At 72.8% G+C, this 44,458-nt stretch carries 39 protein-coding genes and 2 pseudogenes; 19 read left to right on the plus strand and 22 right to left on the minus strand.

From position 1 onward, the window contains the following. Positions 1-373: 373 nt before the first annotated feature. From D0Y53_RS12015 to D0Y53_RS12060, 10 genes are all read right to left on the minus strand, one after another. Complete coding sequence (locus D0Y53_RS12015) at positions 374-3,844, minus strand: hybrid sensor histidine kinase/response regulator (protein ID WP_117203597.1); 3,471 nt, start codon at positions 3,842-3,844, stop codon at positions 374-376. Positions 3,845-4,184: 340 nt separating this feature from the next. After that, the gene (gene rpmG, locus D0Y53_RS12020; protein ID WP_117203566.1) at positions 4,185-4,349 is read right to left on the minus strand and encodes a 50S ribosomal protein L33; all 165 of its coding nucleotides are present in this window, start codon (positions 4,347-4,349) and stop codon (positions 4,185-4,187) included. Positions 4,350-4,359: 10 nt separating this feature from the next. Beyond that, complete coding sequence (gene rpmB, locus D0Y53_RS12025) at positions 4,360-4,596, minus strand: 50S ribosomal protein L28 (protein WP_117203567.1); 237 nt, start codon at positions 4,594-4,596, stop codon at positions 4,360-4,362. A 189-nt stretch (positions 4,597-4,785) separates the two neighbouring features. Then, positions 4,786-5,112 carry a lipid-A-disaccharide synthase N-terminal domain-containing protein gene (locus tag D0Y53_RS12030; protein WP_117203598.1) on the minus strand — a complete coding sequence of 109 codons (327 nt, stop codon included), beginning with the start codon at positions 5,110-5,112 and terminating at the stop codon, positions 4,786-4,788. A 44-nt stretch (positions 5,113-5,156) separates the two neighbouring features. Next, positions 5,157-5,900: a glycosyltransferase family 2 protein gene (locus D0Y53_RS12035; RefSeq protein ID WP_117203568.1), complete on the minus strand. Its 744-nt coding sequence runs from the start codon at positions 5,898-5,900 to the stop codon at positions 5,157-5,159. Continuing rightward, the gene (locus D0Y53_RS12040; RefSeq protein WP_117203569.1) at positions 5,897-6,886 is read right to left on the minus strand and encodes an NAD-dependent epimerase/dehydratase family protein; all 990 of its coding nucleotides are present in this window, start codon (positions 6,884-6,886) and stop codon (positions 5,897-5,899) included. The genes D0Y53_RS12035 and D0Y53_RS12040 overlap by 4 nt, the downstream gene beginning before the upstream one ends. 4 nt (positions 6,887-6,890) lie before the next feature. Next, positions 6,891-7,808 (minus strand): ParB/RepB/Spo0J family partition protein, encoded by a 918-nt coding sequence (locus D0Y53_RS12045; protein ID WP_117203570.1) that lies wholly within the window; start codon positions 7,806-7,808, stop codon positions 6,891-6,893. Then, on the minus strand, positions 7,805-8,623 hold the full coding sequence (locus tag D0Y53_RS12050; RefSeq protein ID WP_117203571.1) for a ParA family protein: 819 nt from the start codon (positions 8,621-8,623) through the stop codon (positions 7,805-7,807). The genes D0Y53_RS12045 and D0Y53_RS12050 overlap by 4 nt, the downstream gene beginning before the upstream one ends. 120 nt (positions 8,624-8,743) lie before the next feature. Further along, on the minus strand, positions 8,744-9,433 hold the full coding sequence (rsmG, locus tag D0Y53_RS12055; RefSeq protein WP_117203572.1) for a 16S rRNA (guanine(527)-N(7))-methyltransferase RsmG: 690 nt from the start codon (positions 9,431-9,433) through the stop codon (positions 8,744-8,746). 1,066 nt (positions 9,434-10,499) lie between these two features. After that, on the minus strand, positions 10,500-11,084 hold the full coding sequence (locus tag D0Y53_RS12060) for a 4'-phosphopantetheinyl transferase family protein (protein WP_117203599.1): 585 nt from the start codon (positions 11,082-11,084) through the stop codon (positions 10,500-10,502). Positions 11,085-11,165: 81 nt separating this feature from the next. Here D0Y53_RS12060 and D0Y53_RS12065 point away from each other — a divergent pair, with 81 nt between their 5' ends. Further along, on the plus strand, positions 11,166-12,554 hold the full coding sequence (locus tag D0Y53_RS12065) for an AMP-binding protein (RefSeq protein WP_117203573.1): 1,389 nt from the start codon (positions 11,166-11,168) through the stop codon (positions 12,552-12,554). A 131-nt stretch (positions 12,555-12,685) separates the two neighbouring features. Beyond that, positions 12,686-12,955, plus strand: coding sequence for a GlsB/YeaQ/YmgE family stress response membrane protein (locus D0Y53_RS12070; RefSeq protein WP_117203600.1), 270 nt, complete (start codon positions 12,686-12,688; stop codon positions 12,953-12,955). Between the two features lie 57 nt (positions 12,956-13,012). Here D0Y53_RS12070 and xth read toward each other — a convergent pair whose 3' ends face one another. After that, positions 13,013-13,789 carry an exodeoxyribonuclease III gene (gene xth, locus D0Y53_RS12075; protein WP_117203574.1) on the minus strand — a complete coding sequence of 259 codons (777 nt, stop codon included), beginning with the start codon at positions 13,787-13,789 and terminating at the stop codon, positions 13,013-13,015. 64 nt (positions 13,790-13,853) lie between these two features. Between xth and ltaE the strand changes: the two genes are divergently transcribed. Then, entirely contained in the window at positions 13,854-14,870 is a 1,017-nt protein-coding gene (gene ltaE, locus D0Y53_RS12080; RefSeq protein WP_117203575.1) for a low-specificity L-threonine aldolase, read from the plus strand. A 9-nt stretch (positions 14,871-14,879) separates the two neighbouring features. Here the strand turns inward: ltaE and D0Y53_RS12085 are convergent, their stop codons facing one another. After that, the gene (locus D0Y53_RS12085) at positions 14,880-16,295 is read right to left on the minus strand and encodes a coniferyl aldehyde dehydrogenase (protein WP_117203576.1); all 1,416 of its coding nucleotides are present in this window, start codon (positions 16,293-16,295) and stop codon (positions 14,880-14,882) included. A gap of 50 nt (positions 16,296-16,345) precedes the next feature. On the opposite strand from D0Y53_RS12085, the gene D0Y53_RS12090 reads away from it, so the two are divergent. Beyond that, on the plus strand, positions 16,346-16,888 hold the full coding sequence (locus tag D0Y53_RS12090) for a gamma carbonic anhydrase family protein (protein ID WP_117203577.1): 543 nt from the start codon (positions 16,346-16,348) through the stop codon (positions 16,886-16,888). 126 nt (positions 16,889-17,014) lie between these two features. Here D0Y53_RS12090 and aroE read toward each other — a convergent pair whose 3' ends face one another. From aroE to D0Y53_RS12110, 4 genes are all read right to left on the minus strand, one after another. Next, the gene (aroE, locus tag D0Y53_RS12095; protein ID WP_117203601.1) at positions 17,015-17,842 is read right to left on the minus strand and encodes a shikimate dehydrogenase; all 828 of its coding nucleotides are present in this window, start codon (positions 17,840-17,842) and stop codon (positions 17,015-17,017) included. A gap of 37 nt (positions 17,843-17,879) precedes the next feature. Continuing rightward, the gene (hemB, locus tag D0Y53_RS12100) at positions 17,880-18,872 is read right to left on the minus strand and encodes a porphobilinogen synthase (protein WP_117203578.1); all 993 of its coding nucleotides are present in this window, start codon (positions 18,870-18,872) and stop codon (positions 17,880-17,882) included. A 53-nt stretch (positions 18,873-18,925) separates the two neighbouring features. After that, positions 18,926-19,174 (minus strand): hypothetical protein, encoded by a 249-nt coding sequence (locus D0Y53_RS12105; RefSeq protein ID WP_117203579.1) that lies wholly within the window; start codon positions 19,172-19,174, stop codon positions 18,926-18,928. Positions 19,175-19,245: 71 nt separating this feature from the next. Next, positions 19,246-20,328: a chorismate transformation FkbO/Hyg5 family protein gene (locus tag D0Y53_RS12110; protein ID WP_325048073.1), complete on the minus strand. Its 1,083-nt coding sequence runs from the start codon at positions 20,326-20,328 to the stop codon at positions 19,246-19,248. A gap of 138 nt (positions 20,329-20,466) precedes the next feature. On the opposite strand from D0Y53_RS12110, the gene D0Y53_RS12115 reads away from it, so the two are divergent. The 10 genes and pseudogenes from D0Y53_RS12115 (at position 20,467) to D0Y53_RS12160 (ending at position 28,100) form a co-directional block, all read left to right on the plus strand. Continuing rightward, positions 20,467-20,736 carry a phosphopantetheine-binding protein gene (locus D0Y53_RS12115; protein ID WP_117203580.1) on the plus strand — a complete coding sequence of 90 codons (270 nt, stop codon included), beginning with the start codon at positions 20,467-20,469 and terminating at the stop codon, positions 20,734-20,736. Further along, the gene (locus tag D0Y53_RS12120) at positions 20,711-21,451 is read left to right on the plus strand and encodes a ketosynthase (protein WP_233511776.1); all 741 of its coding nucleotides are present in this window, start codon (positions 20,711-20,713) and stop codon (positions 21,449-21,451) included. Before D0Y53_RS12115 ends, D0Y53_RS12120 begins: the two co-directional genes overlap by 26 nt. 68 nt (positions 21,452-21,519) lie before the next feature. Continuing rightward, positions 21,520-21,807, plus strand: a complete 288-nt coding sequence (locus tag D0Y53_RS12125) for an ApeI family dehydratase (RefSeq protein ID WP_117203581.1) — start codon at positions 21,520-21,522, stop codon at positions 21,805-21,807. 133 nt (positions 21,808-21,940) lie between these two features. Then, positions 21,941-22,948 carry a lysophospholipid acyltransferase family protein gene (locus D0Y53_RS12130; RefSeq protein ID WP_117203582.1) on the plus strand — a complete coding sequence of 336 codons (1,008 nt, stop codon included), beginning with the start codon at positions 21,941-21,943 and terminating at the stop codon, positions 22,946-22,948. Continuing rightward, positions 22,896-23,555: a LolA-related protein gene (locus tag D0Y53_RS12135; RefSeq protein ID WP_386724934.1), complete on the plus strand. Its 660-nt coding sequence runs from the start codon at positions 22,896-22,898 to the stop codon at positions 23,553-23,555. Before D0Y53_RS12130 ends, D0Y53_RS12135 begins: the two co-directional genes overlap by 53 nt. Before the next feature lie 55 nt (positions 23,556-23,610). Further along, a pseudogene (locus D0Y53_RS12140) lies at positions 23,611-25,590 on the plus strand (MMPL family transporter); the annotation flags it as partial. 165 nt (positions 25,591-25,755) lie between these two features. Then, positions 25,756-26,148 (plus strand): annotated as a pseudogene (locus D0Y53_RS13310) (MMPL family transporter); the annotation flags it as partial. Then, the gene (locus tag D0Y53_RS12150; protein WP_117203583.1) at positions 26,145-26,582 is read left to right on the plus strand and encodes a hotdog family protein; all 438 of its coding nucleotides are present in this window, start codon (positions 26,145-26,147) and stop codon (positions 26,580-26,582) included. The pseudogene D0Y53_RS13310 and the gene D0Y53_RS12150, both read left to right, overlap by 4 nt. Positions 26,583-26,699: 117 nt before the next feature. After that, positions 26,700-27,434: a 3-oxoacyl-ACP reductase FabG gene (gene fabG / locus D0Y53_RS12155; protein ID WP_117203584.1), complete on the plus strand. Its 735-nt coding sequence runs from the start codon at positions 26,700-26,702 to the stop codon at positions 27,432-27,434. A gap of 234 nt (positions 27,435-27,668) precedes the next feature. Then, positions 27,669-28,100 (plus strand): hypothetical protein, encoded by a 432-nt coding sequence (locus D0Y53_RS12160; RefSeq protein WP_117203585.1) that lies wholly within the window; start codon positions 27,669-27,671, stop codon positions 28,098-28,100. Between the two features lie 940 nt (positions 28,101-29,040). On the opposite strand, the gene D0Y53_RS12165 is transcribed toward D0Y53_RS12160, so the two are convergent. The 3 genes from D0Y53_RS12165 to D0Y53_RS12175 are packed head-to-tail and all read right to left on the minus strand — an operon-like array spanning position 29,041 to position 31,839. Further along, positions 29,041-29,868, minus strand: coding sequence for a glycosyltransferase family 2 protein (locus tag D0Y53_RS12165; RefSeq protein WP_117203586.1), 828 nt, complete (start codon positions 29,866-29,868; stop codon positions 29,041-29,043). Then, the gene (locus tag D0Y53_RS12170) at positions 29,861-30,646 is read right to left on the minus strand and encodes a beta-ketoacyl synthase chain length factor (RefSeq protein WP_117203587.1); all 786 of its coding nucleotides are present in this window, start codon (positions 30,644-30,646) and stop codon (positions 29,861-29,863) included. Before D0Y53_RS12170 ends, D0Y53_RS12165 begins: the two co-directional genes overlap by 8 nt. Further along, positions 30,643-31,839 carry a beta-ketoacyl-[acyl-carrier-protein] synthase family protein gene (locus D0Y53_RS12175; protein ID WP_117203588.1) on the minus strand — a complete coding sequence of 399 codons (1,197 nt, stop codon included), beginning with the start codon at positions 31,837-31,839 and terminating at the stop codon, positions 30,643-30,645. The genes D0Y53_RS12170 and D0Y53_RS12175 overlap by 4 nt, the downstream gene beginning before the upstream one ends. Before the next feature lie 320 nt (positions 31,840-32,159). Between D0Y53_RS12175 and D0Y53_RS12180 the strand changes: the two genes are divergently transcribed. Further along, on the plus strand, positions 32,160-34,454 hold the full coding sequence (locus tag D0Y53_RS12180) for a S9 family peptidase (RefSeq protein WP_233511779.1): 2,295 nt from the start codon (positions 32,160-32,162) through the stop codon (positions 34,452-34,454). A 743-nt stretch (positions 34,455-35,197) separates the two neighbouring features. Here D0Y53_RS12180 and D0Y53_RS12185 read toward each other — a convergent pair. After that, positions 35,198-35,941: a glutathione binding-like protein gene (locus tag D0Y53_RS12185; RefSeq protein WP_117203590.1), complete on the minus strand. Its 744-nt coding sequence runs from the start codon at positions 35,939-35,941 to the stop codon at positions 35,198-35,200. Between the two features lie 153 nt (positions 35,942-36,094). Between D0Y53_RS12185 and D0Y53_RS12190 the strand changes: the two genes are divergently transcribed. The 3 genes from D0Y53_RS12190 (at position 36,095) to D0Y53_RS12200 (ending at position 40,262) form a co-directional block, all read left to right on the plus strand. After that, complete coding sequence (locus tag D0Y53_RS12190) at positions 36,095-36,700, plus strand: TIGR00645 family protein (protein ID WP_117203591.1); 606 nt, start codon at positions 36,095-36,097, stop codon at positions 36,698-36,700. Positions 36,701-36,779: 79 nt separating this feature from the next. Further along, positions 36,780-39,020, plus strand: coding sequence for a DNA helicase II (gene uvrD, locus D0Y53_RS12195; protein WP_117203592.1), 2,241 nt, complete (start codon positions 36,780-36,782; stop codon positions 39,018-39,020). Positions 39,021-39,224: 204 nt separating this feature from the next. Continuing rightward, positions 39,225-40,262: an SDR family oxidoreductase gene (locus tag D0Y53_RS12200; protein ID WP_117203593.1), complete on the plus strand. Its 1,038-nt coding sequence runs from the start codon at positions 39,225-39,227 to the stop codon at positions 40,260-40,262. A gap of 13 nt (positions 40,263-40,275) precedes the next feature. On the opposite strand, the gene D0Y53_RS12205 is transcribed toward D0Y53_RS12200, so the two are convergent. Continuing rightward, the gene (locus D0Y53_RS12205) at positions 40,276-40,749 is read right to left on the minus strand and encodes a hypothetical protein (RefSeq protein WP_147319070.1); all 474 of its coding nucleotides are present in this window, start codon (positions 40,747-40,749) and stop codon (positions 40,276-40,278) included. Positions 40,750-40,797: 48 nt separating this feature from the next. Then, positions 40,798-41,112, minus strand: a complete 315-nt coding sequence (locus tag D0Y53_RS12210; protein ID WP_117203595.1) for a DUF2782 domain-containing protein — start codon at positions 41,110-41,112, stop codon at positions 40,798-40,800. Positions 41,113-41,267: 155 nt separating this feature from the next. Here D0Y53_RS12210 and polA point away from each other — a divergent pair, with 155 nt between their 5' ends. Further along, the gene (gene polA / locus D0Y53_RS12215) at positions 41,268-44,078 is read left to right on the plus strand and encodes a DNA polymerase I (protein WP_117203596.1); all 2,811 of its coding nucleotides are present in this window, start codon (positions 41,268-41,270) and stop codon (positions 44,076-44,078) included. Positions 44,079-44,458 lie beyond the last annotated feature (380 nt).

Consider the following 44,458-nt stretch of genomic DNA (forward strand, 5'->3'; position numbering starts at 1 on the left):
GCCTGTGCGGGACCGTCGGCGGCATGGATGCCGCCGAGGAGCCTACAGGGACGTATTCACGGCGTGTCCCGCACAGGCCGGGCCGCCGGCTTCCCCCGCCGAGGTTCCCGCACTTGAGGGTTGCATTCACCGCGTATCCCGCACAGGGCCGGGCCACCGGCTTCCCCCCGCCGAGGTTCCCGCGCTTGGGGGTTGCATTCGCCGCGTGTCAGGCCGGGCCACCTCCCCGCAGGGATTCCTGCACTCGGAGAGGAGCAGGTTCATGCAGGCTCATCCGGGGCTCCCCGAACGGGGCTGATTCGCACCTTGGCCGGGATCGTCCCGGATGAACAACCCGCCGAGAGAGCGCAACCGGGATCTCCGGGTCGCGCACTCAGCCGGCCGCCTCGTCCGCTGGCCGCGGATCGCCCGCGCCCGCCGTCCGCGTGGACGCCAGCAGTGCGCGCAGCGACGCCGGCTTGATCGGCTTGGTCAGCACCACGCAGCCGCGTTCGCGCGCGGCGTGCTTGAGCGCGTCGCTGCCGTCGCCGGTCAGCAGCGCCGCCGGCAGCGGGCGCCCGGCGCGGGCGCGCAGTTCGGCGATCAGGGCGAGCCCGTCGAGGCGGTCGTGCAGGTGGTAGTCCACCAGCAGCACCTCGGGGCGCGCCGCGACCAGCGCCAGCGCCTCCTCCACGTCGGTCGCGGGCAGCACCTCGACCCGCCAGCGACCGAGCAGCGCGCCCATGCCGTCGAGGATCTCGCGGTCGTTGTCGACGCACAGCACGCGCAGGCCGGTAAGGGCGTCGGCCATCGATTCGCCGCGCGTTTCCGCGGCCGGCGCCGGCGCCTGCGTCCGCCCCAGCGGCACGGTGATGGCGAACATGCTGCCGTGGCCGACACGCGAGCGCACGGTCAGCGGGTGGTCCAGGGTGCGCGCGATGCGCTGGCAGATCGACAGTCCGAGTCCCAGGCCGCGCTCGTCGCTGCCGTCGGGCTGCTCGAAGCGGCGGAACTCGTCGAAGATCTGGTCGAGATGGTGCGCGGCGATGCCCGGCCCGGTGTCCCAGACCTGCAACGCGACCGTGTCCCCGCGCGCGCGCGCCGCCAGCAGCACGCCGCCGCTGCGGGTGTAGCGCAGGGCGTTGGCGAGGAAGTTCTGCAGCGCGCGCCGCAGCAGGCGGCGGTCGCTGTGCAGCGGCAGCGGCTCGCGCGATAGGCGCACGCGCAGGCGCAGGCCGCGGTCGGCGGCGGTGGGCGCGTACTGCGTGACCAGTTCGCGCAGCAGCTCCCCGGCGTCGAAATCGCCGACCTGCGGCTGCAGCGCGCCGGCGTCCAGCCGGGAGATGTCGAGCAGGCCGTCGAGCAGCTCCTCGGCCGCGCGCAGCGAGGTGTCCACGCGCTCGGCCAGGTGCGACTGCTCGCTGTCGACCCGGCTCTCGCGCAGGGCCGAGGCGAACAGGCGCGCGGCGTTGAGCGGCTGCAGCACGTCGTGGCTGACCGCGGCCAGGAAGCGGGCCTTGGACTGCTGCGCGGCCTCGGCCTCGCGCGTGCGCTGCTCCACGCGCTGCTCCAGGGTCTCGTTGACCTCGCGCAGCTCGCGCTCGGCGCGCTTGTAGTCGGTGACGTCGCTGTAGGTGGTGACGTAGCCGCCGCCCGGCAGCGCCTGCCCGCGCATCTCGATCACCTGACCGCTGGCGCGCACGCGCTCGAACAGGTGCGGCGCGCCCGCGCGCAGGTGGGCGATGCGGCGACGCACCTGCTCCTGGATGTCGCCGCCGCCCATTTCGCCGCGTTGCGCGTTCCAGCGGATCAGGTCGCTGACCGGGCGGCCGACGTAGAGCATGCCGTCGGGGTAGCCGAACAGCTCCTGGTAGCGGCGGTTCCAGGCGACCAGCCGCAGGTCGGCGTCGACCACGCTCACGCCCTGGCTGATGTTCTCCATCGTGGTCGACAGCACTTCGCGGTTGAAGCGCAGCTCCTGGCTGGCCTCGTCCAGCAGCGACACCACCTCGCCCAGTTCCATGCCCGAGCCGCGCAGCGCGGTGGTCAGGGTCAGGCGCGCGGACGCCGCGCCGATCGCCGAGGCCAGCAGGCGTTCGGTGAACTGCACCAGCCCGCGGTCGGCGGGCTGTTCGGGTTGCCAGGGCCGGCCGCGCGACTGCGCGTACTCGTCGAACGCGCGCCGCGCCGGACGCTCGCCGACGATGCGTTCGGCCAGCGCCAGCAGCTCCCCGCCGCGGACGCTGCCGGCCCAGCTGCCGGGCCCCAGCGGCGAGCGCTGCGCGTAGGGATCCAGGTACGAGGTGGCGAGCAGCTGGTCCTGCAGCCGCGGCCGCTTCCACGAGGACATCAGCAAGAACGCGCCGACGTTGCACAGCAGCGACCAGAACACGCCGTGGGTCAGCGGATCCCAGCCGCGCAGGCCGAACAGCTGTTCCGGGCGCAGCCAGTGCAGGCCCAGCAGGCCGCTGTCGATCCAGCCGGTGGCGAACCAGCCGCCGCGCGCCAGCGCCGGCAACAGCAGCGTGTAGGCCCACAGCGACGCCCCCGCGAGCAGGCCGCTGAACGCCCCCGCGCGGCTGGCGCCGCGCCAGTACAGGCCGCCGATCAGCGCCGGCGCGAACTGCGCGACCGCGGCGAAGGCGAGCAGCCCGTACTGCGCCAGGGTCTCGCCGGCGGTGCCGTGGTGGTAGGCGTAGGCCATCAGCGCCAGCGCGACGATGGTGACCCGGCGTACCCACAGCACCTGGCGGTCGATGCTGGCGCCCTCGTGCAGGGCGCCGCTGCGCAGCAGCAGCGGCATCACCAGATCGTTGCTGACCATCGTCGCCAGCGCCACGCTGGCCACGATCACCATGCCGGTCGCGGCGGAAAAGCCGCCGACGTAGGTCGCCAGCGCCAGCACGTCGTGGCCCAGCGCCATCGGCAGCGCCAGCACGAAGGTGTCCGGCGAGGCGCCGCTGCCGGCGAGCAGCGCCTGCCCGGCCAGCGAGATCGGCACGACCATCAGGCTGAACAGCACCAGGTAGGCGCCGAACAGCCAGCGCGCCGGGCGCAGGTCGGCCGGATCCTGGCATTCGACCACGGCGACATGGAACTGCCGCGGCAGGCACACGATCGCGGCGAAGGCGAGCAGGCTCTGGGCAAGGAAGCCGTCGGGCATGCCGCGCGCGACCACCACCCCGGCCGCCTGCACCGCCCGCTCGCCCGCGCCGCCGCTGCCGGGCAGGTGCAGCAGCGCCAGCACGCCGATGCTGACGAAGGCCACCAGCTTCACCAGCGATTCCAGCGCCACCGCCAGCATCATGCCGCGGTGGTGTTCGGTCGCATCGATCTGGCGGGTGCCGAACAGGATCGCGAAGGCCGCCAGCAGCAGGGCGACGTACAGCGCCGGATCGCCCGGCAGCGCGTCCTCGCTGCCCGGCGCCAGCACCGACACGCTCATCGCCACGGCCTTGAACTGCAGCGCGACGTAGGGCACCGCCGCCGTCAGCGCCACCGCCGCCACCAGCGCGGCCAGCCCCGGCGCACGGCCGTAGCGCGAGGACAGGAAATCGGCGATCGAGACGATCCGGTGCTCGCCGGAAATCAGCACCAGCCGCTCCAGGATGCGCCAGCCGAACAGCAACAGCAGCAGCGGCCCCAGGTAGATCGGGACGAAACCCAACCCGGTGCGCGCGGCGGTGCCGACCGCGCCGTAATAGGTCCACGAGGAGCAGTACACCGCCAGCGTCAGCGAATACACCAGCGGCCGCAGCCAGCGCAGGCGCGCGGTGGGATCGCGCTGGTCGCCGGCGTAGGCGACCGCGAACAGCAGCCCGACGTAGCCCAGCGACACCAGCAGCAGCAGCCAGCCCGGGATCAAGCGCCGTCTCCGCAGGGGGAGCAGCGAGTGTACGGCGCGGGCCGCGGCATGGCCGCGGGCTTCGACCAAAGTCGCAGGGACGGTCGCGTGGTCCGGACGGCATCCGCCCGCCCGGCGCGGGCAGGCTGCGTGGAGCGCGTGCCGGGCGGCGGCGACCGGCGGCGCGGGAACCCGGGCGCCTGCCGGCGACGCGGCGCCGGCGGAGGCGGCAGCAGGTGCGGCAGCAGACCCTGGGAGCGTCGCGCGCGCAAATGCGAAGCCCGCCGTGCGGCGGGCTTCGGAAACAGCCTCCCTGGATCCCCGCTTTCGCGGCAGCCGCGCTAAGGCGCGGCCCGAGGCGTCACTTGATCTTGCCTTCCTTGTAGATCACATGCTTGCGCACGACGGGGTCGTACTTCTTGACCTCCATCTTGTTCGGCGTGTTCTTCTTGTTCTTGTCGGTGGTGTAGAAATGGCCGGTGTTGGCCGAGGAGATCAGGCGGATCTTGTCGCGCTTGGTTGCCATGTCGTTCTCCTCAGACCTTTTCGCCGCGGGCGCGCAGGTCGGCCAGAACGCCGTCGATGCCGTTCTTGTCGATGGTGCGCAGGGCCTGCGCGGAAACCTTCAGCTTGACCCAGCGGTTCTCGCTGGCGACCCAGAAGCGGCGCTCGTGCAGGTTGGGCAGGAAGCGGCGGCGGGTCTTGTTGTTGGCGTGCGAGACGTTGTTGCCGGTCTGCACGCCCTTGCCGGTGACTTGGCATACGCGGGACATAACGCACCTCGGTGGTCTGTGGTCGGCCCCCATAGCCCGGGGACCCTCGGCCTCGCCGCAGCGGTCCGGGCCGGGGCCGGGACGCAGCGAGCCGGCAATTATGCCGTGCCGGCGCGGTCCGTGCCAGCCGGCCGCCCGCCGATGCGCGACGCGAACCTGAACGTGCCTGCGCGCCGCGGGCCTGAAGCGCTAATGCCCGGCCTTGTCGCGGTGCCAGCCGCGGTGGCGGATGTCCAGGTACAGGCTGTAGGCGGCGGTGAAGGCCGGGAACAGGTTCTGCACCACGCCGACCGCGTCCTGCTTCTGCGAGAACACGAAGTAGCTCAGGGTCATCACCGAGCCGAGCAGGCTCATGTACCAGAACAGTCGCGGAATCACCGGCTTGCCGTGCTTGCGCGAGGCCAGGAACTGGATCACCCAGCGGCCGCCGAACATCAGTGCCCCGGTCAGGCCGATCAGCTTCCACGGCGACATGTACAGCCCGGTCCATTCCAGCCACGGCAGCGGGTCGTTCATGAAATCGCCGGCGGCGGGCGCGGCCGCCTGCAGCAGCGCCAGGCTCACGGCAGCTCCTCCACCGCGGTGCGCTTGCTGCGGCGGATCAGCCAGGCGACCCCGCGCAGGTCGCCGATCCCGACCAGGGCGCGGCCGAGGTTGTTGTACTTGGACACGCCGCTGCCGCGATGGCGATGGTTGACCGGCACGCTGACCGTCTGCCAGCCGGCGCGCTGCATCAGCGCCGGCAGGTAGCGGTGCATATGGTCGAAGTACGGCAGCTCCAGGAACGCGGCGCGCTCGAACAGCTTGATCCCGCAGCCGGTGTCGGGGGTGGCGTCGCGCAGCAGCCGCGCGCGGATCGCGTTGGCCCACTTGCTGGCCCAGCGCTTGCTGCCCGAATCCATGCGCTGGACCCGCCAGCCGGCGAACAGCTTCACCTCCGGCGCCGCCTGCGCGCGCTGCGCGAGCAGCTTGGGGATGTCGGCCGGGTCGTTCTGGCCGTCGCCGTCCAGGGTCGCGACCCAGGCGCCGCGCGCGGCCTTGACGCCGTTGCGGATCGCGGTGCTCTGGCCGCTCTGGACGGCGTGGTGCAGCACCCGCAGCTCCGGGGTGGCGGCCCGCAGCCGCTGCAGCGTGGCCAGGGTCGCGTCGCGCGAATGGTCGTCGACGTAGACGACTTCGAAGCCGCCGTCGCCGAGCAGCGCGTTGCCGCGCAGCGCGGCCAGGATCTCGTCCAGCAGCGGCGCGACGTTGTCCTGCTCGTTGAACACCGGGACGACGACGGACAGGGCGGGCGCGATGGTCATGCACGGTCTCCGAAATACGCACGGCACCATTGCACCACTTCCGGCAGCGCCGCCTCGATCGTGATCGCCGGGTCGAAACCGAATGCGGCATGCGCGCGCGCGGTGTCGGCCATGGTCTCGACCATGTCGCCGGGCTGCAGCGGCTCGTAGCGTTTCTGCGCGGGCCTGCCGGCGGCGCGCTCGATCACGGCGATGAACCGCTCCAGTTCCACTGCGGTGTGGTTGCCGAGGTTGAACAGCCGGTGCGGAACCGGCGCGACGGCGGCGTCGGCCGCGGGTGCGTCGAACGCGCAGTCCAGGGCGCCGAGCACGCCGGCGACGATGTCGTCGATGTGGGTGAAGTCGCGGCGCATCCTGCCGTGGTTGAACACCCGGATCGGACGCCCGGCCAGCACCGCGCGCGAGAACAGCACCGGCGCCATGTCCGGCCGCCCCCACGGCCCGTACACGGTGAAGAACCGCAGCCCGGTCGCGGGCAGCCGGTACAGGTGGGCGTAGGTGTAGGCCATCAGCTCGTTGGCGGCCTTGGTCGCCGCGTACAGCGAGCGCGGGCGGTCGACGCGCTGGTCTTCGGAAAACGGCGGCGTCGCCGAATCGCCGTACACCGACGAAGAGCTGGCGTAGACCAGGTGCGCCACGCCGCGATGCCGGCACAGCTCCAGCACGTTGACGAAGCCGGCGAGGTTGCTGTCGACGTAGGCGTGGGGGTTGTCCAGCGAATAGCGCACCCCGGCCTGCGCGGCCAGGTGCACCACGCGCTCGGGCCGGTGCTCGTCGAACAGCGCGGCGAGGCCGGCGCGGTCGGTCAGCTCGAGCGCGCGGATGTCGACGTCCGGGCACAGCGCCGCCACCCGGTCGCGCTTGAGCTGCGGGGCGTAGTAGTCGTTGAAGTTGTCGAGGCCGACGACCGCCTCGCCGCGCGCCGCCAGGGCGCGGCAGGTGTAGGCGCCGATGAAACCGGCCGCGCCGGTGACCAGGACCGTCATCGGCTCAGGCGGACGGGCCGCGCAGCTTCTCGAGCACGCCCTCGAGCGTGTCCAGGCCCGAGTAGTGGATCACCAGCCGGCCCTTGCCGGCGCGGCCGTGCAGCACGCTGACGCGGGTGCCGAGCGATTCCGACAACTCCCGTTCCAGGGTGGCGATGTCGGCCTGCGGTTTCGCCTTCGCCGCCCGGGCTTTGCCGTTGCCGGCCGCGGGCAGCTTGCCGGCGGCCAGTTGCTGCACGCGGTGCTCGACCTCGCGCACCGACCAGCCGTGCTCGGCCGCCTGCCGCGCGATCGCGATCGCCGCGGCCGGGGCCAGGGTCAGCAGCGCGCGCGCATGGCCCATCTCCAGCGCGCCGGTCTCCACCAGGGTGCGGATCTCCGGCGGCAGTTCCAGCAGCCGCAGCAGGTTGGACACCGCCGCGCGCGAACGGCCGACGGCTTCGGCCGCCTGCGCGTGGGTCAGGTCGAACTCGTCGATCAGCCGTTGCAGCGCATTGGCTTCCTCCAGCGGGTTGAGGTCCTCGCGCTGGATGTTCTCGATCAGCGCCATCGCCACCACGGTGCGGTCGTCGACCTCGCGCACCACCGCCGGGATCTCGCTCAGCCCGGCCAGGCGCGAGGCGCGCCAGCGGCGCTCGCCGGCGATGATCTCGTAGCTGCGCCCGCCGAGGTCGCGGACCACGATCGGCTGGATCACGCCCTGCGCCTTGATCGACTCGGCCAGCTCGGCGAGCTTGGCGTCGTCCATGGTCTTGCGCGGCTGGTACTTGCCCGGCGCCAGCGCGTCCACCGGCAGCGTGCGCAGCACGTCGCCCGGGGCGGCTTCCAGCGCCGGCGCCTGGCTCGCGGCCTTGGGGCCGAGCAGGGCTTCCAGGCCGCGGCCGAGCCCGCGCTTTTTCGGCGCGCTTCGGGCGGCGGTCATGCCCCGGTCTCCACGGGCTTGTTCATGGGCTTGCGCTCCTTGTCCTGATCGCGCTCGCGCTGGCGCCGCAGCACCTCGCCGGCCAGGCCGAGGTAGGCGATCGCGCCGCGGCTGCCGCGGTCGTAGCCGACGATGCTCTGGCCGTGGCTCGGCGCCTCGGCCAGGCGCACGTTGCGCGGCACGATGGTGCGGAACACCTTGTCGCCGAAATGGTGGGTGAGTTCGGCCGAGACCGCGTTGGCGAGGTTGTTGCGCACGTCGAACATGGTCCGCAGCACGCCCTCGATCTCCAGCGCCGGATTCAGGCGCTGCTTGAGCGCGTCGATGGTCTGCAGCAGCGAGCTCAGGCCTTCCAGCGCGTAATACTCGCACTGCATCGGCACCAGCACGCTGTCGGCGGCGGTCAGCGCGTTCAGGGTGAGCAGCGACAGCGCCGGCGGGCAGTCGATGAGGATGAAGTCGTAGCGTCCGCGCAGCGGGTCCAGCGCGCGCTTGAGCCGCTGTTCGCGGCCGTCCTCGTCCATCAGCTCGATCTCGGCCGCGGTCAGGTCGGTGTTGCCGGGCAGCAGGTCGAAGCCTTCCGGCGTGGCCACGATCGCGGCGTCGGCGTGCTGTTCTTCCAGCAGCACGTCGCAGCTGGAGGCGGCCAGCTCGCGCTTGTCCACGCCGCTGCCCATGGTGGCGTTGCCCTGGGCGTCGAGGTCCACCAGCAGCACCCGCATCGGCGTGCGCGCCAGTGCCGCGGCCAGGTTGACCGCGGTGGTGGTCTTGCCGACCCCGCCTTTCTGGTTGGCGACAGCGATGATGCGGGCCATGCGGCTCGGCGTGCCTCTTGGGAAAACGGATCGGTCAACGCAATGCCGGCCGCCCGCAAGCGGGACCCGGGGCCGGACCGGGGATTATGCCGCGCCGGGCAAGGGCGCGCTTGCGGCGGGTCACGATGCGCCGCCGGGGACCCCGCTTGAGGTGTCCGGCGCCCTGCCGACCACGACCAGGTGCCGTTCCGCCGCCAGCCCCGGAACCGTGAGCGGGCGCACAGCCTGCAGCCGCCACCCTGGCGGCAAGGCGGCGATCTCCGCATCGGGGACCGCGCCCTTCAGCGCCAGCAGCACGCCGCCGGGCTTGAGCAGGTGGCCGCCCAGCGCCAGGAGCTGCGGCAGGCTCGCCAACGCGCGTGCGGTGATGGCGTCGAAGCTTGCCGTCGCGTCGATCGCCTCGATCCGCGCTTCGACCACGCGCGCGTTGGGCAGCGGCAGGGTGCGCACCGCTTCGCGCAGGAACCGCGCCTTCTTGCCGTTGGCTTCGACCAGGGTCACCTGCAGTCCCGGCTTGACGATCGCCAGCGGGATGCCGGGCAGGCCGGCGCCCGCCCCCAGGTCGGCGAGGCTGCCGCCGGCCGCGGCGATCGCGTCGACGCTGGCATGCATCGCCAGCGAATCGAGCAGGTGCTTGCCGACCATTTCGTGCGGATCGCGGATCGCGGTCAGGTTGTAGGCGCGGTTCCAGCGCAGCAGCAGCGCCAGGTAGGCGAGCAGCGGCGCGGCATGCGAGTGCGCCAGCCCGAGCGCAGCCAGCCCCTGCTCCAGCTCGAGCCGCGCCGCGGCCGGGATCGTCGTCTCGCTCATCCCCGCATTGTAGGAGGGCGACCGCCGCACCATCGCCGCGAGGCAAGGACTTGCGGGCGGGGGGTGCCCACAGCAGTGTCGCGAGACCCGCCGTACCGAGCTCCCGAACGGTGTTCGCGGCAGTCAAGAATTCTGCTCAAGCGCGGAAACCCCCGCGGGGGAAGCGGGTGCCCCGACCTGTGCGGACACGTCGTGGAGACATCCTTCAAGTGCGGGAATCTCCGCGGGGGGAAGCCGGTGGCCCGGCCTGTACGGGACACGCCGTGAATACGTCCCTGTAGGCTCCTCGGCGGCATCCATGCCGCCGACGGTCCCGCACAGGCCGGGCCACCGGCTTCTGGCAAGTGAGTCGGCGCTTGCAAAAAAACCGGCCGAAGCGATGACCTCCAATCTCGCCAAGTCGCCGGCCGGTGGGCTGGGGGTGCGGAGAGTGGACCATGGATGGTCCACGACCCGACTTAAAGACAGGAAGTCGTCAGGAGGGCGCAGCACCCCCAGCCCGCCGGGCGGCGACTCCGTCCGAAGCCGATCTCTCGAGAGCAGGTCATCACTCGTCAGACATGGTCCGCGCCTCGACTTGAAGACAGGACGTCATCAGGAGGGCGCAGTACCCCAGCCCGCTGGACGGCGACTCCCTCCGAAGCCGAGCCTCGAGTCGGGAACCAGAATTTTTCTCGAACAGATGACGCATCCTCATCCCCTGCCCGTGTGTGTGCGACGTGACAGATCGTTCGCTGCGACGGTCACACGCCTGTCGTCGTCGCCCTGCTTTGTCAGCCGAAGACCGGAAACACGGATGCCTGGCGGCGTGCGTCGGGGCGCCCTGGCCCGAGTGGGCCAGGGATGGCCCGCGCCCGCGATTTGAGTCGTGGACGACTCGCATGAGCGGCGGGCCAGGGCGCCTCGGCGTGCGTCGCCCCACCCGAAGCGATCAGCCCGCCCCCATCCGATGCGATCTGCGCGTCGCCTCGTCCGAAGCTCGTGCACAAAACTGCCCCGTGCGAAGCCGCCCGGGGCGCTCTTGCGGAGAGGGATTTGCGCGGGCGATGGACGGTTTGCGCCGCTGTCAGCCGGGCAACGGTTTCCACGCCAGGGCGGCACGGTAGCCGGGGTGCGGGACGAACTCGCGCAATTGCCAGTGCGCCGCGTCGCCCAGTGCCGGATCGGCCTGCGCCAGGACCAGCGCGCCGTCGCGTTCGGCGAAGGCCAAGCGATGCAGGCCGAAGGCGAGACCGCGGCCGTGCGCCTTCAGCACCGCCTCCTTGGCGCACCACAGGCGCACGAAGGCGGCGGTGCGCGCGGCCTCGTCGGCCTGCGCCTGCAGCCACTGCGCCTCGCTGACGTCGAAGAAGCGCCGCGCCAGCGCCAGCGCACGCGGCCGCGGCCGCTCGCGTTCCAGGTCGATGCCGAGCGCGACCCCGCGACCGTAGGCCAGCAGCAGGCCCGCACCGCTGTGGCTCCAGCCCACGTCGGCGTCCGCCGGCACCTGCAGGCGCGGCCGGCCGTGGCGGTCGCGAATCAGCGCGATCGCCTGCGGCGGGGTCTGCAGCTGCGGCGCCAGCCAGCGCCGCGCCGTGTCCTCGGCGGGCGTGCCGGGTTGCCAGGGCAGCCACTGCCAGTGCGGCGCGGCGGGCGCGGAGGGTTCGGACATGGGGCGGGATTTGGTTTGCAGCGGGAGTGCCAGCGTAAAGTAATCGCGGTAGAGGGCCGTGACCATCGCAGGCAGGAAACCATGTCCGCCGTCGTCGACGACATCGCCGGCATCGCCGGCCGCAGTGCGGCGCCCGTGGCGCTGGCCGTGGGCGCAGCGACGCGCACGCTGGCGTTCGGACCGTCGGGTACGGTGACGCTGGGCCGTTTTCTGGGCCAGGTGCAGGCGCTGGCGGCGCGGCTGCCCGAGGCGCCGCACGCGATCAACCTGTGCGAGGACCGCTACCGCTTTCTGGTCGCGTTCTGCGCAGCGGCGGTGCGCGGCCAGGTCACGCTGCTGCCGCCCTCGCGCGCACCGGCGGCGGTGGCCGAGGTCGCCCAGCGCCACCCCGGCAGCTACCGCCTGGACGACGCCGCGGTCGCCTCCGCGGAGCCGGACCCTGGTCCGACGCCGCCCTTGCCGCAGGCCGAAGCCGCGCCGCTGCGGATCGACCGTGCCGCGCTGGCGGCGATCGGCTTCACCTCCGGCAGCACCGGCGTGCCCGCGCCCAACCCGAAGACCTGGGACAGCCTGCGCACCAGCACCGCACAGAATCTCGCCGCGCTGCGCGACCTGTGGCCGGCGGGCACGCCCGTGCACCTGGTCGCCACGGTGCCGCCGCAACACATGTACGGGATGGAGCTGTCGGTGCTGCTGCCGCTGCTGGCGGAGGTCGCGGTGCACGCCGGGCGGCCGTTCTTCCCGCACGACATCGCCCATGCCCTGCGGCAGGCGCCGGCGCCGCGGCTGCTGGTGACCACGCCGGTGCACCTGCGTGCCCTGGTCCAGGCGTGCGCCGCCGATCCCGGCCTTCGCGTGCCGCCGCTGGCCGGGATCGTCTCGGCGACCGCACCGCTGCCGGCCGCGCTGGCCGCGGCGGCCGAGGCGCGCCTGGGCTGCGAGGTGCGCGAACTGTTCGGCTCCACCGAGACCTGCGTGATCGCGCGCCGGCGCAGCGCGCGGGACGAAGCCTGGACCCCGTTCCCCGGGGTGCGGCTGCAGCCGCAGCCCGACGGCAGCCTGGTGCATGCGCCGCAGCTGCCGGCGCCGGCGCTGCTGGCGGATCTGGTCGAGATCGTCGATGCCGCCGGCCGCTTCCGCCTGCGCGGCCGCCAGGCCGATCTGCTGGAAATCGCCGGCAAGCGCGCCTCGCTGGACGACCTCACCCGCCGGCTGCAGGCGGTGCCGGGCGTGGTCGATGGGGTCGTGTTCCAGCTCGATGCCGCGGCGGCCGGCGGCGTGCGCCGGATCGCCGCGCTGGCGGTGGCGCCGACGCTGACGCCGGCGGCGATCCTGCAGGCGCTGCGTCAGGGCATCGACCCGGTGTTCCTGCCGCGACCGCTGCGCTGCGTCGCGGCCCTGCCACGCAATCCCACCGGCAAGCTACCGCGGGCCGCGTTGCTCGCCTTGCTGCAGACCGCAAGCGACTGATTCGCCGAAAAAAGTTCGTTCCCCACGTGCCGGGTTCCGCGTGACGTCGCCATCACGTCCGAGTGGACAGACTGACTGCGCCCCTGACGGGGAAACGGGTCCGTTTCCATGCACAAGGAGAGATGAACATGATGGGTCTCATCATTTGGCTGATCGTGGGCGGCATCATCGGCTGGCTGGCCAGCATGATCATGAAGACCGACGCCCAGCAGGGCATGATCCTCAACGTCGTCGTCGGCATCGTCGGCGCATTGATCGGCGGCTGGCTGATCGCGCCGCTGATCGGCGGCTCCACCAGCGCCGCCGGCGGATTCGACCTGATGGGTTTCGTCGCCGCCCTGATCGGTGCGGTCATCCTGTTGGCGATCGTCAACCTGTTCCGCCGCGGGCGCGTGCGCTGATAGCCGGCGTGAGGACGCGGGGCGACGAGCCGGACGCTCGACGCCCTGCGTCGCGGTTCAACCCGGCTGCAATTCCACCCACGCCGGCGCGTGGTCGCTGGGCCGCTCCCAGGTGCGCGGGGTCCGGTCGATGCCGGCCGCCACCGTCTTGGTGCGCAATGCGTCCGACACCAGGGTCAGGTCAATGCGCAGGCCGAGGTCGCGGCGGAACGCCGCCTGCCGGTAATCCCACCAGCTGAACACGCCGCCCTCGGCATGCTGCAGACGGAATCCGTCGTGCAGGCCGAGCGCGAACAGGCCCCGCAGCGCGGCGCGTTCGGCGCTGGAGGTCAGGATGTGGGTGTCGTTCCACAGGCCGGGATCGTGCACGTCGCGCGCGTCGGGGGCGATGTTGAAATCGCCCAGCACCAGCAGCCGCGGATGCGTCTGCAGTTCCTGCGCCAGCCAGCCGCGCACCGCCTCCAGCCAGCGCAGCTTGTAGGCGTACTTCTCGGTGCCCAGGTCCTGGCCGTTGACCACGTACAGGTTGACGATGCGCAGCCCGCCCACGGTGGCGGCGATGACGCGCTTTTGCGGGTCGTCGAAACCGGGGATGCCGGCCTGCACGTCCTCCAGCGCGTGGTCGCGGGCGAGCAGGGCGACGCCGTTGTAGGTCTTCTGCCCGGAAAACACGCTGCGGTAGCCCAGGCCGGCGAGCACCGCGTCGGGGAAGCGCTCGTCCTCGAGCTTGGTCTCCTGCAGCCCGACCACGTCCGGCGCGAAGTCGCGCAGCCATCGCTCCAGGTGCGGCAGGCGGGCGTTGAGCGAGTTGACGTTCCAGCTGGCGATTTTCATGGCCGCGAGTGTAAGCCGAGCCGCCGGGTCGGCACGCCGCCGGCCGCGGCCTTACCATGCGCGGATGGACGACTGGATCGATCTGCGCAGCGACACCGTGACCCGACCGACCGCGGCGATGCGCGCGGCGATGCTGGCCGCGGCGGTCGGCGACGACGTCTACGGCGACGACCCGACGGTCAACGCGCTGCAGGCGCGGCTGGCGGATGAGCTGGGGTTCGAGGCCGGCCTGTTCCTGCCCAGCGGCACCCAGTCCAACCTGGTCGCGCTGATGGCGCACTGCGCGCGCGGCGACGAATACCTGGTCGGCATGGACGCGCACACCTACAAGTACGAGGGCGGTGGCGCCGCGGTGCTGGGCTCGATCCAGCCGCAGCCGATCCCGCAGGCGGACGACGGCACCCTGCCGCTGGACGCGGTGGAGCGCGCGATCAAGCCCGACGACCCGCACTTCGCCCGCACCCGGCTGCTGTGCCTGGAGAACACCTGGCACGGGCGGCCGCTGCCGCCGGACTACCTGGCGCAGGCGCGCGCACTGTGCGACCGGCGCGGCCTGGCGCTGCACCTGGACGGTGCGCGCCTGTACAACGCCGCAGTCGCCGGCGGCGTCGACGCACGCGCGATCACGCGGCATTTCGACAGCGTCTCGGTGTGCCTGTCCAAGGGCCTGGGCGCGCCGGTGGGGTCGGTGCTGGTCGGCAGCCGGGCGCTGGTCGGCGTCGCGCGGCGCTGGCGCAAGGTGCTGGGCGGCGGCATGCGCCAGGCCGGGATCCTCGCCGCCGCCGGCCTGCATGCACTCGACCACCACGTCGCGCGACTGGCCGACGACCACGCGCGCGCGGCACGGCTGGCCGCGGCCTTGCGCGGGCTTCCGCGCATCGCGGCGGTGGCGCAACACACCAACATGGTGTTCGTGGAGGTGCCGCGCGAGCGTCTGCCGCACTTGCGCGCGGCCATGGAGGCGCGGCGGGTGCGGCTGGCGCTGGGCGAGTCGCCGCAGTTGCGGCTGGTACTGCACCTGGACGTCGACGACGCCGGCGTGCAGCGCGTGGCCGAAGGTTTCGCTGCGCTGGCGGCCTGAGCGCGCCCGCTACCGCGCCAGCGCCCGGATCAGCTTGTCGACGCGGCCGCGGTAGGGCGGCTTGATCCAGTCGCTGGCGGCGAAGCGCGATTGCCGGAACACCGGCAGCTGCTTGCTGAAGGTGTCGAAGCCGGCCTTGCCGTGGATCGCGCCCATGCCGCTGGGGCCGATGCCGCCGAACGGCAGTTCGTGCACGCCGAAATGCAGCAGGGTGTCGTTGACGGTGACGCCGCCGGAGGAGGTTTGCTCGAGGATGCGCTCGACCGTCGCCCGGTCGCGCGAGAACGCGTACAGCGCCAGTGGCCGGGCGCCGGCCTTGACCAGTGCCAACGCCTCCTCCAGCGTGCGGTAGCTGCGCACCGGCAGGATCGGGCCGAAGATCTCCTCGCGCATCACCAGCGCGTCGTCGGGCGGGTCCAGCACCAGGGTCGGCGCGAACAGCCGTTCGCGCTGCGCGCGCGCCGGCTCCAGCGCGATCAGTTCGACCACCTCGCAACCGCGCGCGCGGGCGTCGTCCAGGTAGCCGCGCAGGCGCGCGTACTGGCCGTCGTTGACGATGCGGGTGTAGTCGTCGGCGTTGGCGAGGTCGCCGTAGCGCGCCGCGACCTCGTCCCGCAGCTCGGCGACGAACGCGTCGCGCCGGGCCGCGTCCACCAGCGCGTAATCCACGCCGATGCAGGTCTGGCCGGCGTTGAACCACTTGCCGCCGGCGATGCGCGCGGCGGCTGCAGGCAGCGGGAAATCCGGAGCCAGGATCGCCGGCGCCTTGCCGCCGAGTTCCAGCGTCACCGGCGTCAGGTTGGGCGCGGCCGCGGCCAGCACCTTGCGCCCGACCGCGGTGGAACCGGTGAACAGCAGGTGGTCGAAGGGCAGCGCCGCGAACGCGGCGCCGAGTTCCGGCCCGCCCAGCGCGACCGCGACCCGCTCCGGCGGGAACACCTGCGCCAGCAGTTCGCGCAGCCACAGCGCAGTGCGCGGCGTGTGCTCGGACGGCTTGAGGTAGACGTGGTTGCCGGCGGCGATCGCCGAGACCAGCGGCACCAGCGCCAGGTTCACGGGATAGTTCCACGGCGCGATGATCCCGACCACGCCCAGCGGCTGCGGCCGCACCTGCGCGCGCGCCGGCCAGAAGCGCCAGCCCACCGCGATCCGCCGCGGCCGCGTCCAGCGGCGCAGGTGGCGCAGCGCATGGCCGAGTTCGGCCTTGACGATCATCGCCTCGGAAATCAGGTTCTCGTGGGTGGAGCGATGGCCGAAATCGGCGCGGATCGCCGCGTCCATGGCCTCGGTGCCGGCGGCGAAGGCGGCGCGCAGCCGCTGCAGGTCGGCGCGGCGCTGCGCCAGGTCCGGGCGCCGCGCCTGCCAGGCCGCGTGCAGGCGTTGCAGGGTGGGTTGCAGCTCGTCCGCAGGCGTGGTGGCGTCCATGCGGCCAGTGTAGCTCCCGATGCGGCGGGGGCGGGCGCTACAATCGCCGGATGCTTCCGCGCCCCTACCGCGGCGTGCTGCCGACCCTCGGCGCGCGCGTCTACCTCGATCCGGCCGCGACCCTGATCGGCGACGTGGTGCTCGGCGACGACGTGTCGCTGTGGCCCGGCGTGGTGGTCCGCGGCGACGTCAATTACATCCGCATCGGCGCGCGCAGCAACATCCAGGACGGCACCGTCGTCCACGTCAGCCACGACGGCCCGCACGCCAAGCTCGGCGGTTTCGCCACCGTGATCGGCGCGGACGTGACCATCGGCCACAAGGCGATCGTGCATGCCTGCCGGATCGAGGACGCCTGCCTGATCGGCATGGGCGCGGTGGTGCTCGACGGCGCGGTGGTGGAAAAGCACGGCTTCGTCGGCGCCGGCGCGCTGGTGACCCCGGGCAAGGTGGTCGGCAGCGGCGAGCTGTGGCTCGGCAATCCCGCGCGCAAGGCGCGGGTGCTCAGCGACGCGGAAATCGAGGCGCTGTACTACAGCGCCGCGCACTACGTGCGGCTGAAGGACGAATATCTGGCTGCGGTCGCGGTATAGGCGCGGCCGCGGCGATCGCGTTTTCGTGCGGCGGGTGTCGCAATCTCCGGATTGCGGGCCGGAGCGCAGCCGCATCGCGGCCGGCAACGCGGCGCGTGCCGGCGCGGGTCCGGCGGCGCGCGCCGCTCAGTCGGCCGACACCAGCGAGGCCTGGCGCGCGCGCAGTTCGGCGTAGACCGGGTCGGTGTCCGGCTGCACGCCGTGCCACAGGCGGAAGCTTTCGGCGGCCTGCTCGACCAGGGTGCCGAGGCCGTCGATCGCCTCGCGGCCGCCGGCCGCGCGCGCCCAGGCCAGGAATTCCACCGCCGCCTCGCCGTAGTTCAGGTCGACCGCGGTGGTGCGCGGGCCGACCAGGGCCATCGGCAGCTCCGGCAACGCGCCGCCGCGGGTGGCCGAGGTGGCGTTGACGATCAGGTCGAACTCGCCCAGCGTCGCCAGGTCGCCGAAGTAGCGCGTGCGCACCCGCGTGGGCTCGCCCAGCGCGTCGGCCAGCGCGTCGGCGCGCTCGGGCGTGCGGTTGACGATGAACAGGTCGCCGATGCCCGCGTCCAGCAGCGCCGGCGCGACTCCGCGGGCGGCGCCGCCGGCGCCCAGCAACAGGGTGCGGCGCTTGCGCAGGTCCAGCCGCAGGCGTCCGGTGAGGTCGCGGATCAGGCCGACGCCGTCGGTGTTGTCGCCGTGCCAGCCGCCGGCGCGGCGGCTGAGGGTGTTGACCACGCCGGCGCGGCGCGCGCGCTCGCCGAGACTGGCGCAGGCGGCCACCGCGCGCTGCTTGTGCGGCAGGGTGACGTTGGCGCCGTCGCCGTCGAAAGCGGCCAGCGCGGCGGCGAAGTCGGGCGCGTCGATGGCGACGTAGTCGGCGTCGATCCCGGTCTGCCGCGCGAACGCGGCATGGATCCACGGCGACAGCGAATGCGCGACCGGATGTCCGAACAGGGCGTAGCGTTTGCGCATCGTCATCCTCCCGGAAGGGTGCGCGCGGGCCGCGCGCCTAGCTTGCCTCGCGCAGCCAGCGCGCCGCGTCCAGCGCGAAATAGGTCAGCACGCCGTCGGCGCCGGCGCGCTTGATGCCGGTCAGCGCCTCCAGCGCGCAGCCGCGCTCGTCGAGCCAGCCGTTGCCGGCGGCGGCCTTGAGCATCGCGTATTCGCCGCTGACCTGGTAGACGAAGGTCGGCACCCCGAACTCGTCCTTGACCCGGCGCACGATGTCCAGGTACGGCAGGCCCGGCTTGACCATCACCATGTCGGCGCCTTCCTCCAGGTCGAGCGCGATCTCGCGCAGCGCCTCGTCGGAATTGGCCGGGTCCATCTGGTAGGTGTACTTGTTGCCCTTGCCCAGCGCCCCGGCCGAGCCGACCGCGTCGCGGAACGGGCCGTAGAAGCTGGAGGCGTACTTGGCGCTGTAGGCCAGGATCCGGGTGTGGATGTGGCCGTCCAGTTCCAGCGCCGCGCGGATCGCGCCGACGCGGCCGTCCATCATGTCGCTGGGGGCGACCACATCGCTTCCGGCGCGCGCGTGCGACAGCGCCTGCCGGACCAGCGCCTCGACGGTCTCGTCGTTGACCACGTAGCCGCTCGCATCGACCAGCCCGTCCTGGCCGTGGCTGGTGTAGGGGTCCAGGGCCACGTCGGTGATCACGCCCAGCTCCGGGAAGCGCGCCTTCAGCGCGCGCACCGCGCGCTGGCACAGGCCGTCGTCGTCCCAGGCCGCGGCGGCGTCGAGCGACTTGGCTTCCGGCGCGGTCACCGGAAACAGCGCCAGCGCCGGCACCCGCAACTCGCTCGCCTGCTCGGCGACGTGCAGCAGCTCGTCGATCGACAGCCGCTCCACGCCGGGCATCGACGGCACCGCGGCGCGGCCGGGCAGCTCGTGCACGAACACCGGATAGATCAGGTCGTCGGCGGTCAGCACGGTCTCGCGCATCAGCCGCCGCGAGAACTCGTCGCGGCGCATCCGCCGCGGTCGGAAATAGGGATGGTCCATGCGCGGATGATACGCCGCGGGCCGTGGCGACCGCGGCGGCCCCGCGCCCGCGCTCAGAGCAGGCCGCCGCCCAGGTTCAGGCGCACCACCGCGACCACGATCACGAGGCCGTTGAGGACCAACCCGGCCTTGGCGCGGCCGCGCCGTTCCGGGCGGGTGACGGCAATGCCGAGCGCGGCGATCGCCGCGCCGAGCGCCGCGAACGGGATCAGGAACCAGTTGCCCCAGCCCAGCAGCGGAATCAACGCCACCACCATCCACAGCATCGCGACGATGCCCCACAGCAGGCTGATCAGTCCCATGGCGCGCTCCGCAGGTCGGTGGCCGATGCGGCGATGGTGGCCGCCGGCCGCGGCGGCGGCAAGTGCCGCGCTCAGGCGCCGTGGACGCCGTCGATCTCCACGCACAGGTCGCGGCGGCAGATCGCCGCGTGCAGCAGCAGGTACGGCACGCGCCCGCCGAAACGCGCCTGCAGCGCCGCAGCCACCGGCGCCACGGCGTCGCGGTCGCGCACGTACACCTTGAGCCGGCTGCCGGCGCCGAAGCGCGGCGGCAGCGCCGGCTGCCGCTGGCGCGCGGCGCCGAGCAGGGCGTCGAAGTTGGCGAAGGTTTCCGCCAGTTGCGCCAGCGGCGCGTCGGGATGCCGGGTGGCGTGGCCGACCACGCTGGCGGTGCCCGACAGCAGCAGCGGCAGCGCCGCGGCGGTCGGCGGCAGCATCGCCCGGGCGAAACTCGGCGACTGCGGGCCGTAGGCGCGCGGATAACGCCAGGCATTGAGCTGGCGCGGGTTCTCCACCGGCGTGCCCGGCGCGGCCGCGGCCAGCCAGTAGACCTGCAGCGCGTGGGTCGTCGCGCAGTAGCCGATCGCGGTCGCCGCCGGCAATTGCGCCGGGTCGAAGCGGCCGAGGCCGCGCGCGCGGCCGAGGCAGAACTGGCGATAGCGTTCGGCGTCGCCCTCGCCCTGGGTGATGGCGTCCAGGTAGTTCCAGATCCGCAGCAGGTGCGGGGTGCCGCTGGCGCGCACGAACGCGGTCAGGCGCGCGTAGGCGTACGCGGCGGCGCCGGCGATGCCGGTGGGATCGCCGGGCCCGGCGTGGGCGCGTTCGTCGACCCGGATCGCGCCGAACGCCAGCGCGCCGTCGCTGGCCCAGGCGATGTCGCCGTCGCGGCCGCCGGTTACCGGCCGTGCGCCGCGCCAGACCTCGTACGGCGCGCTGTCGCCGGCGGGCTGCAGCGGCACGTGCAGGTAGCGCGGATCCTGCGCGGACGCCGGCGCGGTGCGGCCGAACCCGAACACCGCCAGCACGTCGTCGCCGGCCAGCAGCGCCTGCGGCGTCGGCGCGGCGACATAGTCGACCGCGAGTCGGGCCGGTTGCGCGGGCGCCGGTGCGGCGCCACGGCCCCCGGACGGTGGCGGGTCGGCAGCGGCAGCAGCGCGGGGGGCGGAGGGCGTCATCCGGGGCAGGGCAGGGCGTGCGCGAGGCGGGCCCGCCATGATAGCGAGGCGCCGTGTGGCCGGTGTCGGCGCACCGGCGGCTGCCGGCGCCGCGGCCGCGTGGTTTAACCTGTGGCCCTGCCGTCCACGGAAGTTCCGATGTCTCCGCAAACCGACGCCGAGCGCGCGCTGGCGCAACTGCTGGTCGAAAGCCTCAACCTGGAGGAGGTCGCGCCCGAGGCGATCGACCCGGAGGCGCCGCTGTTCGGCGCCGGGCTCGGCCTGGATTCGATCGACGCGCTGGAGCTGGCGCTGGCGATCGGCCAGCGCTACGGCTTCCAGCTGCGGTCGGACAACGACGAGAACCGGCGCATCTTCGCCTCGCTGCGCGCGCTGTCGGCGCATGTCCAGCAGCACAGGACCGTCTGATCCGGCAGTTGCGGTCGCGCCGCGCGCGGCTCTGCTGGCATGGTCGCAGCTGGCGCTGGCGCTGGCCTATCCGCTGCTGGCGCACCTGGCCGGCCTGCGCCACGACGGCGCGCTGGCGGCGCTCGCCCTGGCCGACATCGCCTTGCTGGTGCTGCTGGAACCGCTGGCGCAGCGGCGTGCGTACGCCTGGACGCTGCTGGCCGCCAGCGCGGTCGCGCTGTGGGCGCTGGCGCGCACGCGCTACGCGCTGCTGCCGCTGCTGCTGGTGCCGGTGGCGTTCGTCACGTGGGTGGCCTGGGCGTTCGGGCGCACGCTGCGCGCCGGCCAGGTGCCGCTGATCGGGCGCATCGTCGCCGCGCTGGATGGCGTGCCGCACGCGGCGCTGGCGCCGGAGCTGCACGCCTACAGCCGCGCACTGACCCGGGCATGGGCGGCGTTGCTGGCGGCGCTGGCGCTGTGCAACCTGGCCCTGGCGCTGCTCGCGGTGCCCGGCGGCCTGCTCGCCAGCCTCGGCATCGCCGCGCCGCTGGCGGTAAGCCGGGCGCAATGGTCGTGGTTCGCCAACGTCTCCGATTACGGCATCCTCGGCGCTTTCATGCTGGCCGAATTCGCCTACCGGCAGCGGCGGTTCCCGGGCCGCTACCGCAGTTTCGCGGATTTCCTGCGGCAGCTGGCGCGGCTGGGGCCGGGCTTCTGGCGCGCATTGCTGCACTGAGGCGACGGCGTGCGCTTGCGGCGCCGCGCCGGCCCGCTCATGCTGCCCGGCCGACAGTCCTGCGCACCATGCAATTTTCGATCCCCCGCGACCATCCCGCCTTGCCGGGACATTTCCCCGGCCAACCGATCGTGCCCGGCGTGCTGCTGCTGGAGCGCGTGTTCGCGGCGATCGCGGCACGCGCGCCGGTCGCGGGCGCGGCGGGACCGTGGCGCCTGCCGCAGGTCAAGTTCCTGCAGCCGCTGCTGCCGGGGCAGGTGGCGCGCGTCGAACTGGACGGCGGCGACGGCGGCCGCTGGCGGTTCCGGGTGCTGCGCGGAGACGCGCTGCTCGCCAGCGGCGAGGTGCGCGCATGAGCGGCACGCCGCATGTGGATTGGCGCCGGCCGCGCGCGGCATGCAGTTGCGCCGCAGCCCGGGGATCCGCGCGGGCGGGCCAGCGGCAAGGTGCGCGCATGAGCGTGTTGCCATCGACCACGGTTGCCGCGGCATGAGCGCAGCATGGAAACGGCGCCCCGAAGGCGGCGGTCGCTTCGCACTGTGGCTGATCCGCGGCATCGGCCGCCACGGCGGCCGCGCCGTGGCGCGCGCGCTGCTGTATCCGATCACGCTGTACTTCCTGCTCCGCCGCGGTCCGGAGCGGCGCGCCTCGCGCGCCTACCTGACGCGCGTGCTGCAGCGCCGGGCGACGTTGTGGGACGTCGCCCGCCACATCCACTGCTTCGCCGCGACCATCCTCGACCGCGTGTTCCTGTTGTCCGGGCAGTTGCACCGGTTCCGGATCGACATCCACGGCGCCGCGGCGCTGCACGCGCAGCTGGACGCCGGCCGCGGGCTGCTGCTGTTCGGCTCGCACCTGGGCAGCTTCGAGGTGTTGCGGGTGCTGGCGCACACGCGCCCGGAGCTCGGCGTGCGGGTGCTGCTGGACAAGGGCCACAACCCGGCGCTGACGCAGCTGCTGGACGCGCTCAATCCCGACATCGCCGCCACCGTGATCGACGCCGCGCAGGACGGCCCGGCGATCGTGCTGGCGATCCGGCAGGCGCTCGCCGAAGGCAACGTGGTCGCGCTGCTGGTCGACCGCGCCGGGCCGCACGAGGCGGTGCAGACGGCGCCGTTCCTGGGCGGCCGCGCCGCGTTCCCGACCGCGCCGTGGGCGATCGCGGCGGTGCTGGGGGCGCCGGTGCTGCTGGCTTTCGGCCTGTACCGCGGCGGCAACCGCTACGATCTGCGGTTCGAACCCTTCAGCGACGGCGAGCCGTTGCCGCGCCGCCAGCGCGCGCAACGCCTGGCCGCGCTCATCCACGGTTATGCCGCGCGACTGGAACATCACGCCCGCCAGGCCCCCTACAACTGGTTCAACTTCTATGACTTCTGGGAAGCTCCCGCCGCCGGGCAGCGCGACGATCCTTCGGCGCCGACGCCGGTGGTCGCGCTGGCCGCTGCTGCCGATGCTGGCGACGGCGCTGCTGGTCGCGACCGCGTGCGCTGCGGCTGAAGCCGCGCCCGCCGGCGCGCATCCGGTCGATGCCGACTGGATCCTGGCGCGGCTGGCGCGGCCGTCGCCCAGCCGCACCGGCTTCGTCGAACTGCGCGACTCCGCACTGCTGAAGGCGCCGCTGCGGATCGCCGGCGAATACCGGCGCCCGGATGCCGACACCCTGGTGCGCGAGGTGCGCGTGCCGTACGCGGAAACCACCACGATCGCGGCCGACCGCACGGGCGCGGGCACGGTCCGCATCGAGCGCGCCGGACAGTCGCCGCGCGTGTTTCCGCTGGCGCGGGTGCCGGAGCTGGTGGGATTGCAGGCGAGCTTCGGCGCGTTGCTGGCCGGCGACCGCGCGCGCCTGGAGCAGCATTTCGCGCTGGCCAGCGACGGTACCCGGCAGCGCTGGACCCTGGTGCTGACGCCGCGCGATGCGACGCTGGCGGCGAAGTTGCGCGCGCTGGTGCTGTACGGCCGCGGCGCGGAGTTGCGCTGCATCGAGACCCGGCCCGCCGGCGCCGGCGCGGTCCAGCGCACGCTGCTGGCCGGCGCCGCGCGCGCGGCCGCCGGAGTCGAGCCGACGACGGCCCTGGTTGCGCTGTGCCACACCGCGCCTTGATCGCGGCGGCCGTGCGCGGCGCCGTATCGGCGGCCCGGCTGCCCGCGGGGCTGGCATGACCCCCGCCCGCGACCACGCGACGGACTCGCGGCGGCGCCTGGCGCTGGCCCTGCTGTGGCTGGCGTCGCTGGTCGTCCTCGGATGGATGCTCGGCCAGCGCCTGCAGCTGAGCGGCGACCTGCGCAAGTTCATGCCGACGGCGACAACGCCCGCGCAGGCGCTGCTGCTCGACGAGCTCGGCGAAGGCCCCGGCGCGCGCCTGCTGCTGCTGGCATTGTCCGGCGACGACGCACCGACGCTCGCCCGGCAATCGCAGGCCCTGCGCCAGCGCCTGGCCGGCAATGCGCTGTTCACCCTGGTCGCCAACGGCGGCGAGCCGGGGCTGGATGCGATCCCGGCGCAGTTGCGTCCGTACCGCTACCTGCTCGCGCCCGCGCGCCAGCGCTTGGACGATCCCGACTTCCTGCGCGCGCAGCTGCACGAGCGGCTGCAGGACCTGGGCTCGCCGGCCGCCGGCTGGGTCGAGCCGCTGCTGGCCGCCGACCCGACCCTGGAGACGCTCGCGCTGGCCGAGGCCTGGCAACCGGCGAACGCGCCGCAGCGCCGGCACGGCGTCTGGTTCGACCGCGCGGGCACGCAGGCGCTGCTGGTCGCGGCGACCGTGGCGCCGGGCTTCGATCCCGGCGGGCAGCAGGCCGCGGTCGATGCGATCCGCGCCGCGTTCGCCGCCGGGCGCGGCCACTCCACGGCGCAACTCGCGCTCACCGGCCCGGGCGCGTTTTCGGTGGAGATCGGCAACCGCACCGCGCGCGAGGCCGGCTGGATCGGCAGCGTCGACACCCTCGGCCTGGTGCTGCTGCTGTGGTTCGCCTACCGCAGCTGGAAGGCGCCGCTGCTGGGCGTGCTGCCGCTGGCCAGCGCCGGGCTCGCGGGGCTGGGTGCGGTGGCGCTGCTGTTCGACGGCGTGCACGGCATCACCGTCGCTTTCGGCTTCACCCTGATCGGCGTGGTGCAGGACTATCCGATCCACCTGTTCAGTCACCAGCACGCGGGTCTGTCGCCGCGCGCCAGCGCGCGCGCGCTGTGGCCGACGCTGGCCACCGGCGTGGTGTCGACCTGCATCGCCTACGTCACCTTCCTGGTCTCCGGCGTCGCCGGCCTGCAGCAACTGGCGGTGTTCACCATCGCCGGGCTGGTGACCGCGGCGCTGGCCACGCGCTTCCTGCTGCCGGCGCTGATCGATCCGGCGCCGCGCGATGCTGCCGATTCGCCGTGGCTGGCGCGCAGCTGGGCGCGGATCGAACGCCTGCCGCGGCCGCGCGCGGCGCTCGCGCTGCTGGCGGCCGTGGCGCTGGCGGTGATCGCGCTGGCGCCGGGTGCGTTCTGGCAGAACGACCTGGCGAAGCTGACCCCGGTGCCGGCCGCGGCGCTGGCGCGCGATGCGCAGTTGCGCAGCGAACTCGGCGCGCCCGACGTGCGCTACGTGATCGCGTTGCCCGGTCGCGATGTCGAGGCCACGCTGCAGGCCGCCGAACGCCTGCAGCCGGCGCTGGAACGGCTGCGGGCCACGCACGCCATCGCCGGCTACGACAGCCCCGCGCGCTACCTGCCCAGCGTCGCCACCCAGCGCGCGCGGCAGGCGGCGTTGCCGGACACGTCGGCGCTGCAGGCCGCGCTCGCCGCCGCGCTGGCGACGACGCCGTTCCGCGACGACGCGTTCGCCGCGTTCGTGGCCGATGTCGCCGCAGCCAGGCGCGCGCCGCCGCTGACCCCGCGCGACCTCGACGGCAGCGCGCTGGCGGCCCGGGTCGGCGGCCTGCTGCTGCAACGCAGCGACCACGCCACCGCGCTGGTGGCGTTGAGCGGACTGCGCGATCCGGCGGCGGTGGCGCAGGCGGCACAGGCGCAGGGCGCGCAACTGCTGGACCTCAAGCAGGCCTCCGAATCGCTGGTGGTCGCCTATCGGCAGCGGGTGCTGCTGGCGTTGGCGCTGGCGGCGCTGCTGCTGGCGGCCACGGTGTGGCTCGCGCTGCGGGCCTCCGTGGTCGCCGGCCTGCGCGCCTCCCGCACCGCTGCAGGCGCTTTCGCGGCTCCGGGCGCGGCCGTGGAAGCCGTGCCACGACCCCGCGCACCGGACGCGCCCGTGCCGGCCGCGGGTCCGGACGCGCAGACCACGCACAGCGTGGCCCGTACCACGACGCGGCGCACGCTGCGGGTGCTGGCGCCGATGGCGCTGACCACGCTGCTGATCCTGGCGGTGCTGCGCGGTTGCGGGGTGGAGCTGACCCTGTTCCACCTGGTGGCGCTGATTCTCGCCGCCGGCCTCGGCCTGGACTACGCGCTGTTCTTCGAGCACGCCGGCGACGAGCGCGCGGCGCAGTTGCGCACCCTGCACGCGGTGATCGTCTGCAGCCTGACCACGTTGCTGGTGTTCGCGCTGCTGGCGCTGTCCTCGATCCCGGTGCTGCGCGCGATCGGCAGCACGGTGGCACTGGGCGTGGCCGGCAATTTCGTGCTGGCGCTGCTGATCGCCCGTGGCGGCAGTGGCGCGGCGGAGTCGGCGGCGGCCGCGGCCGCGGACGCGCGCGCATGATCGGTCGCGCCGCGATCCTGGCGCTGATCCCGCACCAGGGTGCGATGTGCCTGTGGGACGAGGTGCTGGCCTGGGACGCCGGCACGATCCGGCTGCGCGCGCATAGCCATCGCGACCCGGCACACCCGCTGCGCGCCGCCGACGGCCGCCTGCATGCGGTGCACCTGTGCGAATACGGCGCGCAGGCGCTGGCGGTGCACGGCGGGCTGCGCGCGCAGGCCGGCGGCGGCGTCGCCCGGCCCGGTTTGCTGGTGGCGTTGCGCGGCGTCGAGCTGCAGGTCGCGTGCCTGGACGACCTGCCCGACGCGCTGGAAGGCACGGCCGAGGTGCTGGTCGACAGCGAGGCCGGCTGGCAATACGCGTTCCGCATCCAGCACGCCGGCACGCTGCTGGCCAGCGGTCGTGCCGCGGTGATGCCGCAGCGGCAGCCGTAGCGACGCGCCGGTCCTGCGCTGCGGGCTTGCGCCGGATTTCCCGCCGGCCCGCAGGCGGGCGCTTGCGGCCGGCGCCACTCCGCCATAATGCGGGCGCCCCCGCCCTGGAGCCTGCCCATGACCGCACCCCAGCCGCGCCGCGCCCTGGTCACCGGCGGCAGCGGCGACCTCGGGGCCGCGATCTGCCAGCGGCTCGCCGCCGACGGCCTGCACGTGATCGTGCATGGTCATGCCAATCGCGCGCGCGCCGAGGCCGTGGTCGCGGCCATCCAGCACACCGGCGACAGCGCCGAGGCCGCGGTCTTCGACGTCGTCGATGCCGCGGCCACGCGCCGCGCGCTGGACGCGCTGCTCGCCGACGGCCCGATCCAGGTCGTGGTCAACAACGCCGGCATCCACGACGATGCGCCGCTGGCCGGGATGACGCAGGCGCAGTGGACGCGGGTGATCGACGTGTCGCTGCACGGCTTCTTCCACGTCACCCAGCCGCTGCTGCTGCCGATGGCGCGCGCGCGCTGGGGCCGCATCGTCAGCGTGTCGAGCGTGGCCGCGGTGCTCGGCAACCGCGGCCAGGCCAATTACGCCGCGGCCAAGGCGGCGCTGCACGGCGCGACCAGGTCGCTGGCGCGGGAAATGGCCAGCCGCGGGATCACCGCCAACGTGGTCGCGCCGGGGGTGATCGCCGGGCGCATGGCCGACGCCGCGTTTCCACCGGAGCTGGTGCGGCAACTGGTGCCGGCCGGGCGCAGCGGCACCGCGGAGGAGGTCGCGGCGCTGGTCGGTTTCCTGTGCTCGGACGCGGCCGGCTACATCAACGGCCAGGTGATCGGGATCAACGGCGGCATGGCGTAGGTCGCGCGCCCGGCGCGCGTGCGCCGGGCGAAGCCGGTGGCCACGCGGTCGGGGCGACGACCGCGACGCGCCGCGGCCGTCCGCGCACGGTGGCACGCGCAGCGAGGCCGGGGAGCGCCTCGGGCGAGGCCTCGCGCCCGACGCACGCGGCGGCGGCGGCCCGCATCCGCGGGGACTGGCGCGATTCAGTCGTGGCGGCGGATGATCGCAGCCTGGTCCCACCGGCCTGCCGCCATGCGTCCGATCCCCCTGCTGTCCGCCGTGCTCGCCCTGGCCCTGCTCGGCGGCTGCGCCAGTACCTCGCGGGTCATGCTGGCGTCGCCGCGGCCGGCGCTGGCGCCCGAGCAGGTACGGGTCTACTTCACGCCGCCGCCCGGGCGCTACCAGGAAATCGCGCTGCTGGAGACCGCCAGCGGCCCGTTCACCTACGGCGAGCAGAACAAGCTGGACGAGGTGATCGCCAAGCTGCGCGCCGAAGCCGCGCGCCTGGGCGCCAACGGAGTGCTGGTGCAGGACACCAGTAGTGGCTACCGGAGCGGCGGCGTCAACGTCGGCGTCGGCGGCGGGCGCATCGGCGGCCACAGCCATGTCGGCGGCGGAGTCGGCGTCGACATCAGCCCCACGCGCAAGCACGCCGCGGCGATCGCGATCTACACCGGCCCGTAGCCGCGCCCAGGTGGGATCTCCCCGCCGGTTGTTCGTCCGGACCAATGCGGGAACCGTGGAGGAAGCCGGCGGCCGGGCCTGCGCGGGACACGCCGTGAGACTTCCCTTCAAGTGCGGGAATCTCCGCAGGGGGAAGCCGGCGGCCCGGCCTGTGCGGGATACGCGGTGAATGCAACCCTCAAGCGCGGGAACCTCTGCGGGGGGAAGCCGGTGGCCCGGCCTGTGCGGGACACGCCGTAAATACGTCCCTGTAGGCTCCTCGGCGGCATCCATGCCGCCGACGGTCCCGCACAGGCCGGGCCACCGGCTTCTGGCAAGTGAGTTGGCGCTTGTAGAAAAAGCCGCCCGAAGCGATGGACTCCAAGCTCGCGCAGTCGCCGGCCGGCGGGCTGGGGGTGCGGAGAGCAGGCCATGGATGGCCTGCGCCCCGACTTAAAGACAGGAGGTCGTCAGGAGGGCGCAGCACCCCCAGCCCGCCGGGCGGCGACTCCTTCCGAAGCGGATTTCCCGCGTGCAGGACAGAGATAGTCCGAGCCCCGACTTAAAAGCAGGATGTCGTCAGGAGGTGCAGCACCCCCAGCCCGGGCGGCGACTCCCTCCGAAGTCGAATCTCGCACGTGCGGGGCAGGGATGGTCCACGACCCGACTTAAAGACAGGACGTCGTCAGGAGGACACAGCACCCTCAGCCCGCCGGGCGGTGACTCCGTCCGAAGCCGGTCTCACAAGAGCAGCCATGACTCAGTCAGGCCAGGCGTAGCCCCGGGAAGACACGAGGTCGTCAGGAGGGCGCAGCACCCCAAGCCTGCCGGGCGGCGACTCCCTCCGAAGCCGAAACCCGCACGTGCGGGGCAGGGATGGTCAGCGCCCCGACTTGAAGGCAGGAATCGTCAGGAGGTGGCCCGGCCCGCCGGGCGGCGACTCCCGCCGGAGCCGATCCTCCTAAGCAGGGGGTGCGGGAGCCGCCTGCAGCGGCGCGGCGAACTCGCCGTCGGGATCGTCGATCAGCGGCGGATGCGCACGGATGCTGCGGTACACCGCCGGCACCTGGCCGTAGCGCAGCGCCTGCAGCACGATGTGGCTGGTGATCCGCCACAGGTCGCGCAGCGGGCGGAAGTGGCTGGCGCGGAACTGCTCCCCCGAGTGCACGCTCTTGTAGCGCGACTCGATCGGCACCGACACGCAGCGCGTGCCGAGCCGGCGCGACGCCGAGATCAGGATCTGCGCCTCGAACACGAAATCCTCGCCGGGCACGTCCTCCAGCGCGGCCACCGCCGCCGGATACAGGCGCTGGCCGCTCTGGCTGTCGGCGATCTGGTAGCCGGTGCCCCAGGCCAGACCCCAGTCGCCGAACTCGTTGGCCAGGCGCCGCGGCAGCGGCTGCTGCGAGCGCCGGCGCAGGCGCGCGCCGATCACCACGCGGCCGGGGTGGCGATTGGCCGCGGCAAGCAGGCGCGGGATGTCTTCGGCCGCGTGCTGGCCGTCGCCGTCCATGGTCAGCACCGCGGCCGCGCCCTGGCGCAGGGCTTCGCGGAAACCGTCGCGCAGGCAGGCGCCCTTGCCCATCCGCCGCGGGTGCCGCAGCAGCGTCAGCGGCAGCCCGGCGAGCTGGGCGACGGTATCGTCGTCGGAGCCGTCGTCGATCACGATCACGCGCGGGCACTGCGCCAGGGCGCCCTCGACCACGCCGCGGATACGTAGCGCTTCGTTCAGTGCCGGGATCACCACGGCGAGGTCGTGGCGGCCCAGCGGCGGCGCGGGGTCAGGCATCGGCGATCTCCACCCGCAACGCGCGCGACGGGCCGGCGTGCAGTGATACCAGATCGGCGCCGGTCGCGAGCGCCTGGAACAGCGGCAGCATCGGCGCCATGGCATTGCCGTGCAGCTGCTGCGCCAGCGGCCCGTGCGGCGGCGCGGCGACGGCGTCGACCAGGGTCGCGCGCAGCCGCGGCGTCCCGGGCCGCGGCGTCCGTGCCAGCACCAGGGCGCCGCCGAGCAGGCCGGTACTGGGTGCCATCGTCGCCAGCGTGCCGACCGCGCGGCCGTCGTAGCCGACCAGCAGCACCGCCTCGGCACCGGTGGCCAGCTGCACCAGCGCCTCCAGCAGACCCTGGGCGAAGCTGGCGTCGTGGCTGCTGAGCGCAGTGGCCGCGGCGTGGCAGCCGGCGCCGATGGTCCAGTAGCCGGCGGCCGCGTTGTGCACCGAGTTGTGGAAGCGGGTCGGCGAAACCGCGATCGGATCGCTGGCCAGGGTCGCGCACAGGTAGTCGGTGATGCCGATCTCGCCGTGGGCGGAGGCGAACACGCTGGGCAGGCCGGCCGGGTCGCGGCCGGCGGCGGTGCAGGCGGCCAGTGCGACTTCCAGCGCCACCGCGACAGTGTCCGGGGCGCGCCGGCGCTCGTTCGCGGCCAGCAGGCGCGGCGTCGGCCGGACCGGGGCCGCGTCCGGCAGCGCGCCGCCCGCAGCGAAAGCGCGCGCGGCCGGCCACGACGGCAGGCCGTCGGCCCAGAAGCCGATGCCTTCGATGCCGGCCGCCAGCTCGCTCATGCCGCCCGTCCGAACAGCAGCACGCAGTTGTTGCCGCCGAAGCCGAAGGAATTGCTCATCGCGTAACGCAGCGGGCGCGCGGCGTTGTCCAGGCGCAGTTGCGGACCGCAGGCCGGGTCGACGCTGGCGCTGTTGAGGGTGCCGGGCAGCAGGCCGTGCTGCAGCGCCAGCAGCGCGAACACCGCTTCCACGATCCCGGCCGCGCCCAGGGTGTGCCCGGTCCAGCCCTTGGTCGAGCCGGCGTGCAGCGTGTCCGGGAACAGCGCCGCGACCGCGCGCGCCTCGACCGCGTCGTTGGCCGGGGTCGCGGTGCCGTGCAGGTTGAGGTAGTCGACCGCGGCGGCCTCCACGCCGGCGCGCTGCAGCGCCTGCTGCATCGCGATCCGCGCGCCCAGGCCTTCGGGATGCGGCGCGGACATGTGGTGGGCGTCGCTGGACTCGCCGTAACCTCGCAATTGCGGCGCGCGCTCGCCGGGGGCGACGCGCTCGAGCAGGGCGAAGCCGCCGGCTTCGCCCAGCGACAGCCCGTCGCGCGCGGGATCGAACGGCCGGCACGGCGTCGCCGACACCAGGCCCAGCGCGTTGAAGCCGTACAGCACGCTGCCGCACAGGGTGTCGACGCCGCCCACCAGCGCCGCGTCCACCACCCCGGCCTGCAGCAGCCGCGCCGCCTGCGCGAACACCTTGGCGCTGGAAGAGCACGCCGTGGCCACGGTCACGCAGGGCCCGCGCAGGCCGGTGGCCTGCTGCACGAAACCGGCGAGCGAATGCGGCTGGTGCACGGCGGGCCGGCGCAGGTCGGCGGGGAAGCGTGTGCCGCCGGCGCCGTCGTCCTCGCGCCGGGCGTAGGCGTCCTCGGTGGCGCCGATGCTGGCGGTGGAGGTGCCGAGCACGATCGCGACCCGTTCGGCGCCGTGGCGCGCGCGGGCCGCGGCGACGGCGTCGGGCAGGCCGTCGTGTTGCAGCGCCCGCCAGGCCAGGCGGTTGTTGCGGCAGTCCCATTGCGCCCAGCGCGCGGGCAACGGCGCGTCCTCGAGACCGTCGACGCGGCCGATCCAGGTGTCGAGCGCAGCGGTCCCGAAGTCGTTGCGGCGCAGCCCGCCGCGGCGCGCGTGCAATGCCGCGAGCTGCGCCTGGCGGCCGTCGCCCAGCGCCGTGGTCGCGGTGTAGGCGCGGATCGCCAGTGGCGGCATGGGCGGCAACGGCGGCGATGGCGGCACGCAGGCCTCCGGCATGGACGACGGCGGCGAGTATAGCCAGCACCCCGGTGATTCCCGGGTGGCGCAACGCTGAATGCATCGACATGTGCCGCCGATAGCCGCCGCCTGCGTCCCGACCGCGCCCGCCGCGGCCGGCAGGCGTCGGCATCGCCACGTTTTCGTTCGCATCCGTGCGCCCCTCCGCGGTCGGCATGCCATTGGTCACGGGCCGGCCGGCGGCGGCGCGCGCTAGTATCGAGCGGATGCCATTGGGCGAAACCGCGACGAGGTCGGGAATGGTTACGAGGGGCTGGATGTTGGGGGCGCTGCTGCTGGTGGGCGCGGCTACAGGCACGGCGACGGCGCAGGTCACCAGCGCCGACTACCAGCGCGCCGCGAGCATGCTCGGCGACCGTACCCTGCCACTGCTGGACGGCTGGCTGCGCGATGCGACCTGGCTGGACGACGGCAGCCTGGTCTACGGCGTGATGTCGGCCGGCAAGACCGCCTACCTGCGCCTGGACCCGGCGACCGGCCAGTCCACGCCGGCCTTCGACCTGCAGGCCTTGGCCGACGCGGTCAACCAGGCCAACCCGAAGGCCAAGCCGGTCGTGCCCGACAAGCTGTCCGTGGGCGACATCCGCGGCCAGGACGGTGCCCTGCGCATCCGCGTGCGTGGCGACGACCACGACTATCGTTGCGACGACAAGGGTTGCAGGGCGCTCGTGAAACCCAAGTCCGGCGACGAGCCGGGCGTGGTCTCGCCGGACGGCACTCGCGAAGCTTTCGTCCGCGACTGGAACCTGTGGCTGCGCGACACCGCGACCGGCAAGGAAACCCGGCTCACCGCCGACGGCCGGCCGGACTATGGCTACGCCACCGACAACGCCGGTTGGAAGCACACCGGCGACGCGGTCGTGGTGTGGTCGCCGGACGGGCAGAAGCTCGCGACCTTCCAGCAGGACCAGCGCAAGACCAGCACCATGACCCTGGTCGGCACCAACGTCGGCGCACCCAAGGTGCAGCAGTGGAAGTATCCGTTCGTCGGCGACAAGGATGTGACGATGATCGAGCGCGTGATCGTCGACCTGTCCGCCGCCACGCCGCAGACGATCCGCCTGCGGATGCCGCCGGACCAGCACCGCTCCACCTGCGCCGACGACCTGCTGTGCAGCGAGGGCTGGGAAGACGTGCAGTGGGCGCCCGACGGCAAGACCCTGGCCTTCGTCAGCACCGACCGCGGCCACAAGACCGCGACGCTGCGCGTGGCCGATGCGCAAACCGGCGCGGTGCGCGACGTGTACACCGAGACCGTGGCCACGCAGTACCAGAGCGCGCCGGCGCTGGATTCGGTCAACTGGCGCTACCTGCCCGACAGCGGCGAGTTCATCTGGTTCAGCCAGCAATCCGACTGGGGCCACCTGTACCTGCACGACCTGGCCAGCGGCAAGCTGAAGCGGCAGATCACCAGCGGCGACTGGAACGTCACCAAGATCGCGCACATCGACCCGGCCGCGCGCACGCTCTGGTTCCGCGGCGTCGGCCGCGAGGCCGGGCGCGACCCGTACCTCGTCCACTACTACAAGGTCGGCCTCGACGGCGGCGAGGTGCAACTGCTGACGCCGGAGAACGCCAACCACGCTGTCACTGCGTCGAAGGACGGCAGGTATTTCGTCGACACGTATTCCACCATCGACACCGCGCCGGTGACCCTGCTGCGCGACGCCGCCGGCAGGCAGGTCGCCGAACTCGCCCGCACCGACCTGTCGCGGCTCAAGGCCGCCGGCTGGGTAGCGCCGACAGCGTTCACGGTCAAGGCGCGCGATGGCAAGACCGACCTCTACGGGCAGATGTTCAAGCCGTCGAACTTCGATCCCGCGAAGCGGTACCCGATCGTCACCTACATCTATCCCGGCCCGCAGGTCGGCTCGGTGCGCTCGCGCAGCTTCCAGCCCGCGCACGGCGACCACCAGGCGCTGGCCGAGCTCGGCTTCATCGTCATCGCCGTCGACGGCATGGGCACGCCGCTGCGCAGCAAGTCGTTCCAGGACGCCTGGTATGGCGACATGGCCGACAACACCCTGCCCGACCAGATCGCCGCGCTGAAGCAGCTGGCGGCGCGGCATCCGTGGATCGACGCCACCCGCGCCGGCATCTGGGGCCACTCCGGCGGCGGCAACGCCACCGCGGGGGCGATGTTCCGCTACCCCGACGTGTACAAGGTCGGCATCGCCGAATCCGGCAACCACGACAACCTCAGCTACGAGGACGACTGGGCCGAGCGCTACCACGGCCTGCTGGCGGACAAGGGCGACGGCAAGACCAACTACAGCGGCCAGGACAACGCCGCCTATGCGAAGAACCTCAAGGGCAAGCTCTTCCTGTTGCACGGCCTGATGGACGACAACGTGCCGCCGCAGTCCACCCTGCTGGTGGTCGATGCGCTGGTGAAGGCCAACAAGGACTTCGACCTGCTGCTGCTGCCGCATGCGCGCCACGGCTACGGCATGGATGGCTATTACGTCATGCGTCGGCGCTGGGACTACTTCGTGCAGAACCTGCTGGGCGTCGAGCCGCCGAAGGAGTTCGCGCTGAAGCCGGCGGAGTAAGCCAGCAACGATTCCCGCCCCGGCCGCGGGAGCCTCGTATAGGGAAGCCAGTGGCTCGCTCTTCGCCGAGCACGCCGTGAATCCATCCCCTAGCCGCGGAAGTTTTGCGGGGGAAGCCGGCGGCCCGGCCTGTGCGGGACACGCCGTGAATACGTCCCTGTAGGCTCCTCGGCGGCATCCATGCCGCCGACGGTCCCGCACAGGCCGGGCCGCCGGCTTCCGGGCAGGTGAGTGGGCGCTTGATAAGAGAGCCGCCCGAAGCGACGACCTCCAAGCTCCTGAAGTCGCCGCCCGGCGGGCTGGGGGTGCGGAGAGTGGGCCATGGATGGCCCACGCCCCGACTTAAAGACAGGAGGTCGTCAGGAGGGCGCAACACCCCCAGCCCGCCGGGCGGCGACTCCGTCCGAAGCCGATCTCCAGATTGCAGACGTGACGGCCCGTTAGGGCATGCATGGCCTGCGCCCCGACTGGAAGACAGGAGGTCGTCAGGAGGGCCGCAACACCCCCAGCCCGCCGGGCGGCGACTCCGTCCGAAGCCGATCTCCAGATTGCAGACGTGACGGCCCGTTAGGGCATGCATGGCCTGCGCCCCGACTGGAAGACAGGAGGTCGTCGGGAGGGCGCAGCCCCCCAGCCCGCTGCGCGGCGACTCCCTCCGAAGCCCATTCCCTATGCCCGGTCCCGCAGCGATCCACGCTCGCGGTGGAGGCAACGCCGCAGCAACTCGCCGTCCCGGTCGCGCTTCAATCCGCCTGGCGCGCGCCCTGCCCGAACAGGATCTTCTTCTCCGCGTCGGACATCGGCTTGCCCGCCTCGGGATTGACCGTCGCAGCCAGCGCATAGGCGCGCTGCGCCGCGGGGCGCGCGGCGATCGCGGCGTGCCAGCGCCGGACTTCGGGAAACGGCGCCAGGTCCAGCGGCGCCTTGTCGTAAGGGTCGATCCACGGATGACACGCCATGTCGGCGATGCTGTATTCGTCACCGGCGATGAATTCACGATCGCGCAGACGGGTGTCGAGCACGCCGAGCAGGCGCTCGGCCTCGCGCCGGTAGCGATCGATCGCATAGGGCACCGGTTCGGGCGCGTACACGCTGAAGTGCCCGTGCTGCCCGGTCATCGGACCCAGCCCGCCCATCTGCCAGAACAGCCACTCGTTGACCACGATCCGCTGGCGCAACGCCGTCCGCGCATCCGCGCCGTCGGGGATGCCGAGGAAACGCCCGGCTTTTTCCGCCAGGTACTGCAGGATCGCGCCGGACTCGAACACCGGGATCGGCGCGCCGCCGTCGGCCGGCGCACGGTCGACGATCGCCGGCATCTTGTTGTTGGGCGAAATCGCCAGGAACGCCGGCGCGAACTGCGCGCCCTTGCCGATGTCGACCGGGACGATGCGGTAGGCCAGCGGCCGGCCGAGTTCGGCCAGTTCCTCCAGCAGCAGGGTGACCTTGTGGCCGTTGGGCGTGGGCCAGTAATGCAGTTCGATCATGGCGGGCGGACTTGCAGGTGGGGGCCGTCACTCTAGCGCCGCGGCTGCGGCTGCGCCGGCACCGCGGTCGCGCATCCGCGACCTGCGTGCGTCCTCTTGGCGGCGCCCCGTGGTACCCGTTACCCTGCGCCGCCCGCTCCCGACCTTCCGCGCATGTCCGACCCCCGCCTGGCCGCCGTCGACCGTCCCCGCCTCACCCCGCTGGCGGCGCTGATCTTCTCCTCGCGCTGGCTGCAGCTGCCGCTGTACCTGGGGCTGATCCTCGCCCAGGGCGTGTACGTGTTCCTGTTCGGCAAGGAACTGTGGCACCTGATCCACGAGGCGCAGAGTCTCGGCGAGCAGGACATCATGCTGATCGTGCTCGGGCTGATCGACGTGGTGATGATCTCCAACCTGCTGGTGATGGTGATCGTCGGCGGTTACGAGACCTTCGTCTCGCGGCTGGGGCTGCAGGGCCACCCGGACCAGCCGGAGTGGCTGAGCCACGTCAACGCCAGCGTGCTCAAGGTCAAACTGGCGATGGCGATCATCGGCATCTCCTCGATCCACCTGCTCAAGACCTTCATCGAAGCCGGCACCCTGGGCCTGCCGGTGTGCGCGGCGGTGCCGGCGGGCACGCCGTGCACGCGCTTCAGCGCCGCCGGAGTGATGTGGCAGACCATCATCCACTGCGTGTTCATCCTCTCGGCGATCGGCATCGCCTGGACCGACCGGATCATGCAGTCGACCTCGAGCCGGCGCGAACAGGGCGCGCACTGACGCGCAAACGGCGATAGCCGCCGTCGCGCTCGCTCGCCGCCCGCCGTCGTCCTCCGAGGCGCGCCCGTAGAATGGCGCGATGGATGTCTCCCACCTGCTCGACGGCCTCAACCCGGCGCAACGCGAGGCGGTCAGCGCGCCGCCGGGGCATTACCTGGTGCTGGCCGGCGCCGGCTCCGGCAAGACCCGGGTACTGACCCACCGCATCGCCTGGCTGCACGAGGTGCACGGCGTGCCGTTGCACGGCATCCTCGCGGTGACCTTCACCAACAAGGCGGCGGCGGAGATGCGCGGCCGCACCGAGCGCCTGCTCGCGCGCGCCGGCCGCGGCGGCGCGCGCGGCCCTGCGGCGGCGCCGGCGCTCGGGACGGGCATGTGGATCGGCACCTTCCACGGCCTCGCCCACCGCCTGCTGCGCCTGCACTGGCAGGACGCCGCGTTGCCGGAAGGTTTCCAGGTGCTGGATTCGGACGACCAGCTGCGCCTGGTCAAGCGCGTGGTGCAGCAGCTGGAGCTGGACGAGGCGCGTTTTCCGCCGCGGCAGATCGCCTGGTGGATCAACGCGCAGAAGGACGAAGGCCGGCGTCCGCAGCACCTGCAGCCGGCGTCCGGCGACGTCTGGCTGGAAACGATGCAGCGGGCCTACGCGCTGTACCAGGAGCGCTGCGACCGCGCCGGCCTGGTCGACTTCGCCGAGCTGCTGCTGCGCGCGCACGAACTGCTGCGCGACCACCCGGCGCTGCTGGCGCACTACCGGCAGCGCTTCGGCGAGCTGCTGGTGGACGAGTTCCAGGACACCAACGCGATCCAGTACGGCTTCGTGCGCCTGCTCGCCGGCAGCGGCAGCGATGAGAGTCGTGGCCACGTGTTCGTGGTCGGCGACGACGACCAGTCGATCTACGGCTGGCGCGGCGCCAGGGTCGAGAACATGCAGCGCTTCCTGCGCGATTTCCCCGGCGCGACCACGCTGCGGCTGGAGCAGAACTACCGTTCCAGCGCCAACATCCTCGCCGCCGCCAACGCGGTGATCGCGCACAACCCCGACCGCCTCGGCAAGCAGCTGTGGACCGACAGCGGCGAGGGCGAGCCGCTCGACCTGTACGCCGCCTACAACGAGATCGACGAGGCGCGGTTCGTGGTCGAGCGCATCGCGCAGTGGGTGCGCGAGGGCGGCAGCCACGGCGACGCCGCGATCCTGTACCGCAGCAACGCGCAGTCGCGCGCGTTCGAGGAGGCGCTGCTGGCCGAGCAGATCCCGTACCGCGTCTACGGCGGCCAGCGCTTCTTCGAGCGCGCCGAAATCAAGGACACGCTGGCCTACCTGCGGCTGGTCGCCAACCCCGACGACGATGCGGCGTTCGAGCGCGCGGTCAACACGCCCGCGCGCGGCATCGGCGGGCGCACCCTGGACACGGTGCGCCAGTGCGCGCGCGGCGAGGGCCTGTCGCTGTGGCAGGCGACGCAGCGCGTGGTCGCCGGCGCCGCGCTGCAGGCGCGCGCGCGCACCGCGTTGGCCGGGTTCCAGGCGCTGGTGCAGGCGCTGACGGCGGAGCTCGGCGAGTTGCCGCTGCCGGAAAAGATCGACCATGTGCTGGCGCGCAGCGGCCTGCGCGCGCATTACGACGCCGAGTCGAAGGGCACGCTGGATTCGCGCACCGACAACCTCGACGAGCTGGTCTCGGTCGCCTCGCGCTTCGTGCAGCGCGACGAGGACGAGGAAGCCGCCGCGTCCAGCGAACTGGTCGCGTTCCTGTCCTACGCCGCGCTGGAGGCCGGCGAGGGCCAGGCCCAGGCCGGCGAGGACGGGGTGCAGCTGATGACTCTGCACAGCGCCAAGGGCCTGGAATTCCCGCTGGTGTTCCTGGCCGGCCTGGAGGAAGGCCTGTTCCCCAGCGGCAAGTCGCTGGAGGAGAGCGGCCGGCTGGAGGAAGAGCGGCGCCTGGCCTACGTCGGCATCACCCGTGCGCGGCAGAAGCTGGTGCTCAGCTATGCTGAGGCGCGGCGCATCCACGGCATGGACATGTACGGGGTGCCGTCGCGGTTCCTGCGCGAGATCCCGGCGTCGCTGCTCAACGAGGTGCGGCCGCGGGTCAACGTGTCGCGGCCGCTGGCGGCGACGATGCCGCGCCGCGACCGTGGCCACGCCGCGCTCGAGACGCCGGCGATCCGCCTGGGCGCCAATGTCCGCCACCCGACCTTCGGCACCGGCACCGTCACCGATTACGAAGGCAGCGGCGCGCACGCGCGGGTGCAGGTCAATTTCGACGGCGCCGGCAGCAAGTGGCTGGTGCTGGCCTACGCCAACCTGCAGCCGCTGTAGCGCCGACCCTCGGTCGGTCCTGCGCGGGCGCGGCCGGCCGTGACATTGCGAGGTGGCCTGGCCTTTGCGAGCGATGGCATGGCCGCGGCGATCGACCGGCCGCGATGCGCCCCCGCCGCGATTCAGCCGGATGCCGCGCCCGGGTCACGTCGCGTCAACGCCGCCGCCGCTAGCGTCGTGGCCTGCCCAACCGGGAGCCATGCCATGGCCGCGCGCACTGCCAGGTCCAGCGGAAAGCCGAAACAGGCGGCGGCGCGGCAGCGCGGCATCCAGGCGGGAGCGGACCGTCGGAACGCGAAGACGTCGGCGGCGAAGAAACCGACAAAACAGCCGGCAGCGCCGGCGGCGAAGGGCGCCAGGGCGAAGCAGCCGGCGCAGGCCGGCCCCCGGCGGCAGCCGGAAACTCCTTTCCCCGAGCAGCGCCAGCGCAAGCCTGGGCTCGAGCACAAGCTGGACCCGTCGCCGCGCTTCCTGGCGCCGGACTACGCGGGCAGCGGCAAGCTAGATGGCATGGTCGCGCTGGTGACCGGCGGCGATTCCGGCATCGGCCGCGCGGTCGCGGTGCTGTTCGCGCGCGAGGGCGCGGACGTCGCGATCGCCTACCTCAGCGAGGACCGCGACGCGCAGGACACGAAGCGCCATGTCGAGGCGGAAGGCGCGCGCTGCATCGCCATCGCCGCGGATGTGAAGGATCCGACGGCGTGCGAGGCGGTGGTGCGGCAGGTGGTCGACGCCTTCGGCCGTCTCGACGTGCTGGTCAACAACGCCGCATTCCAGATGCACGCGGAGGCGCTGGAGGACCTTACCGAGGCGCACCTGCAGGAGACGCTGCAGACCAACATCGCCGGCTACTTCCACATGGCGCGCGCCGCGCTGCCGCACATGGGCCAGGGCGGCAGCATCATCAACGCCGGCTCGGAGACCGCGCTGTTCGGCAGCAAGCACCTGCTCGACTATGCGGCCACCAAGGGTGCGATCCACGCGTTCACCAAGTCGCTGGCCAGCAACCTGCTGGAGCGCGGCATCCGCGTGAACGCGGTGGCGCCGGGCCCGGTGTGGACGCCGCTCAACCCCGCGGACAAGGCCTCGGCGCAGGTGGCGACATTCGGCCAGGACAGCGACATGGGGCGCCCGGCGCAGCCGGAAGAGGTATCGCCTGCTTTCGTGTTCCTGGCCTCGCCGGTGATGGCGTCCTACGTCAACGGCGTGGTGTTGCCGGTGATGGGCGGGCCGCGCGGCTAGCCGGGATCGGCGGCTACAGGCAACCGAAGCCGAGGAAGCCGCAATCCTTCTCCTGATCCGCCGGCGGCGGCGCCACGCACTGGTTGCCGCCGTTCCAGACGAAGCCCGGCGCGCAATGCTCGGTCTTCGCCGCCGTGACCCGGCAGCGGCCGTCGACGTGGTTGCAGGCGTAGGGCGTGCAGTCGTCCGAACCGCCACGGCCGTTGACCGAGGTCGTGCCCGAGCAGGTGAGTTCGGTGCGCGCGCGCATCTCCCGCAGCGCTTCCTCCAGGGTGGCGACCCGGCTCTCCAGCGCGCGGTTGCGCTGGCCCAGTAGCTTGAGCCGGCGCTGGATCACCCGGGTCTGGTCGATCGCCGCCGCCGGCTGTACGGCAACCGGTGCGGCCGCCGGGCGGATCAGGGCGGGACGCGACGTCTGCGCGACGGCGAGGGCCGACGGCAGGGCGAGCGCAAGCACGAACAAGGCAAGGCGGACGGGTCGCAGCATCGGATGTCTCCCGGGGTGACGTTTGCGGCGGGCACGCGGCCGCGGCCGCTACCAGCCGAACAGCTTGTAGTAGGTCGCCGGCACGTCGCCGTCCTCCGGACTGAGCCGGCCGTCGCCGTTGCGGTCGACCAAGTAATAGGTCGGGCCGCGCACCGGCACCACCTTGACCATGCGCAGCTGGCCCTGCACGCGGTATTCGTGGACCACGTCGCCGTTGTCCTGGACGCGCACGACCTCCACCGCGCCCTCGGGGACGGCATAGGCGGCGTCTGCCGGCGCGCCGCCGCTGCTGGCGCAGGCGGCAAGGCCGGTGGCGGCAAGGAGGACGGCGGCGAACGGCAGCAGGGGCGTCGGGGTGCGCATGGTCGGGCTCCGGGCGGGAACGGGATTATGCCGTGCCCGGCGTGCAGCGCGTGCCGCGGCGTCCGGGTGCGGCAGGGAAAGCGATGCGTGCAGGATGCGACGCCGGGGGCGTCGGGGAAAGGGGCCGGGCAGAGGGGCCGGGTAGAATCGGACGCATGCCCGAGCAGACCCCGCCCCGCCTTGTCCTGATCGACGGCTCCTCCTACCTGTACCGCGCCTTCCATGCGCTGCCGCCGCTGTCCAACGCCGCCGGCGAGCCGACCGGCGCGCTGTTCGGCGTGGTCAACATGCTGCGCGCCACGCTCAAGGAGCAGCCGGACTGCGCCGCATTCGTGGTCGACGCGCCGGGCAAGACCTTCCGCGACGACCTGTACCCGCAGTACAAGGCCAATCGTCCGCCGATGCCGGAGGACCTGCGCGTCCAGGTCGAGCCGATGCTGCAGGTGGTCGAGGCGCTGGGGTTGCCGATCCTGCGCATCGCCGGGGTCGAGGCCGACGACGTGATCGGCACCCTGGCGCTGGCGGCCGCGCGCGCCGGCAGCGCGGTCACCATCTCCACCAGCGACAAGGATTTCGCGCAGCTGGTGCGCGGCTTCGACGGCGGCGGCCGGATCGAGCTGGTCAACACCATGAGCGGCAGCCGCCTGGACAACGACGAGGCGGTCGCCGCCAAGTTCGGCGTGCGCGCCGCGCAGATCGTCGACCTGCTGGCGCTGATGGGCGATGCCATCGACAACGTGCCCGGAGTCGAGAAATGCGGCCCCAAGACCGCGGCCAAGTGGCTCGCCGAATACGGCAGCCTCGACGGCGTGATCGCGGCCGCCGCCGGCATCAAGGGCAAGGTCGGCGACAACCTGCGCGCCGCGCTGCCGCGGCTGCCGCTCAACCGCGAGCTGGTGACGATCAAAACCGATGTGCCCCTGGACCTGCCGGCCGATGCCCTGAAGCTGCGCGCGCGCGACACCCAGACGCTGCGAAACTTCTACACCCGCTACGGCTTCAACCAGGCGCTGCGCGAACTGGAAGGCAATGTCGCGCCGGAGCCGGCGCCGGGGGGCAAGGGCGCGCTCCGCGCCACCGCGGCCGGCTATGCGCGCGCCGCGACGGCGCCGCAGGGCGCGCCCGATGCCGCGCTCGCCGCTCCCGGCGACTACGAAACGGTGCTGACCCGGGCGCAGTTGCAGGCCTGGGTCGCGAAGCTGCAGGCGGCCGACGAATTCGCCTTCGACACCGAGACCGACGCCCTGGACGCGATGCGCGCCGGACTGGTCGGGCTGAGCCTGGCAGTCGAGTCCGGGCGCGCCTGCTACATCCCGCTGGCGCACGTCTATCCCGGCGCGCCGGCGCAGCTGCCCATGCAAGAGGTGCTGGAGGCGCTGCGGCCGCTGCTGGCCGATCCGGGCAAGCGCAAGCTCGGTCAGCACGGCAAGTACGACCTGCACGTGCTGCGCCGCCACGGCGTGGACGTGGCCGGCTACGCCGACGACACCATGCTCGAGAGCTTCGTGCTCAACGCCACCGCCAGCCGCCACGACCTGGACTCGCTGGCGCAGCGCTACCTCGGTTACCGCACGCTGCAGTTCACCGACGTCGCCGGCAAGGGCGCCAAGCAGATCGGCTTCGACCAGGTCGCGCTCGAGGATGCCACCCGCTACGCCGCCGAGGATGCCGACATCACCTTGCGCCTGCACCGGCTGCTGGCGCCGAAGCTGGCGGCGGAACCGTCGCTGCAACGCGTTTACCGCGAGATCGAGATGCCGCTGGTGCCGGTGCTGGCGCGGATCGAGGCCAACGGCGTGCTGATCGACGCCGCCGAGTTGCGGCGCCAGTCGGCGGACCTGGGCCAGCGCATGCTCGCCGCGCAGCAGCAGGCGACTGCGCTGGCCGGGCGCACCTTCAACCTGGATTCGCCGAAACAGGTCTGCGCGCTGCTGTACGAGGAATTGCAGCTGCCGGCGCGGGTCAAGACCCCGGGCGGACAGCCCTCGGCCAACGAGGAGGCGCTGGAGGCGATCGCCGAGCTGCACGAACTGCCGCGGGTGATCCTGGAGTACCGCGGCCTGGCCAAGCTGCGCAGCACCTACACCGACAAGCTGCCGGAGATGGTCAACCCCGCCACCGGCCGCGTGCACACCAGCTACCACCAGGCCGGCGCCGCCACCGGGCGGCTGGCCTCCAGCGACCCCAACCTGCAGAACATCCCGATCCGCACCGAGGACGGCCGTCGCATCCGCCGCGCCTTCGTCGCGCCGCCCGGCCGCCGCATCCTCGCCTGCGACTATTCGCAGATCGAGCTGCGGATCATGGCGCACCTGTCGCAGGACCCGGCGCTGCTGCGTGCATTCGCCAGCGGCGCCGACATCCACCGCGCGACTGCCGCGGAAGTGTTCGGCAAGGCCATCGAGGACGTCAGCGGCAACGAGCGTCGTGCCGCCAAGGCGATCAACTTCGGCCTGATGTACGGCATGAGCGCGTTCGGGCTGGCCAAGCAGCTGGGCATCGCGCGCGGCGAGGCGCAGGACTACATCGCGCTGTACTTCAGCCGGTATCCCGGTGTGCGCGACTTCATGGACGCCACCCGCCAGCAGGCGCGCGAGCGCGGCTATGTCGAAACCGTGTTCGGCCGCCGCCTGTACCTGGACAACATCCATGCGCGCAACCAGGGCCTGCGTGCCGGCGCCGAGCGCGCCGCGATCAACGCGCCGATGCAGGGCACCGCCGCCGACATCATCAAGCGCGCGATGATCGACATCGATGCATGGCTGGCCGGCCAGCGCGGCCGCACCGGTGCGGCGCCGGCGCTGATGGTGCTGCAGGTGCACGACGAGCTGGTGTTCGAGGTCGACGACGACTTCGTGGAGACTCTGCGCGCCGAGGCGTCGGCACGGATGGCGGCCGCGGCCAGCCTGCGGGTGCCGCTGGTGGTGGATTCCGGGGTCGGGGCGGACTGGGACCAGGCGCACTGAGCCCGGGTCGGTGCTCAGGACCAGTCGGCGCCGCCCGGGTTTTGGCGATGAATCTTTCCTGAACCCAACCGTTTTTGAGCGGAATCTTCACGAACTATCCATGTGCACAGTGGTCATATAGCTCGCGACGGATGCAAGGTCCGTCGCTGATCATCTCCCTCCCCTGGAGTGATCCGGAACGGCTACCCCTCCCCAGGTACCGTTCCCCGGCCCCGCTAGCCCTCCCCCTGGCTCGCGGGGCTTTTTTATGGGTTCCCTTCCCGCTGCGGGATCCGCAATCGGGCTTCGGAGGGAGTCGCCGCCCGGCGGGCTGGGGGTGCTGCGCCCTCCTGACGACCTCCTGTCTTTAAGTCGGGTCGTGGACCCTCCATGGTCCACTC

This window comes from Cognatiluteimonas weifangensis (genome assembly GCF_003416885.1).
GTDB lineage: Bacteria > Pseudomonadota > Gammaproteobacteria > Xanthomonadales > Xanthomonadaceae > Cognatiluteimonas > Cognatiluteimonas weifangensis.

Bases quoted from the DNA above. Each gene is read 5' to 3' on its own strand.
- polA (WP_117203596.1), top strand. From the start codon at position 41,268: ATGCCCGAGCAGACCCCGCCCCGCCTTGTCCTGATCGACGGCTCCTCC.
- D0Y53_RS12065 (WP_117203573.1), top strand. From the start codon at position 11,166: ATGTCCGCCGTCGTCGACGACATCGCCGGCATCGCCGGCCGCAGTGCG.
- D0Y53_RS12150 (WP_117203583.1), top strand. From the start codon at position 26,145: ATGATCGGTCGCGCCGCGATCCTGGCGCTGATCCCGCACCAGGGTGCG.
- D0Y53_RS12180 (WP_233511779.1), top strand. From the start codon at position 32,160: ATGTTGGGGGCGCTGCTGCTGGTGGGCGCGGCTACAGGCACGGCGACG.
- D0Y53_RS12170 (WP_117203587.1), bottom strand. From the start codon at position 30,646: ATGAGCGAGCTGGCGGCCGGCATCGAAGGCATCGGCTTCTGGGCCGAC.
- ltaE (WP_117203575.1), top strand. From the start codon at position 13,854: ATGGACGACTGGATCGATCTGCGCAGCGACACCGTGACCCGACCGACC.
- D0Y53_RS12165 (WP_117203586.1), bottom strand. From the start codon at position 29,868: ATGCCTGACCCCGCGCCGCCGCTGGGCCGCCACGACCTCGCCGTGGTG.
- hemB (WP_117203578.1), bottom strand. From the start codon at position 18,872: ATGGACCATCCCTATTTCCGACCGCGGCGGATGCGCCGCGACGAGTTC.
- rpmG (WP_117203566.1), bottom strand. From the start codon at position 4,349: ATGGCAACCAAGCGCGACAAGATCCGCCTGATCTCCTCGGCCAACACC.
- rpmB (WP_117203567.1), bottom strand. From the start codon at position 4,596: ATGTCCCGCGTATGCCAAGTCACCGGCAAGGGCGTGCAGACCGGCAAC.
- D0Y53_RS12190 (WP_117203591.1), top strand. From the start codon at position 36,095: ATGTCCGACCCCCGCCTGGCCGCCGTCGACCGTCCCCGCCTCACCCCG.
- D0Y53_RS12210 (WP_117203595.1), bottom strand. From the start codon at position 41,112: ATGCGCACCCCGACGCCCCTGCTGCCGTTCGCCGCCGTCCTCCTTGCC.
- xth (WP_117203574.1), bottom strand. From the start codon at position 13,789: ATGAAAATCGCCAGCTGGAACGTCAACTCGCTCAACGCCCGCCTGCCG.
- D0Y53_RS12070 (WP_117203600.1), top strand. From the start codon at position 12,686: ATGGGTCTCATCATTTGGCTGATCGTGGGCGGCATCATCGGCTGGCTG.
- D0Y53_RS12160 (WP_117203585.1), top strand. From the start codon at position 27,669: ATGCGTCCGATCCCCCTGCTGTCCGCCGTGCTCGCCCTGGCCCTGCTC.
- aroE (WP_117203601.1), bottom strand. From the start codon at position 17,842: ATGCGCAAACGCTACGCCCTGTTCGGACATCCGGTCGCGCATTCGCTG.
- D0Y53_RS12045 (WP_117203570.1), bottom strand. From the start codon at position 7,808: ATGACCGCCGCCCGAAGCGCGCCGAAAAAGCGCGGGCTCGGCCGCGGC.
- D0Y53_RS12120 (WP_233511776.1), top strand. From the start codon at position 20,711: ATGTCCAGCAGCACAGGACCGTCTGATCCGGCAGTTGCGGTCGCGCCG.
- D0Y53_RS12205 (WP_147319070.1), bottom strand. From the start codon at position 40,749: ATGCTGCGACCCGTCCGCCTTGCCTTGTTCGTGCTTGCGCTCGCCCTG.
- D0Y53_RS12175 (WP_117203588.1), bottom strand. From the start codon at position 31,839: ATGCCGCCACTGGCGATCCGCGCCTACACCGCGACCACGGCGCTGGGC.
- D0Y53_RS12110 (WP_325048073.1), bottom strand. From the start codon at position 20,328: ATGACGCCCTCCGCCCCCCGCGCTGCTGCCGCTGCCGACCCGCCACCG.
- fabG (WP_117203584.1), top strand. From the start codon at position 26,700: ATGACCGCACCCCAGCCGCGCCGCGCCCTGGTCACCGGCGGCAGCGGC.
- D0Y53_RS12185 (WP_117203590.1), bottom strand. From the start codon at position 35,941: ATGATCGAACTGCATTACTGGCCCACGCCCAACGGCCACAAGGTCACC.
- D0Y53_RS12115 (WP_117203580.1), top strand. From the start codon at position 20,467: ATGTCTCCGCAAACCGACGCCGAGCGCGCGCTGGCGCAACTGCTGGTC.
- uvrD (WP_117203592.1), top strand. From the start codon at position 36,780: ATGGATGTCTCCCACCTGCTCGACGGCCTCAACCCGGCGCAACGCGAG.
- D0Y53_RS12050 (WP_117203571.1), bottom strand. From the start codon at position 8,623: ATGGCCCGCATCATCGCTGTCGCCAACCAGAAAGGCGGGGTCGGCAAG.
- D0Y53_RS12035 (WP_117203568.1), bottom strand. From the start codon at position 5,900: ATGACCATCGCGCCCGCCCTGTCCGTCGTCGTCCCGGTGTTCAACGAG.
- D0Y53_RS12085 (WP_117203576.1), bottom strand. From the start codon at position 16,295: ATGGACGCCACCACGCCTGCGGACGAGCTGCAACCCACCCTGCAACGC.
- D0Y53_RS12200 (WP_117203593.1), top strand. From the start codon at position 39,225: ATGGCCGCGCGCACTGCCAGGTCCAGCGGAAAGCCGAAACAGGCGGCG.
- D0Y53_RS12040 (WP_117203569.1), bottom strand. From the start codon at position 6,886: ATGACGGTCCTGGTCACCGGCGCGGCCGGTTTCATCGGCGCCTACACC.
- D0Y53_RS12090 (WP_117203577.1), top strand. From the start codon at position 16,346: ATGCTTCCGCGCCCCTACCGCGGCGTGCTGCCGACCCTCGGCGCGCGC.
- D0Y53_RS12105 (WP_117203579.1), bottom strand. From the start codon at position 19,174: ATGGGACTGATCAGCCTGCTGTGGGGCATCGTCGCGATGCTGTGGATG.
- D0Y53_RS12130 (WP_117203582.1), top strand. From the start codon at position 21,941: ATGAGCGCAGCATGGAAACGGCGCCCCGAAGGCGGCGGTCGCTTCGCA.
- D0Y53_RS12030 (WP_117203598.1), bottom strand. From the start codon at position 5,112: ATGAACGACCCGCTGCCGTGGCTGGAATGGACCGGGCTGTACATGTCG.
- D0Y53_RS12125 (WP_117203581.1), top strand. From the start codon at position 21,520: ATGCAATTTTCGATCCCCCGCGACCATCCCGCCTTGCCGGGACATTTC.
- rsmG (WP_117203572.1), bottom strand. From the start codon at position 9,433: ATGAGCGAGACGACGATCCCGGCCGCGGCGCGGCTCGAGCTGGAGCAG.
- D0Y53_RS12060 (WP_117203599.1), bottom strand. From the start codon at position 11,084: ATGTCCGAACCCTCCGCGCCCGCCGCGCCGCACTGGCAGTGGCTGCCC.